Source organism: Paenibacillus sp. FSL R7-0163 (assembly GCF_037969975.1).
Lineage (GTDB): Bacteria > Bacillota > Bacilli > Paenibacillales > Paenibacillaceae > Paenibacillus_AQ > Paenibacillus_AQ odorifer.
In genome coordinates, this window is record NZ_CP150224.1 from 1384113 (window position 1) to 1441783 (window position 57671).

Sequence of the window (57671 nt, forward strand, 5' to 3'; positions counted from 1 at the left end):
TTCTGCTTGACCCTCATGAGGATGCCCTTAAAGGCGGACGTTTCTTGCGGGCGAGTGATCTTGGAGATAACTCCCAGCACTCAGACTGGAAACCGGTAATCTTTGACGAGGTGGCTGGTGAGATGATGGTTCCGAACGGTACCATGGGGCAGCGCTGGGAGGAAGGAAAGAAATGGAATCTGATCCTCGAGCGGGAAGACGGCAGTAAAGTAGAACCCGCCTTGACCATCGAAGGCCACGGAGAAGAGTGGACGGAAATCGTGTTCCCGTACTTCGATAATGCCGGCAACGGCACCTTCAGACGGGTGATTCCGGCCCGCAAAATACGGCTTGCCGACGGTGCAGAACGTTATGCCGCCACAGTCTATGATCTGATGATGAGCCAGTATGGCGTCGCACGTACAGAAAGTCCGCTTAACGCAAAGGGATATGAGGATCAATCCTCTTATTACACCCCGGCATGGCAAGAGAAGATTACGACGGTAAAGGCGAGTGTCGTAGTTCAGATTGCCCGCGAATTTGCCCAGAATGCGATTGATACGGGTGGACGCTCTATGATCATCATGGGCGCAGGGATTAATCACTGGTTCAACAGCGATACCATCTATCGTTCCATTCTGAATCTAGTGGTGCTGACCGCTTCCCAAGGTGTTAACGGCGGCGGCTGGGCGCATTATGTTGGTCAGGAGAAATGCCGTCCGATTGAAGGCTGGTCAACGGTTGCTTTTGCCAAGGACTGGCAGGGTCCGGCACGTCAGCAGAACGCGACTTCGTTCTTCTATTTCGCAACAGAGCAATGGCGTTATGAGGAGAGCGGCACTGATTCACTGAAATCGCCGACTGGAGGGGATGTAGCTTACCAACATCCGGCTGACTATAACGTATTGGCTGCCCGTCTCGGATGGCTGCCATCCTTCCCGCAATTCAACAAGAACAGTCTTCTGTTCGCCGAGGAAGCCGCACAGCAAGGCAAGAAGACTAACAGCGAGATTATCAGTCACACCGTGGAAGAGATTAAATCACGGAAAACACGGTTTGCCGTGGAAGATCCCGGCGCACCGGAGAACTTTCCCCGTTCATTATTTATCTGGCGCTCGAACCTGATTTCAAGCTCTGCCAAAGGGCAGGAATACTTCATGAAGCATTTGCTCGGAGCTTCCGACGGTCTGCTGGCCGAGCCGAATGAAGAACAGAAACCGGAAGAGATTATCTGGCGTGAGGATGTCGAAGGTAAGCTCGATCTGATGGTTGCCCTGGATTTCCGGATGACGACAACACCCCTCTATGCAGATATCGTGCTGCCGGCCGCAACCTGGTATGAGAAAACAGATCTGTCGTCGACTGACATGCATCCGTTTGTTCATCCGTTCAATCCGGCAGTTAACCCGCTGTGGGAATCCCGGTCGGATTGGGATATTTACCGCCAGCTGGCTGAGGTATTCTCCGAAATGGCAAAATCGCATCTGCCTGGCGTTTATAAGGATGTTGTGATGTCACCGCTCGGCCATGATTCGGTAAGCGAGATCTCACAGCCGATGGGTCTTGTCAAAGACTGGACCAAAGGCGAAGTTCCGGCTATCCCGGGCAAAACAATGCCGAACTTTACTATTGTAGAGCGTGATTATACTAAAATTCATGACAAATACATTTCACTCGGACCTAACCTCGCAATCGGCAAAGCAGGCGCGCACGGCATCAGCTTCTCTGTCGCCGAAGAATATGAGGAATTGAAGAAGCTCAGCGGTGTTTATTTCGATGAAACGATTAAAAACGGACTGCCGAAGCTGCAGACTGCCCGCCAGGCCGCAGATACGATTCTTCACCTGTCTTCGGCTACCAACGGGCGCGTGTCCCAGAAGGCTTACGCTGCAGCGGAGAAGGATTCAGGAGTAGAGCTGCGAGATATCTCGGCGGACCGGGCCGCAGAAAAGATTACGTTCCAGAGCATCACCGCACAGCCGCGGGAAGTCATTCCGACACCGGTATTCAGCGGGTCGAACAAGCAGGGACGGCGCTATTCACCGTTCACCACGAACATTGAACGTCTCGTTCCGTTCCGGACGCTGACCGGAAGACAGCATTTCTACATTGACCATGAAATCTTCCAGCAGTTCGGCGAAGCGCTGCCGGTTTACAAGCCAACGTTGCCTCCGATGGTCTTCGGGCCGCGTGACAAGGAAGTGAAGGGTGGACAGGATTCTCTGGTTCTGAGATATCTGACACCGCACGGGAAATGGAATATCCATTCGACCTATCAGGATAACCAGCACATGCTGACGTTGTTCCGGGGCGGTCCAACCGTGTGGATCAATAATGAGGATGCTGCGGCACATCACATTGAGGATAATGACTGGCTCGAAGTCTACAACCGTAACGGTGTCGTAACTGCACGCGCGGTTGTCAGTCACCGGATGCCGAGAGGCACCATGTTTATGTACCATGCCCAGGACAAGCACATTCAAGTACCGGGCTCTGAAATTACGGATACGCGCGGCGGAAGCCACAATGCGCCTACCCGGATTCATCTGAAGCCTACCCAGATGGTCGGCGGATACGCACAGCTCAGCTACGGTTTTAACTACTATGGTCCGATCGGCAACCAGCGTGATGTCTACGTAGCCGTCCGCAAAATGAAGGAGGTCAACTGGCTTGAAAATTAAAGCGCAAGTTGCAATGGTAATGAATCTGGATAAATGCATCGGCTGCCACACCTGCAGCGTGACCTGCAAGACGACCTGGACGAACCGTAAAGGTGCGGAATATATGTGGTTCAATAACGTGGAAACGAAACCGGGGATTGGTTATCCGAAACGCTGGGAAGACCAGGAGCTCTACAAGGGCGGCTGGCAGCTGCGCAAGGGGAAGCTGGAGCTGAAATCCGGCAATAAGCTGTCCAAGATTGCGCTCGGCAAAATCTTCTACAACCCCGACATGCCGGAGATGAAGGATTATTATGAACCGTGGACTTACAATTATGAGCATCTGACGAATGCAGGAGAGCAAAAGCATTCCCCGGTGGCGCGGGCTCATTCTGCTGTAACAGGCGAGAAGATGGATCTGGAATGGGGGCCTAACTGGGAGGATGATCTGGCGGGAGCGCATGTAACCGGCCCGCTTGACCCGAATATCCAGAAGATCGAGGAAGAAATTAAATTCAACTTCGAGAAATCGTTTATGATCTATCTGCCGCGCCTCTGTGAACACTGCCTCAACCCAAGCTGTGTCGCCTCCTGCCCTTCAGGTGCGATGTACAAACGGGATGAAGACGGGATTGTTCTGGTCGACCAGGAAGCCTGCCGAGGCTGGAGATATTGCATGACTGGCTGTCCGTATAAAAAAGTGTATTTCAACTGGCAGACCAACAAAGCGGAGAAGTGCACCTTCTGTTTCCCGCGTGTGGAAGCAGGACTGCCTACGGTATGCTCCGAGACCTGTACAGGCCGAATCCGCTATCTCGGGGTTCTGCTGTATGATGCCGACAAGGTTCTTGATGCCGCATCCACCCCGGACGAGAAAGATTTGTACAAAGCACAATGTGATCTGTTCATGAATCCGCATGATCCGGAAGTCATTGCCCAGGCGAGAAAAGATGGTATCTCTGAGGATTGGCTGGAGGCAGCCCAGAACTCACCGGTCTATAAGCTGGCGATTGAGCACAAGCTTGCCTTCCCGCTTCACCCGGAATACCGCACACTGCCTATGGTGTGGTATGTGCCGCCGCTTAGCCCGATCATGAATTATTTTGAAGGTAAAGATTCGCTGAAGAATCCCGATATGATTTTCCCGGCTATCGAAGAGATGCGCACACCGATCCAGTATCTGGCGAACATGCTGACCGCAGGCGATACGGAGACCGTCAAAGAAGCCCTGCAGCGGATGGCCATGATGCGTTCCTACATGCGCGCTAAATCCTCAGGCCAAGGGTTTGACGCTAGCCGTCTTGAACGTGTCGGTATGACAGCACAGCAGACAGAGGAAATGTACCGGCTGCTCGCGATTGCCAAATATGAAGACCGTTTCGTGATCCCAACCTCCCACAAGGAGCAGCACATGAACCCTTACCGTGCCCAGGGCTCGACCGGTTTCGGAAACGGGATGGGCGATATGGGCTCCGGCTCCGGTTGTGACGGCTGCGGACCTGCCAGCTCTGCCGGCGACACGATGAAGACCGGCAAGGAAATGTATGAAGAGAATTTCTACGGGGGGATTTGGCGTGATTGATCTGATCAAACTGCATGATTACAAGGAATCCTTCGGTTATTTCGCCCTGCAGCTCATGTACCCGGAGAAGCTGGACTTTCATCCGGCTTTTCTGGAAGAGGCGTTTGACAGCACTCATCCGGGTTATGCCCATGTGCATACCTATTGGAAGCAAATGCAGAGCTTCAGTCTGGATGAGATTCAGGAGAGTTATGCCGCTACATTTGATTTTCAGAAGGACTGCGCCTTGTATATGACCTATTTCAAATTTGAGGAGGCCAAGGAACGGGGGCAAATGCTCGCCAAGTTGAAGCTTCTGTACGAAATGTTCGGTCTGGAAATGCCGGAGGAAGAACTACCTGATTATTTGCCGCTTATGTGTGAATTTCTATATGCCGCGCAGTGGTTGGAAGTCCCGGGAGCGCCGGAGAATTTCCGGATGCTGATAGCGATTCTTGAGGATGGTACGTATCATCTGCTCAAGGCTCTGGAACGAAATGAAAGTCCCTATTTCCATCTGGTTAAGGGATTGCGCGAAACATTAAAAGCTTGTGCTGAACAGGAGGCCCTGAGTCAATGAATATGCTGGGTCAGTTTTTATGGGTCATTTTTCCCTACATGTGTATGGTGATCTTTATCGGCGGACATATTTTTCGTTATCGTAAGGATCAGTTTAACTGGACGGCCAAATCAAGTGAGTTTATTGAAAAGAAACAACTGAAATTCGGCAGCATTCTGTTCCACCTCGGAATTATGCCGGTTATCCTGGGCCATATTGGCGGGCTCGCTGTTCCGAAATCATGGCTGGAATCCATCGGCGTAAGTGATCATCTTTACCATATCGGCGCGGTATACATCGGGGGCATCTTCGGTGCAGCCACACTGCTCGGGATGCTGATTCTGACTTCGCGGCGCTTTACGCTTAAGAATGTCCGCCGTCTCAGCAGTGCATCGGACCTGATAGTCAACTCACTCCTCCTGTTTATCGTGTTTATGGGGATGTACTCTACCATTGTAACGAATGCCGTACAACCTGAGTTTGACTACCGCGATACGATTTCTGTCTGGTTCCGCGGCCTGTTCATGTTCCGTCCGGACCCGTCACTGATGAGTGATGTGCCGTTTTCCTTCAAGCTTCACATCTTGTCGGGGTTTGCCATCTTTGCCTTTTGGCCGTTCACCCGGTTGGTCCATGTATGGAGTGTTCCGTTGAATTATATAGGCAGAAGTTATATCCTATACAGAAGAAATAAATCGAATTAACGGAAAGAGTTGCGTGGACTTCTTTTCCTGTTCTAATCGAGGAGAGAAAACGATGAACAATAAGGTGGATTATCAAATCGAACTTGACCGGATCCGCGCAGCTCTAGGATATGACTTCATGTCGCTGGCTCTTGCTGAACCTGCGGAATATGACTATGTAATCCGGTGGAAATACGCCTCAGGGAACACTAATGACCGTTACAAACGGATTGTACTTCAATCCGGCAGAGGGATTGCAGGGATCGTGTTCAAGACCGGAAAACCGTTCTTAATCCCTTCTGTGCAGACAGATGTGAAGCCTGATACCTTGTTTAATTATCCCATTACTAAGATGGAGAATTTGAACAGTATTGGTGCTGTACCGGTGTGGAATGATGCCCGCGTCGCAGGCGTGCTTCTAGGCGGTTTCAGGGGTGAACGGCAGGTAACCGCTGAAATGCTGAGAGACCTGGACAGGGTAGCACGTAAGGGGATTGGAGACTTGAACGGGAAGGAATTGTTGCTCAGTTGATGACACCCGGAATGGATCTGCGGAGCCTGCTCATGACGAAGCTGTTCGAGAACAGCTCGGAGGCGATGTTCTTTTTTGACCGGCAAGGGAAAGCCCTGGCGATGAATCCGGCTGCCGAGAACATCGTTGACCAGGATATCCTGAAGCAGTTGTATCAGGGAAATCCGGAGGCACTATGCGGGACCTGCCGGGGATACACTAGTGAGACGGAGCTCCGCACATGCCTTAATTGTTACTTTCATACACCGGACTCAGAGGATTTTACCTCTTATCAAGTCTATCTGGAGACGAAAGATAAGGGTATTGTCCCTTATGCCGCCACCTTTCACACGATAGATGACGAGAATGGTATCAGAGTGTTTATGCTCAGGGATCTGAGCAGACAGTTCACGACACAAGAGAAGTTCTACCAGAACAAGATGATGAAGCATATCATTGAGGCGCAGGAGAATGAACGCAAGCGGATATCCCGTGAACTGCATGACAGCGTTGCCCAAGAGCTGATGAGTGCCGTGATTGATCTGCGTGTGCTCAAATATATGACAGCTGATGAACAGCTGCTGAAGAAGGTGAAGCAGACCGAAGTATCCATGACAAGACTTCTGAATGATATCCGCAACCTTTCCGTGGAGCTCAGGCCGGCTGCACTTGATGATTTCGGGCTGGAGGCTGCATTCCGGTCACACTTCAAGCGGATGGAACAAAGCTACGGACTTATAATTGAATATGAGTCCCGGCTTTTGGAGAAACGGTATGAGAGTGAGATTGAAACCGTCATGTACCGTGTATGCCAGGAAGCTGTGTTGAACGCCCTGAAGTATGCCCAGATAGACAGCGTCAAAGTATCTCTTACAGAAAATGACGGCGTGCTGCGGCTTCTGATTAAGGATGAGGGAACAGGCTTCATTCAGGGAGACGAACCCAATGGAACCGGACTTGGTCTTTTTGGCATGCAGGAACGGGCGGAGCTGGTGGGTGGCACCTTCACCGTAGATTCAGGGATAGGTAGGGGCACAACCATTATTTTACAGGTGCCAGTAGGATTATCCAGAGGAAAGGAATGAGCTTCTGATGAAGATCGTCATTGCAGACGACCATGCGATCGTACGGAGCGGATTCTCCATGATTCTCAATTTTCAGGATGACATAGAAGTGATCGGAGCGGCGGCAGACGGGAGGGAAGCTTATATAATGGTTGCCAAATTCCGGCCGGATATTCTGATTATGGATTTAAGCATGCCTCCGGGCGAAAGTGGGCTGGTTGCAACCGGGAAGATTAAAGAGGATTATCCCGATACCAAAATCCTGATTCTGACGATGCATGACGATGATGAATATCTTTTTCATGTATTGAAGAACGGGGCCTCCGGTTATGTTCTCAAAAGCGCTCCGGACGAGGAGCTTTTGCTGGCCATCCGGACCATTTATGAAGGCGGCACTTATATCCATCCTAAGATGGCGACCTCACTGGTCCGTGAATTTATTAAGCAGGACAAATCCGGCGGTACAGAGGATCTGTTTGAGCTGTTGTCCAAACGTGAACTGGAGATCCTGCCGCTTATCGCCAAGGGATACGGGAACAAGGAAATCGCAGAGAAGCTGTTTATTTCGGTAAAAACGGTGGAAGCCCACAAAGCGAAAATTATGGAGAAGTTAAACCTTAGAAGCAGACCGGAGCTGGTCGAGTATGCTTTAAGGAAAAAAATGCTGGATTTCTGATTTGCAAATGGAGGGTTAGCAGGATGCCGGAAAATACAGGGCTCAAGTTTACGATGCCCGCCATGCGTATTCTTGAGAATGAACACCGCTATTTATCATTTCTGATGGAAGAATGGCATGCCCTTGTACTCTGGTTTGAACACGATCAGCCCGCTCTGGAAGAATCTAGGACACAGCTGCATAAGCTGCGTAAGGCGATTCTGGAGTTTACTGGTCCGTTGAAGAAGCATACAGTGAAGGAAGAAACGTTTTTTTTTCCGCTGCTTGGCAGTTATATCGGCTTTGAACAAGGACCACTGGTCGGCATCCAGGAGGAGCACCGCGAGATTGACGGATATATAGGGCATTTCCTGCATTACACAGAGGGCAATATAGATATGCTGCCGCTTGAGGATATCCGCGCAGCTGTTAAGGATGCAGGGGAGGCTTTTGAGGTTCTGACGGTACACTTTGTCAAAGAAGAGACTGTCATTTACCCGATGGCCGAGCATCAGCTGAGTGCGAAAGACAAAGAACGGTTAAGCCAGCAATTGAATACGCTCATTACGTGATAATGAACAGGCTGCTCCTACTTGGGGCGGCTTTTTTGGGTCTTATTAAGAGAGTAGATAAGGTATTATGTTTCATTTGTGATAGGAGTGAATAAGTTCTGGAGCAAGGCCCCACTATGTGGGGTTATTTTATTTTTAGGGTTTCCCCTGTCAGGGAAAGGGGACTCCCCTATATCTGAGCCGGGGGATCGGCGGATACAATGAGTACAGGAAGTATTGGTATGAATAATCAAGAGAATAAACGGCGAAAAGGTGAGTCGAATGATTAAAAAAATGCAATTGCCGCTACAAACATTAAACTTGATTACTGGATTCATGGTGTGGGTGATCATCTCTTCCCTGATGCCCTTTATTTCCGAGGATATCAGCATTCCTCCGGGGCGGCTAGCGATGGTCACGGCTATTCCGGTGGTGCTCGGCTCTATTCTAAGGATTCCTTTAGGCTATTATGCAAACATTCTGGGAGCACGCATTATTTTTATGTTCAGCTTTATCCTGCTTTTGTTTCCGGTATATTTCATCAGTGAAGCATCCTCGGTCACTCATTTAATTATCGGAGGTTTGTTCCTGGGAATCGGCGGAGCCGTTTTTTCGGTAGGTGTAACCTCTTTGCCGAAGTATTTCCCCAAAGATAAGCATGGTCTGGTCAACGGAATCTACGGGATCGGGAATATCGGAACAGCTGTCACTACCTTCTCGGCTCCGATTGTGGCAGCACAGATTGGCTGGGCACCCGCGGTTAAAATGTATCTGATCCTGTTACTGGTATTTATCGCATTAAATTTCTTCTTTGGGGATCGTCATGAGCCTAAACTCAAAACGCCGATTATTGAACAGATCAAGGGCGTGTCCAAAAATGAAAAGCTCTGGCTTTTCTCCTTGTTCTATTTCATTACCTTTGGCTCCTTCGTTGCCTTCACTATTTATCTGCCGAACTTTCTAGTTTCGAACTTCGATCTGGAAAAAGTGGATGCCGGGATGCGCACAGCCGGCTTCATTGCCGTTGCGACCTTCTTCCGGCCGATAGGCGGCTGGCTTGCCGACAAGTTCCAGCCTTTGTTTCTGCTTACCGGCACATTTAGTATTTATACGGTTGCAGCAATCATCCTGGCATTTATGCCTGACATGGGCTTATATACAGTAGGTTGCCTTGCTATTGCGTTCAGTGCGGGAATCGGTAACGGAGTCATATTCAAATTAGTCCCACTGTACTTCAATAAGCAGGCGGGTGTCGCCAACGGGATCGTATCGATGATGGGCGGTCTGGGCGGTTTTTTCCCTCCCATTATGCTGTCGGTGATTTATTCGGCTACAGGGCAATATTCCATCGGGTTCATGCTGCTCTCTCAGGTAGCGCTGGCCAGTCTGGTGCTGGTAGTGTGGATCTATTTTCAGGACCGGCTTGCGCTTACCTCTGAAGTGTTCAATTCTACCGGACAGGGGATTCTGGTTACGGATGTCTCCGGTCTGATCAAGACCGTCAATCCGGCGTTCACGAAGCTCACCGGCTATACGGAAGACGAAGTTCTTGGCAGACAGCCCAGCATTCTGAAGTCAGGCCGCCAATCCAAGGAGTTCTACCGCTTAATGTGGAGCGAGGTCAGGGAGAAGGGGATGTGGCAGGGTGAAATCTGGAACAAGCGCAAGGGCGGGGAAGAGTATTTGCAGTGGCTGAATATCAGCGCTGTAAAGGATGAGACCGGCGAAGATGTCCGGTATGTAGGCACATTCAGCGATATTACGGAGAAATAACCGGATGAACCGTTTTTTAGTACGGCACTAAGTTAGGAGCAGATGAAGGTGGAAAAGACCAGAACTCCGGTTACCGTTGCCGAAGCTGTATTCCGGGTAACTGAAAGAGCATGTTGCATAGGTACAGAAAGGATTCCACTTGCTGAAAGCTATGGACGGATCCTGGCGGAGCCGCTGACGGCAACCCATGATGTTCCGCATTTTACCCGATCACCCTATGACGGATATGCAATTTCTTCGGCAGATTCTGCCGGTGCTTCCGGTAATAACAGGATCAGCTTTACTGTAGTAGATCATATCGGCGCAGGGGCAGTATCTCAGATTGCAATTGGGCCATGCGAAGCTGTCCGTCTGATGACGGGAGCGGCGCTGCCGTCAGGAGCGGATGCTGTAGTTATGTTTGAACAGGCCACAGCAGCAGGTCATACGTTTACAATCCGTAAAGCTTTTGCGCCACAGGAGAATCTGTCCCTGAAGGGTGAAGATATGCGGTCAGGAGAAATGATCGTTCCGGCCGGCAGCTTCATTCATCCCGGGATTGTAGCGCTGCTGGCTACATTCGGTTATGGGTATGTTCAGGTCGGTAAGCGGCCGGTAGTAGGGATATTGTCTACGGGAACCGAACTGCTGGAGGTGACAGCACAGCTTGCACCCGGCAAAATCCGCAACAGTAACGGACCGATGATCGCAGCCCAGCTCGCCCGGATGGGTATTCCTTACCGGATGTATGATACAGCCGCAGACCAACTGGAAGCATGCCTGCTGACGGTGCGGAAGGCAATGACAGAAACAGACTGCCTGATCACAACGGGAGGTGTGTCCGTCGGTGATTATGACTACCTGCCGGAAATATATAACCGTCTCGGGGCTGATGTGCTGTTCAACAAGGTGGCGATGCGTCCGGGCAGCGTGACCACAGTTGCGGTTGCCGGGGATACGTACTTGTTCGGACTGTCCGGCAATCCTTCTGCCTGCTTCACAGGCTTCGAGCTGTTTGTTAGACCCGCCCTGCTCAAAATGATGGGAGCGGATAAAATTTATCTGCCGCGCACGACGGCGGTACTGGCAGAGGATTACCCAAAGGCCAATCCGTTCACCCGGTTTATCCGGGCTGTTCATGACCGCACCTCGGTGCGTCCTGCCGGTTTCAATAAATCTAATGCCGTATCTTCCATCGCACGCGGGAATTCGCTGATTGTGCTGCCGGGCGGGACAAGAGGTTACGCCGCAGGTGATCTTGTTGATGTACTGCTTCTGGGTGTTGAAGAAGGTACGGATAAATGGGTACTGTAAGCCTACCGGAAGGGAGATAAGAGTCATGAATGCACATCCACTACAGGATCAATTGCGACGGCCTATCCATGATTTGCGGATTTCGGTAACAGACCGGTGCAATTTCCGCTGTTCCTACTGCATGCCGAAGGAAGTGTTCGGTGATGATTATGCATTCCTCCCCGCAAGCGAGCTGTTAACCTTTGAGGAAATCTACCGGCTGACGAAGCTGTTCGTATCCCTTGGAGTAAGCAAAATCCGGTTGACCGGTGGCGAGCCGCTTATGCGGCGTAATCTGCCTGAGCTTGTTGCGGGAATCCGCGCTATCGGCGGTGTAAAAGATATGGGACTGACGACGAATGGGGTACTGCTCGGTGCGCAGGCAGCGCCACTGTATGCTGCGGGACTCCGCAGACTGAACGTCAGCTTGGATGCTTTGGAGCATAAGCGGTTTGGAAAAATGAACGGACGGGGCTTTACGTCTGGATTAATTCTGCATCATATTGATCATGCCGTAGAAGCCGGGTTTGAGGTCAAAGTAAACATGGTGGTACAAAGAGGTGTGAACGAATCGGAGATTGTACCGATGGCTGCCTATTTCAAGGATAAGAATATAACTTTGCGGTTCATCGAGTTTATGGATGCCGGCAACGATAACGGCTGGAGCTATGAGAAGGTTGTAACCAAACGGGAAATACTGGAGCGCCTCCAAGGCTCATTTGAAATGGAAGCACAGGACCATAATTATTTTGGCGAGGTAGCCAAAAGGTACCGGTACAAGGGTAGCTGTACCGAGGTCGGTTTTATTACTTCCGTATCTGAATCGTTCTGCTCTTCCTGTACACGTGCCCGGCTGTCTTCCGACGGCAAATTATACACTTGCCTGTTCGCATCAGACGGTTTTGATCTCAGGGAAATGCTCCGCAGCGGGGCGAGTGACCAAAGCCTGCTGCTAGCCATTAGGGATGTATGGGAGCAGCGGACAGACCGTTACTCCGATGAGCGGACAGAACAAACCGTGAAGAACAGAACAAAGATCGGCATGTCCTATATTGGAGGTTAAAGAGCAGAATGCAATTTCAGCTGTTGATCGAGCCGGATGGCAGATCATTTTTGGCTGAGCAATGTATCCTTATTGTACCTCCAGGATCGAGCAATCCGGAAATGATCGCAGAATAGACTAACGCAACAACAAGGAAGCTCCTCTACCCGGATTACCGGCAGATGAGCTTTCTGGTTTTTTACAACTGTATACTAGAAGTACAACACGAGCACAGACACATATAACATAAAGGAGAAGCCAATTTCGATGATTCCGGTACGTTTTACTGTGATGCCCGTCTTTGGCAGGACAGCTGCCCGCACAAGCAGGATGAGCAGCGGAACAAGCAGAGATGGAAACAGGAACAGCCCGGCTGCTGCAACCAGCAGGTGATATAGAACAGATCCGTAATAGAAGCTAATATTATTTCGTTCACGGATGATGGTTTTGACATACAAAGCGGTTCCGACAAAGTACAGGACAGCCAGCAGGAACAACTCGGTCGCTGTCCGCCAGCTTTCTCCCTGACCGACGTAGAAGACCGGATAAATGATCAGGCAAAATGCCAAAATGGCCGAGATGTCATTGAGCAGGGCACGTTCATTTTTAGTTTTTGCATAATAGAGATTTACAGCGAACAAAGGCACGAGCGGTAGAACAAACCATAACAACTTAGGTTCGGCTACTACCAGATAGACGATCAAAGGGAGTAGCAGAATTCCATATACCTTCAAGGGCTGGGCATAGCGTTTAAATCTTCCTGTCTTCACCCCCTGCAGTAAAGGAAAACTGAACAAATAGATCAGAAGCCAGCAAGCAAACAGCGGAATATGTATCGGTTGCTCCTGGGATGCGGCTACCCCGAACAGAAAGGGAAGGACGAGCATCGCCCAGGCGCCGTGCTGGTTAGGGATATACTTCTTCATAGTAAACATCCTCCTACCCTGAAATATCATGGCATGCGAGGATGCCATACTCTTTAACTATACGTTTTTCCTTGAGGGGACCCGGGTGATTTGAAGCACTAATCATTTTAAGAAAAGGAGTAAACATCGTGAGTATGGAATCTCATCATGCAACAGTACAGGGTCCGGTTCCTGTATTACAAATTGTCGGGTACAAGAATAGCGGAAAAACAACACTTGCCTGCCGTTTAATTCGCGCTCTATCTACTCAAGGTATACGCGTCGGGTCTGCTAAACACGATGCTCACCATTTTCAATTAGATGATCCGGGTACAGACAGCAGCAGGCATCTGCTGCACGGTGCGATTGAAACCGTACTGACATCGTCTGAGGCTACAAGAATAATGCGGAAGTCCGAGACTTCATTAGAAGAAATCGTACAGTCTATGTATGGTAAGGTTGATCTGCTGATTGCTGAAGGGTTCAAATCTGCAGATTATCCCAAAATCGCCTTGATCCGCAATGTAAATGAAATGATAAATCTGCGAAGTCAAGCAACGAATATTTATATGTGGTTAAGCTGGGAGGAGGACGCTAATATGAAAAGTGTAACGTCTGTGGTAAGCAAGAATACTACCCCTGTACTACTTTTAAGGGATCAAGCTCTTATAGATCAGGAGGTCCTCAACCTGGCTTTGTCGCTGCTTCAATCTAATATAGGAATCCCTGACATAAGAGAAGGAGATTCCCTTACAGGAGGTGCACATTGTGCTGACTGGAATAATACTGGCAGGGGGACAGAATTCCCGGATGAAGGGTCGGAATAAAGCGCTCCTGACCTATCACGGGGAGCATTTTATTGTTAGACAGGTGAAGGAGATGCGTACCCTTTGCTCCAAGATCATTATTGTTACGAAAGATGCATCCCTGTATGAGGATTGTCTTCCATCCGGTCTCATTTTTCTACCGGACATCTATGAAGGGCATGGACCCTTAAGCGGGTTTCATGCCGCTTTTGTCAGGGTGGAAACGGATTATGCTTGGGTTGTCGGATGCGATAGTCCTAATATTTCAGCCCCTGCAGCTTCGTGGATGCTCACCCGGTTCAAGGAAGGCGACTATGATGCTGTTCTTCCCATCATTAACGGTAAGCATCAGATGCTCCATGGGGTATATCGGCCGCACCTGATTTTGCCAAGTATCATTGATAGACTGGAAACACGACAGTACCAGCTATCAGGATTATTAGATTCGATGCATTGGTTAGGGGTAGATAAGGGCGACCTTGCTGGTGCTGGTATATATGAGGATTTCACTGTAGATGTAGATACACCTGAGCAATATAAGGATTTGCTGCATCTATCGAAAGGGAGTGATCACATGGGCAGTTCATTATTTGAAATTACAGACGGACCGATCACACCAGCGGAGGTATCTGATAAAGTCCTGCGTAGAGAAGCGGGAGCGATTACCTTATTCCTAGGCACTGTACGGGAGTTCACGCAGGGTAAGCGGACATTATATCTTGAATATGAAGCTTATCCGCTCATGGCTGTAGCGCAATTGGAACGAATCGGGCAGGAAGTGAATGAGCGTTGGCCAAATACTATGGTTGCTGTAACCCATAGGATAGGAAAACTTGAAATCACTGATATCGCCGTTGTGATCGCTGTATCCTCGCCGCACCGTAAGGCCGCTTACGAAGCGAATGAATATGTGATTGACCGGATTAAAGAAATCGTGCCTATTTGGAAAAAAGAAATGGGCGAAGACGGCGAAGCATGGGTTGGCGATCAGCTGAATCAATTAACCTATCCGGAAGGGCGGCCATTTTTTCCGGATGTTTCTGCAGAAGATAAGAAGTAGAGGCGGCTATTAATGAAGCAGGGGAGGAAGCAAAGAACATAAATGAGTACTGCTCGAATTGCCTTGTAGTATAATATTAATCAATTCAAGCCATCTAAACCTAAGGCAGCAATAGAACATAGGGATTTTTACCCAAAAAGCGAGGCGTAAGGAAATGAATGCAGCAGAGTTTCAACAGTATGTTAAGGAGTTCAGTGAAATCAAAGGGTTTGATACCAGCACCATTGAGCAGAGAATGCTGTACTTAATGACTGAGGTTGGGGAGTTGTCCAAAGAAGTTTTGTCCGTATCTTTTCATCCAGATGCAGAGCGGAAAGAAAACTTGGGATACGAGATGTACGATGTGGTGTGGAATATTTTTGATCTGGCCAATAAACTTGGCATTGATCTGGAGCAGGCTTTTAAACGTAAGCTGGAGATTAATGAACAGAGGACTTGGGAGTAAGGTGTATCTATTGAATACTATAAAAAAAAATCCAAGGACCTCCCCTGTGGGAAGCCTTGGATTTTTTTCACCCGAAATTTTATTTAAATGAAGCATAACCTTCATCAGCCATTACAACACTACCGTTAATTGCACTAGCTTCTGGTAAGGAGAGCAAGTATACAGTGTCTGCAACTTGTTCAGGCAATGTTAATTTGTTACCCATTACTTTACTCTTCATTTGGTCGACCATTCCTTGATCTTTATATCCTTGGATAATTGGCGTATCCACAGCGCCTGGAGCAACGGCAAGCACGCGGATACCATGGACGGAAAGTTCTAGTGCTGCGGATTTAGTCATCATAATGACCGCACCTTTGGAAGCGTGATATGCGAATGTACCTGGGGAAGCTAGGAATCCAAATACAGAAGCTGTATTGATGATCACACCTTTAATGCCGAGCTCACGCATTTTTTTACCAGCAGCGATAATCCCATGGGCTACGCCATGCTGATTGACATTAATGACACTATGATAATCCTTAAGGTCTTGGTCTAGTACAGGAGTGACGCGGCCGATGCCGGCATTGTTGAACATTACGTCAATTCTTCCATAAGTATCTACAGTTTTCTGAACGAGTGCTTCAACTTCTTCGTATTTTGAGACGTCAGTTTTGACGAAAATAGCTTCGCCACCATCTTTAATAATTTGTGCTACCGTTTCTTCACCTAATTGTTGATTGAAATCGGCAACGACAACTTGATCACCTTTACTTGCAAATTTAATGGCGGTTTGTTTCCCGATTCCACTGGCTCCACCTGTTATTACGGCTACTCTTTTGTCTGTCATTTGAGTTTCCTCCTCGAGAAATATAGTTATACTAGAAATGAAAGTTGATATAGTAAAAATGGTTACTTACTAACTTATTTACATTGTAGCACTTGTCTAAATTAATTAAAATTTAAGTAAATTTAATAGTTATTAAGTAAAGATTAACTTAAGGGGTGATTCAAATGAATTTGGAGCAGTGCGAGAATATCGTAGAAGTCGCAAAGATTGGTTCTTTAACCAAAGCAGCTCAGAATCGTCATATCACTCTATCCGCAATGAGCCAGTCCATTACCATGCTGGAGGCTGAGCTGGGAGTTACTTTGTTCATCCGTTCGCGCGGGCAAAAGGCGGTTCCCACAGCAGAAGGAAATGCCATTATTAGCAAAGCAAATGAAGTCCTGATGAAAGTAAATGAATTAAAAGAAGAAGCACAGATTTACAGCGATACGTTAAGTGGTCATTTGAAAATTGCTACGATACCTGGACCCATGCATTTGATGGTGAAGGTAATCTCTAGCTTTAAGGCAGATTTTCCAAATGTGAAAATAGAGATTTTTGAAAAGGGACCTAAAGAAATTCTGGATAATGTACTGCAGGATGAAATGGACATTGGACTTATGGTCTCGCCGGAGGGAATGCCTGACAAATATAAAGGGGTTAAGTTTGAACGGTTAGTGGAAGGAAAGATTGTAGTCGGTGTACATCCTCACTCACCGCTTGCCCTGAATTCCATCCTTACACCTGCTCAGTTAGTGGGGCAGACGTTGGTTTTATACGATGATTCTTACATTAAGGACTATGTAGAGCGATATTTATCTGGCTATGGGCCGATCAATTTGCTTTTTGTAAGTAACAACACACGGGCGATTGAGAATGCAGTTGCAGAAGGACTGGCCATCACAATTGGTCTGGATTATTCGTTTCTGAAAATATCAGAGGGTTCTCCAGCCTTCATGAAAACCATCGAGTTACGATCACCAGATACCCGTGCGAAATATTCAGGAGCTATTGTCTCTGCTTCAAAACAGACCTCCCAGACCGCCCGGAGATTTATCAACAGGCTAAAGCATGAATTTGATGAAATGATTAGACGAAGTTAACAGTATGCCTTGGTAAATTTTATCTAACCTTTACGCTTCCTAGTTAATATTAACCCTATGATGTTGTCCAAGCTCAGATCGATATTAGGACAGCCAAGTGGGGAGGATGTCAACATAGTGAGATGGTATCTTAGGCAAATTAATGTTGTTATTATCTTTGTTTTGTTGATTTCGTTGTTACAACCGGGAGCAATTGTTCGCGCTTCCATTTCTGATTTATATTTACCAGCAACAGATTACGGAACCGTTATTGATGTTCGCCAAACAGAGCTTGCACCCGGGGCGATGTATACCTGGATAGATCTCCAGAATGAACGTGGTTTACAAAAGATACATGCAGTGGAGTTCAACCCGCAACAAGGAAATTTGGAGCTGCGGGCAGGTACGAAGGATGGAAAGGTATACGGTATGAAGGGCGTTACCGAAATGGCCATGTATGCGGATTCGCCTGGAAACCGAGTGATCGCAGGGATCAACGGTGATTTCTATGAAATCCCCGGTTTTGCTACGGGTGTTCCCAATGGACTTTAAGCTTACACCAAGAGTAGTGTATCTGTAGCTAGCCGTAACATTTCGGCATTCAATGATATTGGTCTTGCTCCACAGTGGGCTCAAGAGGCAATCAGTGAAGTGTACAGACTTGGTTTGATGCAAGGACGTGCTGAAGGGCAATTTGCACCGGACCAAAACGGAACACGTGCTGAAAGTGCACAGATGATCCTCAACCTGCTGAGTGTTATGGAGTAATGATTATGGCCAGTCTCAGGTTTATAGGGACTGGCTGTTTTTTTGATAATTGGATTAGTGGGATATACGCAGGATACGCACGCATGAATACACTGAGGGGGAAGCGGAGTAAAAGTAAAAATAAGGGTGTGACACAAAAGGTAAGTGTATATGGAGAACAGAGAACTAAGGCACGCTCGCTAAGGTACAATAAAGCTGAGGCACGCTCGCTGAGGTGTGCTAAAGCTAAAGTACGCTCACTGAGGTACGCTAAAGCTAAAGTGCGCCAACAGCGACGCACACTTGGTAAGTTTGGCTCGGACGAGCTACTTTTATCAAGAAAGTTTGTTTTAACAGATAGCCTCGATGGTTTGGGATCGTAACGGACTGTATTGCCGCTATTTGAACTTTTTGGTCTATTTTTCCAATTTTTCGGACTCCATAGCTCTTATTGTCATACTTTTGCACGGAATCGTAATATATTTTAATGAATAGCTGCATTTGAGTCCGATAGCTGAGCAGAATGGCAGAAATCAGCTTAATAAGGTCTCCTCGGTCCGATGAAGTAGAATTGAGTTAATAAGGTGAGTAAGGTGAGTAAGGTGAGCTATGTGAGCCAAGTGAGCTAGGTAAGTCAAGTGAGTAAAGTGAGCAAGTTGAGAAGGTGAGCTAGATGAGTAAAGTAAGTAAACTGAGTCAGTAAACGGAAGATAAGATGCAGAATACAGATGGGGTTTAAGCGTATAGTAAAACTGAGGCGAGTATCGAGCATATTCCAAATCCTTACAGACGAGCGCTGAGTCTTTTTCCGGTATTTTGTAAAGATAGGGTTATATTGGGCGTGGAATACTGGGAATTGCTCTTCAGAGGCAAGTAAAAACAAGGAATAATTGTTATTAGCCAACACAAATTGTTATGTTGTGTTATGATAGTAGGGAGGTGACTCCCATGAATGATTTTGAGAACTATCCCGATGAGCTGGGTAATTTCATTCGGCACATCAGAAAGACGAGAGGGTTAACCTTAAGAGGACTGGAAGAAAAGAGCGGTATAAGTTACTCACAGCTCAGCAAAATCGAACGTGGAGAGAGCATTCCGCTTAAAGACAATCTGGACAAGATCATTGAAGCGCTTGGAACGGATCTGAAGAATCGGATGTACCATTTGGCAGATTATATGCCAGATATTGAATATATCAAGACCTTGAAGCAAGGATATGAGCTGCCACAGCTCAAACAGTCTCAAGATTATATCTACGAGACAGCCTTTAACAAGCTTAAGGAATTCAGAGCGAAGGAAGGGAAAGAAACATCGTACGTTTCCTTTGATTCGAATGAAGTTATAGTTTACGAAACGGAATATGGGGCAGGAATGGTAATAGAGAAGATTGAGAAATACAATCTGACCGATGTCCTGAACGATAAGTTTGAGGGTAACCTCGACTCCTTAAGAAAGAGCCCCCGTAAAGGGCGTCAAGCCTTTCTATTTGGCGAGTGGCTACGGGAGTGCGTTTATGAACTGAAGGAAGAGGAACAGGATCAGGTCATACAAGCACTTAAAGAATTTACTCAGTTTAAAGTACAACAAATAAAGGGTGCTTATAAATAATGTATGCCTTTTGCTAATGATCTCAAAAATGAATGAATGTTGCCCTTTCTTGCAGCCATCTATTCATCTTGATCCATAAACTAACAACTAAAAATGGTTTGACAGAAAAGGGGATATTAATAATGAAAATTAACATGAAGTTTACCAGCAAGGGCAAAGTCGCTATAGAGAATTTTAATAACGAGGAATTGCTGGAGATCTTCGCACGTTACATCAAGACATTATCCAAAAAGTATGACATCGAAGTTGATGTTCCTCTTGAAGCGAATCAAAACATTGTTGGTGATGGTGCGGTAATCGCAACTGCAAAAAATGTGAAATGTGATGTTGAAACTTTCTTTAAAGAATTGGGCAGAGATATTAAAGTTCCTTTGAAGAAAAGACTCGGCGGCAAATTGGAGAATGTTTTCAAAACAGAAATTACAGAATAGAGCATTATTTTTATCTGAGATTAACCATCATATGTGCATATAAAAAAGGTAGGGCCGCGGAGGCTCTACCTTTTTTATGTTTATGTACTTAACTTAAGGCGACCTAAGGAGCTTATTGTTGGTTGAAGCTGGAGAAAAATGTGTACCATGCGTCAGTGTGAATTTAATGGGGAAGGGGATGTTATATATTTTCAGAATCTATGAGATTTCTACTTCTCATGATATCTTTAATAATTTCAATGAAATCCGGTAATGCATGGGCATCAACCGCTAGCTCATAGATTCTTAGTAAATCCTCGTCAGATATCGATTCCAGGGATGAGGGGCGTGGAGAGGGATGAAAATAGTAATTCATTATGATCCTCCATCATTAATTGTTTTTATTATAGGTTTATCTATATGGTATCATTTGGAATAGGATCCGTCTCCTGTCATTCATCCTACGAATTTATCTTTACATTTGAGGATTATTATGGCATAATGTGCGATTTTGAGGAAAATGCTAAAAAGTTTCAATTTTTAATAAAATAATCCCGGCATGTGTGAACATGCCGGGATTATTAAAAACTGAATTTTATTCTGACGGTTTTTTCTTTTGTGAAGCAAGATACTTCTTAAGGCGAGGTTCATTGGATTCCGAAACAGTAGTGAACTGCGTACCTTGATTAAAGCATACAATCTTCCGCCCGGGATCATAGCCTTCTATGTTGTTGATATTGACGACATTGCTGCGGTCAAGGCGTTCGAATCCCTTACCCTCATACGCTACGGAAAGATCGGAAAGCGTGGTGGGGAGAATAAATTCGCCTTCTTTCGTATGGACGAATATTGTATTTTTATAATTCGAGAAATACAATATATCTTCCTCTAGAATATCACTAGAGGAACCGTCTTTCTGTAAGACACGCATCTTTTCCCCATCCTTGTTTAATTACTTGCGCAGTTCTTTTGGAATTTCAGGGCTGTAAGCTGCTGGTTTTAGAATTTTTGTAAAAACTTGAGCAGAAGTACCCAGTAGGTTAGAAGCATAACGAGCTAAGGTTTTTTTCATCTGATTGACCTCCTTTGTAATGGGATTATAACTGTAAAGGATTGAACTAAAAATGCCAATCCAATGACAGACGAATGGATCCAAAAATTCAAAGAAACCAGAATTATGGAAATGATCTTTAAACCCAAATACCATTCTTTGGGGATTTGAGCATTAACATCAGGATTCGGAGCACATAAGATCATTACAAGTAAAGAAAAAAGATTAATCCAAATCAAATGGTTATGTATTAGATAGGTAATATGAGGGATAAGTGAACAGATAAAGATAGATACAATATTGCAGGACCTTGCGGATTTTAAATGCACACCACCAGATGACATTCTTAGGAGTATGAAACTGAATAAGGCTAAGAATGTTTCTTTTAGCTGTCCAGTGAGCCCGCCAATGCATAATGAAGTCATAATAATTAATAAAGTATTCAGAATAATGCTAAGGGCATAATGCATGATTTCAATAGAATGCGTTTGCTCTGGATTACTTTTCTTAATGAACTCAACAATTTTAAGAGATAAATGATTCATAATTATTTCTGTCCTTTTTGTATGAGAAATATAGATATCCCCATAATAGTATTCCATAGAGAAATGGGATTATGAAAAAGAAACGAGATTCAAAAAAGTAGTTGAGTGAAGTAACGACAATTATTGTAGGAAGATTAAGAGCGAATAATATTTTTTCATTAGTCGTTGGTTTAATTTTTACATCGGGTTTATCAGGTACAAAGTCATATCCAATACGTTTATGACCTACATACATACCAATGAGAATCGCGGTTAATGCTGATAAAACCTGCATTGTGATCATGTTTTTGGTAATCGGGTTCAAGATATTTAGAGGCATGATGATTACAGAGTTTAATAGATACATAAGACTGGTCTGAATCACCAAGTATGCTTGATAGGTCATCCCGGTTAATATAGAAGCGTAGAAGGGATGAATCCGGAATAACATCCACATAAAACAAAACATTAGTGCATATTGTGAGAAAATATCTAATGGAAACATCCCATAGTTGATCCTAATTGTATAAGAAGAAAAGCCCATAATAAAACTAGCAAACACCATCTCTTTATGATATAGATCAATTTTGAAGATTTTGAAAGCCAGAAAAAACATTGCATAAGTCTCTAGTATTGAAAATATCATAAAAAGAATAAAATCTAGCATGCCGACACTCCCGATGACTTCTAGTTTAACCAACCCTATTATTGCAAGTATCGTATAAAATGAGCTAAAATACAACAACTACAGTATAATTTTCCTCCTATTTTTTCAAAAAAATTCAAAATGAGAGGGGTTTAGACATGGGTCGACGTCCAGAAAGCAGTGAGTATCTCGAAGAATTATCAAAATATGTCGATTTAGTGCCAGCTGAAGGAGACATCATTACTATTTTTAGAGAGCAGACGGATGAGATTTGCACTTTTATTTCGAATCTAACGGAAGAACAAGGGGACTATCGTTACGCTCCGGAGAAATGGAGTATCAAGGAAATGGTCGGACATCTGGCTGATACCGGAAGAATCATGTCCTACCGTTTATTGTGCATCGCCAGAGGGGATACGACTCCACTGCCGGGTTTTGAAGAGAAAGACTACGTACTTACCGCCAATTTCGAAGCGCACACTTTAAAAGTATTGCTGGCCCATTACAAGCTTGTTCGAGAATCGACATTACTCCTAATGGAAACTCTGCCGGAGGAAGCATGGATCCGGAAGGGAACGGTTAACGAGACTACTCTTTCTGCGAGAGCTCAGGCCTGCATTATGATTGGACATGACCATCATCATTTGAATATTCTTAAAGAAAGATATTTAGGGTAATATCTTCTTAATCAAAAAAGCATTCCATCAGCCTTTATGGCTTTGGGATGCTTTTTATACACGGCTATAGCGGTGGATTCTTGTGACATTTACGGCATACCGGATAGTAAGCTTCATTGCCACCAATCTGGATTTGCTTGCCGCTATATACGGGCTTGCCGTTTTCTACTCTTAGAGCCATAGTAGCTTTGCGCTCGCAGAACCAGCAGATCGTCTTCATTTCCTCGATTTTATCAGCGTAGATCAGCATATATTTGCTGCCTTCAAATAACTGATTCTGAAAATCATTTTTAAGTCCGAAGGCCATTACCGGAATGCCCAGCTCATCAACGATACGCACTAGCTGGAGAATACATTCCTTGCTTAGAAATTGACATTCATCAATAAGTACACAGTGTGGTTTAGGTTGGTTACTGCTGACGATATTATAAATATCTGTGTTCTCATCGATGGGGATCGCTTGTTTCCGAAGCCCAATACGAGAAGAAATAAAACCAACCTCGTCCCGGTCGTCTATGGATGGAGTGAAAATAAGCACCGATTTCCCCTGCTCTTCATAATTATGTGCAACCTTGAGTATCTCAATAGATTTACCACTGTTCATTGCTCCGTATTTGAAAAACAATTGTGCCACTTCCATCTATCCTTTCGTAAAAACCATTGATTATATCTTAAAAATGCGACCATATTAGAGTATCATATTCGGATCGGATGTATCCAGTGAAAACATTGCGATTGATTGGATGTGGTATGATAAGAGGTAATAAGAGATGGGAAAGGAAGTAATAAGTGTGACTGAAAGATTAGACGAATATAAGGAACGGTTAGCTCTTTTGCAGCAGAATGGAGATTTATCCAGTGACACTGAAAGCTTGCTGGAAGAAATGATGGCGGATTTGGTGGAATTGAATCGGAGTAATAAAGCACTGCGTCGAGCAATTCTGAAAACTGGACAGGCTTCCACGATGTCAACTCGGTTAAGGGATGCACTGTACGAATAGAAAAAGAGGGTATGCGAATGGCTTTGATTTTCTCTTTTCTCAAAAAATATAAGGTAGCTGCAATAGCTGCCCTTGTAATGATGCTCATTGAATTGACGGTAGAATTATCACAGCCTTTGATCATTTCCAAAATCATTGACTTAGGGATCCGAGAAAAAGATACCTCTGTAGTATGGCTGTGGGGCAGTATATTGATCGGCAGCGCGGTAGTTGCGTTTACAGCCGGGGTACTCAGTTCTTTTTTTGCTGCCCATGCAAGTCAGAGCTTTGCGTTCGATCTTAGGGACAAATTGTACGAAAAGGTACAGTCTTTTACGTATGAAGTATTCAATCGTTTTGCTACCTCGTCACTGATTACCCGTCTGACTGGTGATGTATCACAGCTGCAGGATACTATTTTTATGAGCTTGCGCTTTATGACACGGGTGCCACTTGTTGTGGTAGGCAGTGTGATTATGGCGTTAGTTGTTCATGTGAAGCTGGGATTACTGCTGACGGTGGCGTTACCTTTGTTGATTTTTTTCCTCTACTGGATTATGAGAAAAGCTTCCTTGTTATTTCGTACGGTCCAGCAGCGTTTAGACGGAGTTAATGGCGTGATTCAGGAGAATCTTACGGGTATTCGCTTGATCCGCGTATTTGTGCGTATGGGGTATGAGATTGAACGTTTCACGGTATTTAGCGGGAATTTGATGAGATCAACGGTGTCTGCCTTGCGTTTGACTGAGACGACGATGCCTTTTGTTATGCTTATTGTGAATGCGGCGATTTTGGCGATTTTATGGTTTGGACGGATAGCCATTTCCAATGGGGATGCTACTTTGGGTCAGACTGTTGCTGTTATTAATTACTCCTTGCGAACGATTGGAGCACTATCAGCGATATCTGGTCTTGTTGTAACGTTTTCCCGCGCTCGGGCCTCCTCTCAGCGTGTTTCAGAAGTTATGGAAGCGGGAGCTGGAGTTCATGAAGGCGGGACTTTGCAAGGCGAACCGATTCAGGGCCACGTTAAATTTGAAGGCGTTTGCTTTAAGTATCCTAATAGTGATATCTCTGTCCTGGAGGACATTCATTTTGAAGTAGCTGCTGGTGAGCGAGTAGCGATTATGGGGGCGACCGGATCTGGAAAATCCTCACTCGTGAGTCTGATTCCGCGCTTGTATGAAGAGACTGACGGCACCATTTGGATTGACGGTGAAAAAAGTGCTGATATTGATATTTTCAGACTGCGGAGATCGATAGGTTATGTGCCTCAGGAATTGCAGCTTTTCAGCGGATCAATCCGCAATAATATTGCATGGGGCAATGAACACGCCACACTGGAACAAATCCAACAAGCAGCGGCGGCTGCACAAATTCACGAGACGGTAAAAGGGTTGCCGGATGGCTATGACACGATGCTTGGTCAACGAGGGGTTAATCTCTCCGGCGGACAAAAGCAGCGGTTAACGATTGCCCGCGCACTTGTTAGGAAACCGGCTATGTTGATCCTTGATGACAGCACCAGTGCACTTGATGCGGTTACGGAAGGGCTTTTGCTGGAGGCGCTAAAGGATATCTCCTGTACAACCTTTTTGATTACTCAGAAAATCAGTTCAACGGCATCAGCCGATTTGATCCTGTTGCTGGATGAGGGACGATTAATTGGCAAAGGCTCGCATAAGGAGCTTATGGCAAGCTCCGAGCTGTACCGCAAGATTTATGAATCACAGGTAGAGGAGGCGAAGCAGCATGTTCAAAGCATTAATTGAACCTTTTCGTCATCCTAAACCGAACTTTGAACTTGGCGTGGGACGAAGTCTAGGGACAGCATCTGGCGGCAAACCCAAAGCAAAGGCGAAGGATTGGTCAGGGACGCTGATCCGGATCTGGAGTTATCTAGCTGAGCGTAAAGCCAAGCTTATTCTTGTACTGATCATGGTTGTCTTCAGCTCAGCGCTAGCGCTGCTGGGGCCATACATGATTGGCAGAGCGGTGGATAATTATCTGGAAGGTACCGGCGGGCGCTCATGGGTTGTTTTTCTGACAAGCCTTGCTTGTGTGTACATTTTTTATTCTCTGACTTCTTGGCTGCAAAACATATGGATGATCGAAATTGCTCAAGAAACTGTATTACGGATGCGTACGGAGCTATTCTCCCATTTACACCGTCTGCCCATTTCCTTTTTTAATCGGAGACAGCAGGGAGAAATTATGAGCCGTCTTACCAATGATATCGAGAACGTCAGCTCTACGTTGAATAGCTCGGCTATTCAGATATTTTCAAGTGTCTTAACCTTGCTGGGAACCGTAGGGGTTATGCTGTGGCTTAGTCCCTTGTTGACGCTGCTCACATTCCTCGTCGTGCCTTTGATGTTGTTAGGCATGCGCTGGATTACACGCCGTACAGGTCCACTATTTAAAGAACGTCAGCGCAATGTAGGGGAGCTTAACGGTTATATTGAGGAGACCTTATCCGGACAACGGATTATCAAGGCTTTTTCACAAGAGGAACGGGTCATCTCCGGTTTTCATGAACGCAACAAGCGAATTATGCTGTCAGGTTACTGGGCGCAGTCCATTTCTGGTTTCATCCCCAAGCTTATGAATGGTCTTAATAATCTCAGCTTCGCCATTGTTGCAGGAATTGGTGGTCTGCTTGCGATCCGTGGGTCGATTACAGTGGGTGTGATCATCGTATTCGTTGAATATACCCGCCAGTTTACTCGTCCGCTTAATGATTTAGCGAATCAGTGGAATACCTTGCTTTCAGCGGTGGCAGGGGCAGAACGGGTGTTTGAAGTGCTGGACGAAGAGACCGAGGCTAAAGATGAAGGTGCAGCCATATCACTTGAAACTGTACAGGGTGCGGTGAAGTTTGAAAATGTAGCTTTTTCTTATGATGGAGGTTCTAACACGCTGCAGGATATCAGCTTTGAAGCGAAGCCTGGTGAGATGATCGCTTTAGTTGGACCTACCGGTGCAGGCAAAACAACGCTAATAGGGCTGTTATCCCGTTTTTATGATCCTAATCAGGGGAAAATCACGCTGGATGGCTTAGATATCACTTCGATTCGGCGGGAAAGCTTGAGAAGTCATATGGCCTTTGTATTGCAGGATTCCTTTTTGTTCAAAGGGAGTATCCGCGATAACATCCGGTACGGGAGGCTGGATGCGTCCGATGAAAAGGTTGAAGAGGCGGCTAAGCTGGCCAATGCCCATTCTTTTATTATGCGAATGCCCGAAGGTTATGAACGGATGCTCTCGGCGGATGGCAGCGGTATAAGCCAAGGGCAGAAGCAGCTGCTCTCCATTGCGAGAGCGATTCTTGCTAACCCCTCTATGCTTGTGCTTGATGAAGCAACCAGCAGTATTGATACAGTGACCGAGATCAAGATTCAGGAAGGGCTGCAGGCGCTGATGAAAGGGCGAACGAGCTTCGTCATCGCTCATAGACTTGGCACGATTCGTGCGGCTGATCGAATTCTTGTGCTTCAGGGCGGCAGATTATTGCAGCAAGGCTCTCATGAAGAGCTGCTGAAGCAAAGCGGACTGTACAGTGAGTTGGTACAGGGGCGGCGGAAAGAGGCGCTTGATAAGGCGGGTATTTAAGAAAAAGGCGAGAATTTTCAGGGAGCGCAGATTGCGTCCATGAAGTTCTCGCCTTTATGTTATTTGTGATAGATAACGAGCACCAGATCGGGTGAGCTGGGAGGGTTTGAATGTGGGGAAATCTATTGTACAAATTACAATCAGCAGGGTAATAAGGCTTGATTGTGTGCGATTCGAGATTCATATGATCAGATGAACAAATGATGAGATGAAAATGCTGATTCTAAGTTTAGTATAGCATCTTAAGAGATCGTTTCCTGCGTTCCGGCTTGTTTCGCCTTTTGCTTCTCCTTGAACCTTGGACCTACGTAATTCTTCTTACGGTCCCTAGCCAGAATCCAGCCACCAAGGAAAGTCATGCCAGCTGCGAAGAGCAGCAATCCACCACCGAAATGCAGCCAAGCAAAGTGGGGCACAACGGTATCATCACCATGCATGGATATGTAATCAAAAATATCATCCTTCATCATAAGGAAGCCCTTCATTGCTATTAAGCCCGGAAACACAAGAATAAGGATGGCAATGAAGCGTGAAATTAACAGTTTCATAAGTGTCTCCTACCCCTCTTAGCCCTTTAGATTCACCCATATGATAACGCTTTAGCAAGAAAAAGTCCATTTGCATATGACGTTTATAAGTTTTGTAATAGAGCAAAAAGAGAGTACAATATACTAAGTAAAATGAACTTACGTGTAATGACTGGAGGATACATATCATGACAATTTCATGTGACGTGGCCATACTTGGCGGAGGTACTGGAGGGTATGTGGCGGCTATTCGCGCTGCACAGCTTGGAAAGTCCGTTGTCGTCATCGAAATGGACAAACTGGGAGGAACCTGTCTGCATCGGGGCTGCATTCCTAGTAAATCACTGCTCCGTAGTGCAGAGGTATATGCTGAAATCAATGAGAGTGAGAGCTATGGCATTGAGACAAGCGGTGTACAGCTGGTATTCCCAAAGGTACAGAAACGCAAAGAAGCTGTAGTTGAGCAACTTCATCAAGGCGTACAATATTTGATGCGCAAAAATAAAATACAAGTTGTCAAAGGTAAAGGGCGCGTAACGGGTCCTTCTATTTTTTCTCCGCGCAGCGGTGCTGTAGCTGTGGAACTGGAAGATGGGGAGATGGAAACAGTAGTTTCCAGCCATCTTATTATCGCTACGGGCTCACGCCCACGAGTATTGCCTGGTCTCGAACCAGACGGGAAAGTGATTCTTAGCAGTGATGAAGCGCTCACGCTCGAAGAGCTGCCATCTTCTATCATTATTGTGGGCGGCGGTGTAATTGGTGTCGAATGGGCTTCAATGCTGGCTGATTTTGGAGTGCAGGTGACTGTGGTTGAAGCGGCAGGTCAGTTACTGCCTCAAGAGGATGAAGAGATAGCTAAGGAACTGCAACGGTTGTTGAAAAAGCGTGGTGTTAAGGTACTGACTGAAACTACAGTGGATGCTGCAACCTGCCAGGTAACGGAGGATGGAATTTCGATCGAAGCCCGTAAGGGAGAGCAAAGTCAAAGCCTATCCGCAGAAAAATTGCTTGTATCCGTAGGCAGAGTGGCCAACATCGAGAATATTGGTCTTGAAAACACAGATATTCGCTTTGACAAAGGGATTATTGCTGTAAACGCTAGTATGCAGACGGCAGAACCGCATATTTATGCGATTGGTGACTGCATCGGCGGGCTTCAATTGGCTCATGCAGCCAGTCATGAAGGGATTATGGCGGTTAACCATCTATCTGGTGAGAAGCTACATCCTTACCATACACATTTAGTACCACGTTGTGTCTATACTCGGCCTGAGGTAGCAAGTGTGGGCTACACCGTGAAGGAAGCTAAAGAGCTTGGACATGATGTAGTGATTGGCAAGTTCCCATTTTCGGCCATTGGCAAGGCAATTGTATATGGCCAGAAGGACGGATTTGTCAAAGTTGTTGCCGATCGTAGCAGTGGAGATATTCTTGGTGTGCAGATGATTGGTCCTCATGTGACCGATTTAATTGGAGAAGCGGCCTTGGCACAGCTTCTGGATGCAACACCTTGGGAGATTGGTGAAGCTATACATGCTCACCCTACCCTTTCGGAGATTATCGGAGAAGCAATGTTAGCTGTGGATGGAAGATCTATTGGATTTTAGTTTTTCTTAGCTTTTCTTTTTGGGTAGAAAGGGATTATAATATACTCAAGCCAAGTCTTAGTACCAGGTTTTAAGATCAGGGCACAATTGGTCTTAATTCCTGTAAGACTTCAGGCTTTATGAATAAGGAGGTATCTCTTTATGGAATCCCAAGGTACTGTAGAAACGATTAACAGACATAAGCAGCTTGGACTTAGTGACGGCCAGGTCATCGATATGTACAGATATATGTCGCTCGCTCGTAAATACGATGAGCGCAGTCTGCTGCTTCAGCGCGCTGGCAAGATCAACTTTCATGTCTCCGGCATAGGCCAGGAGGCGGGTCAGGTGGCGGCGGCGTTCGCGCTGGACCGGCAAAATGATTATTTTTTACCGTATTACCGCGATTATGCTTTCGTGCTCTCAGTGGGTATGACTACACGCGAACTTATGTTGTCCGTATTCGCAAAGGCAGAAGATCCAAACAGTGGTGGGCGGCAAATGCCAGGTCACTTTGGCAGCAAACGTCTGCGTATTGTGACAGGGTCAAGCCCTGTAACCACGCAGGTCCCTCATGCGGTTGGCTTTGCTCTGGCGGCCAAAATGCAGAAGAAGAAATTCGTCTCATTTGTAACCTTCGGTGAAGGTTCCAGCAATCAGGGGGATTTTCATGAAGCTTGTAACTTTGCCGGAGTGAATAAGCTGCCGGTTATTATCATGTGCCAGAACAATCAGTACGCAATCTCTGTTCCTGTTCATAAACAGTTAGGCGGCAAGGTTAGCGACCGTGCGCTGGGTTATGGATTTCCTGGTGTGCGTGTAGACGGAAACGATCCGCTTGAGGTTTATCGTGTCGTTAAGGAAGCGCGGGAAAGAGCCCTCGCGGGTGAAGGTCCTACGCTGATTGAAGCGATGATGTACCGTTTGTCTCCACACTCCACCTCAGATAATGATCTGGCTTACCGGACCAAAGAAGAGGTTGATGAGAACTGGAAGAAGGACGGCGTAGCAGGATTCCGTAATTACTTGATCGGTCTGGGATTGTGGAGTGACGAGCAAGAACAAGATCTTGCTGCTGAATGCAATCTTGAGCTTAAAGCGGCTATCGAATATGCCGATAATGCTCCGTTCCCGAAACCGGAAGACACACTGCTGCATGTATACAGTGATTCCGACCTCAAAGGAGGGGCATAAACCATGGCTATAATGGAATATATCGATGCCATCAGGCTCGCGATGAAGGAAGAAATGGAGCGCGATGATTCCGTGTTCGTGCTTGGTGAGGACGTTGGTCTCAAAGGTGGCGTATTTACCACAACTAAAGGTCTACAGGAACAGTTTGGCGAAGAGCGGGTTATGGATACACCCCTCGCTGAATCAGCGATTGCTGGTGTAGCCATCGGAGCAGCTATGTACGGAATGAAACCAATTGCTGAAATGCAATACTCCGACTTTATGCTTCCAGCGACGAATCAAATCATTAGTGAAGCGGCTAAAATCCGTTATCGTTCAAATAACGATTGGAGTTGCCCGGTTGTCATTCGTGCCCCTATTGGCGGCGGGGTGTTCGGCGGTTTGTATCATTCACAGTGTCCAGAATCGATTTTCTTTGGTACACCTGGATTGAAGATTGTAGCGCCTTACTCCGCTTATGATGCTAAAGGTTTGTTGAAGGCAGCCGTACGTGATCCTGATCCGGTTCTTTTCTTTGAGAACAAAAAGTGTTACAAGCTGATCAAGGAAGAAGTGCCGGAAGGGGATTACACCGTTCCAATTGGCGAAGCTAATCTGTTGCGTGAGGGAACGGATATTACGGTGATTGGCTACAGTCTTCCGCTGCATTTTGCTATGCAGGCTGCGGAAGAATTGGAACGCGAGGAAGGAATTACAGCACATATTCTTGATCTGCGTACCTTGCAACCGCTGGATCGTGATGCGATTATTGCTGCTGCCCGTCAGACCGGTAAGGTATTGATTGTGCATGAAGATAATAAAACAGGCGGAATTGGCGGCGAAGTGGCGGCCATTATCGCTGAGCATTGTCTGTTCGAGCTGGATGCACCGATCTTCCGTCTCTGTGGTCCCGATGTTCCGGCGATGCCAATCAGCCCGCCAATGGAGAAGTTTTTCATGCTAAGTAAAGAAAAAGTGAAGGCGGAAATGCTCCGGCTAGCACAATATTAATTTGTTAAGTAGATGCGAAGCTTCCTAAAACTCAGGTGATGCTTACGAAGCTTCGTAAAACTTTAAGAATATGCTTACGAAGCAAGTTTTACTATGTAGTCTTTCTAAGAGTCAATGCTTCGTAAAACTTTTAAGGAGTGAAAAGATGTCTGACAACCAAAAGTTGACTGACGTGATCATGCCGCAGCTGGCGGAATCGCTAGTATCGGCGACGATCGGCAAATGGCTGAAGAAACCGGGCGATCCGGTAGAGCAATACGAACCAATATGTGAGCTTATTACTGATAAAGTAAATGCGGAATTGCCTTCGACTGTAGATGGAGTTATGGGTGAGCTTTTGGCGGAAGAAGGTCAGGTTGTTAATGTCGGCGAAGTGATTTGCCGTATTGCAGTTCCTGTGGCTGCCTCTGCTGCTGCTCCAAGTACGAATCAGACGACAATTGCATCGAATGCTTCTAATGATGTTGCAGGGCAGAAGTCCACTGCAAATGCTGGCGATTCGATGCGTGCTCGTTATTCTCCTGCAGTACAGACACTGGCTGCTGAGCATAACATTGATCTATCGTTGGTTACTGGTACAGGTATGGGTGGCAGAATTACCCGTAAAGATGTGCTAACCTTCTTAGAAAAAGGTGGAGCTACATCCGCAGCTTCAACTCCTGCTAGTCAGCCTGCCCCGTCTGTATCACAACCACCAGCTCCACAGTTTGTTCAAACCGAAGTGAAGAAAGCGGAAGAGCCTCTTCGCCATTCCGGGCTACATTTGAGCGAATCTCCGCGTATTCCAACGATAGAGGTTGAGGGTGGACGAGGAAGCAGTTCGGAATATCTGATTGATGTAACACCAATCCGAAACACAATTGCAACAAGAATGCGCCAGAGTGTCTCGGAGATTCCACATGCTTGGACGATGATTGAGGTGGACGTGACTAATCTGGTAGCGCTGCGCAATAAACATAAGGAAGAATTCAAGCGCAAGGAAGGCATCAATCTAACCTATCTGGCTTTCATGATGAAGGCTGTTGTGAGTGCGATTAAGGATTACCCGATTATGAACTCTGTCTGGGCTGTAGACAAAATTATTGTCAAACGTGATATCAATATCTCGTTAGCGGTAGGTACAGAAGATTCGGTTATCACTCCTGTGATTAAGAAGGCTGATCAGAAAAATGTCGCTGGGTTGGCTCGTGAGATTGATGAATTGGCACAAAAAACACGCGAAGGCAAACTTAGTCTGGAAGATTTGCAGGGAGGGACTTTCACTGTAAATAATACAGGCTCGTTTGGCTCCATTCTTTCTTATCCAATCATTAACTATCCACAAGCAGCGATTCTGACCTTTGAATCGATTGTGAAAAAGCCTGTGGTCATCAATGATATGATCGCTGTTCGCTCAATGGCTAATATTTGTCTGTCCCTGGATCACCGGATTCTGGACGGAGTCATTTGTGGCCGTTTCTTGCAACGCGTCAAGGATAATATAGAAGGATATACACCGGACACTAAGCTCTATTAATGAATAACTAGCCAAACTGTGCAGGCAGGAGACTGGAAAAGGGGACCTGACGGTATGAAAAATACGGATTTTCGTAAGCTGCAGATTTCATATGACCCCATTATGGAGTATGGGACTGCCTGGGAGCTGCAAAAAGAAAGTGTGCATGCCATTGATTCTGGCGAGCAGCCGGAGCGACTTATTCTTTTGCAGCATCCGCCTACCTATACTATCGGTTCACAAAATCATCCTGAACATCTTCTCTTGGATCAAGAGCAGCTCGAAGAAAAAGGAATCGCGCTGTTTGAAATCGATCGCGGAGGAGATATTACATATCACGGACCAGGTCAGCTTGTAGGTTATCCGATCCTTAAGCTCGGAGAGGATGGCAAAGTGGATTTGCATGGGTACTTGCGCAGTCTGGAGGCTGTTATTATTGATTATTTGGCATCCTACGGAATTGTCGGAGATCGTAAACCGGAGTATACCGGAGTATGGGTTGGCGATGAGAAGATCTGTGCTATTGGTGTGAAGTTTAATAAGAGTAAATTTCGAAGAGGTTTTATTACCAGTCATGGTTTTGCTTTTAACATTTCTGAGGGGATTGCGGCGCGCGGGTTTCAAGGGATTATTCCATGCGGGATCACCGATTTTGGAATAACTTCTCTAGAGGAATGTGCAGGTCGTCGATTTGAGCTTCAAGAGGTGGCTAGAGAGCTGGTCCCATATTTCTTGAAACATTTTCCATATGAAGAGCTGATGGATACTTTCTGTGATATGGCAAAGGCTGATTAAGAACAAACGTGCAGGCCAAATAGCGGCAAGGTGTTCCTAGCCGCTATTATTAATGCTTCCTGAGCAATGTTTAACCTGCAAGGAACGGCTCGATAACCATAAATAGCGTAGAGGCAATCATGGCAAACAACATGACGTAGATGAAGATCTTGAACCATTTATTACGTTGCATGGGTAACTCCTTTAGATTTAGTTTAAGTTATTAACATGAAGATGGTAATGCCGTACAACCATTGTACCGTATTCACGAAAGAGAGGGAAGTCCAGTGATTTCACAAGACCGATTGATTCAGGAGTTTATGGAACTTGTCCAAGTTGATAGCGAAACAAGAAATGAACGGCAGATTGCCGATGTCCTTAAGAGTAAGTTTAACGCACTGGGTTTAGAAGTGCTCGAAGACGATTCCCAGGAAAGAACCGGACATGGAGCAGGTAATCTATTCATTACCTGGCCAGCTGAGAATGGAGGAGCTGCTCCAAAGCTTCTGTTCACTTGCCATATGGATACGGTTGTTCCCGGACAAAATATCAAGCCTACACTTGGTTCAGATGGATGGATTACAAGTGATGGCACTACGATTCTTGGAGCCGATGACAAAGCAGGGCTTGCTGCGTTGTTCGAAGCCATTCGTGTTATCCAAGAGCAAAAGCTTCCGCATGGTCAGATTCAATTCGTGATTACAGCGGGTGAAGAATCTGGATTGCTGGGCGCACGTTCGATGGATCCAAGTAACTTGGATGCTGACTTCGGCTTTGCACTTGATTCCAATGGTGAAGTTGGAGCGATTGCGGTGGCAGCACCGACACAGGCTAAAATCACGATGCAAATCTTTGGGAAATCGGCTCATGCTGGCGTGAACCCTGAGGACGGCATCAGCGCAATTCAAGTCGCTAGCAAAGCGATTGCAGCCATGAAGCTGGGTCGTATTGATAATGAAACCACAGCGAATATTGGAAAGTTCGCTGGCGGCGGCCCAACGAATGTAGTGTGTGATCACGTTCAGTTGGATGCAGAAGCACGCAGTATTGTGCAGGAGAAGGTAGGCGATCAAATCGCTTCGATGCGCGAAGCACTCGAGACAACTGTGCGGGAATACGGCGCAGAATGCGAATTCCGCAGTGAAATCATCTACCCTGCTTTTAGCTTTAATGAGCATGATGCAGTAGTGCAGCTTGCACAGCGGGCCATTACTTCTATGGGGCTTACTCCACGTCTGTTCCACTCTGGCGGAGGTAGTGACGCTAATGTATTCAACGGTCTAGATGTTCCGACTGTTAACCTTGCAGTGGGTTATGAACATATCCATACTACCAAGGAACGGATTAAAGCCGAAGATATCGTTAAAGTGGCTGAACTCGTTGTGAATATTGTAAAAGAGAGCGCAAAGGGCTAATTGCCTTATAAAACAGCAGAGCAGCGATCTTACCGTAACGGAGGATTGCTGCTCTGCATTTTTTTATGGGGAGTTTAGTGTAGCACTATCAAGGTAAATCCAAAAAAAGTCATGCGACCTCTAACGCCGCTTTTGGCGAGTCTCGAAGTAGAAATTTTCGGAATGCTCCGATGAAGTCTTCATGCCAGTAGCTACACTGGGGTCATAGGCATATCGATGTACAGAGAGCGATAGTGCCAAGTCCGCCCCCTCTCTTGAGACTAAAGGACCCAGATGACGCTATAAGCAATATTATCGCCATTTGAGCAGAATTTCGGACACCAGTGCAGCTATTCCTTAGGAAGAGGAGCATATAGTGTGTTTTTCATGCTGATAGCGGCAATGGAGTCCGATAGCATAGCAAAAGTGGGGAAAACGTGTGTTTAAGGGCAGCTGTGTCCGATAGCGTCAAGTCCGCCCCCTCTCTTGAGGCTAAAGGACCCAGATGACGCTATAAGTAATATTATCGCCATTTGAGCAGAGTTTCGGACACCAGCGCAGCTAATCCTTATAAAGAGGAGTATATAGTGTGTTTTTTGTGCTGATAGCTGCACTGGGGTCCGATAGCATCGCAAAAGTACGAGAAAGGTGTGTTTAAGGTCAACTGAGTCCGATAGCACGAGTCACATCCGATAGTGCGAGACACATCCGACAGCGCGAGTCACATCACATAGTGCCGAGACACATCACACAGCAACGAGTCACATTCGATAGCACCGAGACACAACAGATAGCGTCAAGTCCGCCCCCTCTCTTGAGGCTAAAGGACTCAGATGACGCTAAAAGCAAATTTATCGCCATTTGAGCAGAGTTTCGGACACCAGCGCAGCTATTCCTTAGGAAGAGGAGCATATAGTGTGTTTTTCGTGCCGATAGCGTCACTGGGGTCCGATAGCATAGCATAAGTGGGGAAAAGGTGTGTTTAAGTGCAGCTGAGTCCGACAGCGTACAAAGGTAGGCGCAATAGCGACCTAATCAAACAACTTGTGCTAGATATCAGCATCGTGAGCGATCAACAAGTTGTGTCTGATATCAGCATCGTAAGCGCGATAGTCGCTTAATCAAACAACTTGTGCCCAATACCAGCATCGTAAGCACAAAAGTCCCTCTAATCGGGGAGGACGCAAAAAGACTGGGGTGCCCCAGCAGCCATTTCATGGCTTTTGAGACACCCCTATAGTTGTGTGAACATGTATGGCTAAGTCCCAAAGGAGAGGATGAATTCATCCTGCCTTGGACGGAAGGATTGTAGATTGATCGTGCAGGGAAAGAATGTATGCCAGGGGCATATCGCGCCCATACTGCTGGATCCATCCAGCCAAGATGGCCTTTATTTCCTCCGGCTTACCTACCATCATAACTGCGGATGAGCTTGTACGGCTGAAGATTTCGTTCATCTGAAATTCCTTCTTTCCCTTTAAGTTTGCTATAATACACCGTATGCACAATAGAGAAAAAGGAGACCAGAAACTTTATGGGAGAACAACATTTGCACAGCAAACCCGAGCTTGATGAAGTGACATTGTCTACACAGCCTGTTTTTGATGGGAAGATTATATCTTTGCAGGTGGACACAGTGAGACTGCCTGATGGAAATACTGCGACACGTGAAGTTGTGAAGCATCCCGGCGCTGTAGCGGTGCTTGCTTTAAACAACAACAAAATGCTTGTTGTAGAGCAATACCGTCAGCCCATGCAACGCACTGAGGTAGAAATTCCGGCTGGGAAGCTGGATAAAGGTGAAGATCCATTAGTTGCGGCTGGTCGTGAACTTCAGGAAGAGACTGGATTTCACAGTGGAGATCTGAAATTGCTTAAATCCTTCTATACTTCTCCCGGCTTCGCCGATGAGATTATTCATTTGTATGTGACTACTAACGCTCAACCAGGGGACATGTCACTGGACGAGGATGAATTTCTAGAGGTTTCGGAGCTTACCCTGGAGGAAGCGTATCAATATATGGCTGACGGGCGCATCGCGGATGCAAAAACGATGATGGCAGTGTACGCTTGGCATCTATACACGCTGACAGGCCAATGGAATTAACAACTGAACTGAAGAGTTTCTATTGCGATTTGCATGTTCATATTGGACGAACGTCGGAAGGTCAGGCTGTCAAAATTAGCGGCAGCCGCGAGCTTACCTTTGCGGGCATTGCCAAAGAAGCTGCAGAGCGCAAGGGACTAGAAATGATCGGTATTATAGACAGTCATTCACCTGGCGTACTGCGGGATATTCAGCGCTCTTTGGAATCTGGAGAGATGACGTTAGCTGAAGGTGGAGGGATTGCTTACCGAGGGACTACGATCATTCTGGGGACAGAGATTGAAATCCGCGAGCCTGGGCGAAAAGAGTGCCATGTGCTCGCTTACATGCCGGACGTGGAACGCATGACCGACTTTAGTGCGTGGATGAGCCGCTATATGCGGAATGTGAATCTAAGTTCCCAGCGCCTGTATGCTCCGGCTAGGGAGCTTCAGGATGAGATTTACGGGCGGGGAGGCATTCTTATTCCTGCACATATTTTCACGCCTCACAAGGGCTTGTACGGCTGTGCAGCCGAGCGTATGGCGGACATCTTTGATCTGGACCGCATAGCTGCGGTTGAACTTGGGCTGAGTGCAGATTCCGAAATGGCTGGATATCTCTCTGAACTGGATGATTTCACGTTTCTAACCAACTCAGATGCGCATTCACTGGGTAAGTTAGGGCGTGAGTATAATGTGATGGAGCTGGCACGGCCTTCGTTCGCTGAACTGCGGCTTGCACTGGAACGTAAAGATGGACGGAAGGTAATTGCAAATTTCGGACTTAATCCACGGCTTGGCAAATACCACCGGAGCTATTGCGGGGGCTGCGGCAGTATTATTGATGAGGCTTATGTCAACGCGGATCGTTGCCAATATTGCGGCAGTCTTAAGCTGGTTAGAGGTGTCTTCGACCGGATCCTAGATATTGCTGACCGCAAGACGCCGATAGTGCCTGCTGACCGTCCACCCTATCATTATCAGGTTCCGCTTGAATTTATCCCGGGGTTAGGGAAGGCGAAGATGAACGCGTTACTGCAAGCATTTGGAACTGAGATGAACATTTTACATGGTTGTGGTGAAGCGGAAATTGCCAGCGTTGTAGGTGCGGATCTGGCGTCGATGATCGTCCAGGCCCGCTCTGGCATTTTGGAGCTATCAGCAGGCGGTGGCGGGACGTACGGTAAAGTGGTACAGCCCAGAAAGTAGAGTCATTACCTAAAGGACAAGTCATATCGCGGGACGTTTTCTCATATGGTGTAACATGTAACCGGAAAGGGGAACGTCCCAAATGCGTAATTTACGGCTGATGATGAAGGAACAGACGCCTCTGTATATTTTTGTCGGCGTATTATTTCTGGTAGGTGTTGTATTTGGAGCTCTTATCGTTAGTGCGCTTACGATGGATCAGCAGCAGGAGCTGGGGGATTATCTGGGGAATTTCTTTGTTACGGTTGATCAGCAAGGTCTGCCAGCCGCACCTGATTCGTACTGGAGTATAGCAGCCTTGAATCTGAAATGGATCGGACTGATCTGGATTCTTGGGTTGTCGGTCATTGGGCTGCCGGGAATTTTGATTCTTGATTTTTTAAAAGGGGTACTGATCGGTTTTACGGTTGGCTGTCTGGTCAGTCAATATTCTTGGCATGGGATGTTGTTCGCGTTAGTTTCTGTGGCTCCACATAATCTGGTGCTGATCCCTGTGCTGCTGGTTAGCAGTGCAGCTGCGATAGCTTTTTCCTTGCAGATGATCCGCAGCCGGGTGATGGGACAACGCCGGACGCCAGTGACTCGTCCTTTTACCATGTACACTATATTGTCATTTGTGATGGCGCTTTTGATCCTGGGTATTTCATGTTTTGAGACCTGGGTTACACCAACCATGATGCGTTGGGTCACGCCTTCACTTGTACAAGCGGTGACGACCTTGACTGTGCAGTAAAAGCGTTTGACTTCTGAAAGCGACACCCCCTATAATGGAAGAAGTGGTTTGAAGACCGGTGCGGTAATTATCCAAGGGGGAGGGAGACAGGTGGAAGCACGGATAGACAAGATTAAGCAACAGTTACAATCCCAAGGATACAAGCTTACACCCCAACGGGAAGCGACCTTAAGAGTGCTGCTGGAGAATGAGGAAGATCATCTTAGCGCGGAAGACGTATTTATGCTCGTGAAGGAGAAAGCTCCCGAGATTGGTCTTGCGACTGTGTATCGTACCCTCGAACTTCTCAGTGAGCTACATGTCGTAGAAAAGATCAATTTCGGCGACGGTGTAGCCCGGTATGATTTGCGAACAGATACTGCGAAGCATCATCATCATCACTTAATTTGTGTGCAATGCGGCAGTATGGATGAGATTCGCGAGGATTGGCTCGGTCCGCTGGAAGAGCGACTGGAGAAAGAGTTTAATTTCACAGTGCTTGATCATAGACTTGATTTCCATGGGATTTGCTACCGCTGTACTGATAAGAACAATACAGACGGAAATCCATCCTAAGTTATCTTATATTAAGAATTAACTTCACAAGTCCTCCCCGGTTCCTATACCGGAGGGGGCTTTTTAAATGATTAGTCTATTAGAGCCATACATATCAGCCTTTTTTGGAGCATAAAATGAAGGACGAGCAGAATTCATTTATATGTAATAGGAGGCGTCCTTATGATTGTTTCTGTGCCCAAAACAGTGCGTAAGCTGTATTTTATGATCATGTTTGTGGCTCTAAGCTATTTACTCTACTATGCTGTGAGCTGGCTAGGGGAATGGCTTAGTCCGATAGAGAACTATGGAATTCCTGAAGGCACTGCTGTTCGGGCATTTGATCACGCCGAGGTTGGTGATGATGGTCTGGATGCAAGGCAGCGCTTACGTTTCTATTACTGGTTCGGAGAATGAAAGCTCCGCAGGAAGCAGGAACAAGCGAGAAGAATGTCGAAGAAAGCTAGGGTGGATTTATGCAGAGTAAGAGTTGTGTACACATCTGCTGAAGCCTCATGCTGAATGTGCTGCAGGAAGACACTAAGAGTAGCTGCGCCAGGACAGGAGCGTGAAATAATGAAGTCACACTTGCAGCCTTTTTTACATTATTTGTCCGGAGATAAAGGCTTGTCCCCGAATACACTGGAATCTTACGGTAGGGATGTATCGCAGTTTCTAGAGTTTGCTGAAGAGCGGGGGGCTGAACAGCCTGAAGAAATCCGAAGATCTCATGTGATGTTATATCTTGGCTCCTTACGCGGAGCGGGAAGAGCCACTGCAACGCTCAACAGAAACGCGGTGTCCCTGCGGGCCTTTTTTCATTATTTGTTGAAGGAACGTTTAATTGAGCAGGATCCAACACTGGACATGGAAACCATGAAGCCTGATAAGAAGCCACCTATGGTGCTTGCGGTTTCGGAGGTTGAGCGGCTGCTGGCTGCTCCAGATGTGAGTACAGCACAAGGGATGCGCGATAAGGCAATGCTGGAATTGCTCTACGCAACGGGAATAAAGGTTTCTGAATTGATTTCTCTTAACGTAGACGATGTGCATACGGACATGAAGTTTGCGCGCTGTACAGGGACTTCGGGCAAGGAACGAGTGGTTCCCATTGGAACCATTGCTGCTGAGAGTGTAGCAGCTTACACTTCTCTTATGCGGGACAAGCTGCTTCGTGGTCATCAGGAGGAGCCGGCCATGTTCCTGAATAGCCTAGGTGGGCGATTAACCCGCCAGGGGTTCTGGAAAATCATAAAGAAATACGCACGGGAAGCAAACATTGAGCAGGATATTACACCGCATACGCTTAGGCATTCCTTCGCCGCCCATTTACTGGAAGGTGGAGCAGATTTGCGTTCCGTACAACAAATGCTGGGTCATGCTGATATTTCGACGACTCAGATTTATAACGGTATCGCCCGTAAGAATATGAAGGAAGTATATGAGAGCCATCATCCCAGAGCTCGCTGATCATGCTTCAAAGATGCTTTTTGTGAGTAAGATAGTTATGATGGAATCATACTTATAGGATAGACTGGGGAATGGGTAATTTTCCACAGGTTATCCTTTGGCAGAAACGGATACCTGACAGGCGATACATTGTATCGCTAGCTACGGAAGCATCTGACTTCCGGGAGAAGGTACAGCCGTTTCTTCTTGTTGGTGCAAACGAATGAACTAACGATCTATATTAAAAAAGGAGTGAAGACAATATGTCCTCATTTAAACGAATTGGTTTTATTGTTCTGGATAGTGTAGGTATCGGAGAAGCTCCAGATGCTGCGAATTTTGGTGATGCGGGTTCACATACGCTTGGTCATATTTTGAACCGTGTTCCCGGATTGAAACTCCCTAACCTACAGCAGTTAGGATTAGCTAATATTGCTCCGCTGCCGCCGCTTGAACCTGTAGCTTCACCAACAGGATATTATGGCAAGATGCAGGAAGTATCTGTCGGTAAGGATACGATGACCGGGCACTGGGAGCTGATGGGGCTGAAGATCGAGGTTCCATTCAATACGTATCCGGATGGATTTCCGGCAGAATTGATTGAGAAATTCGAAGCAGCAACTGGCCGGAAAGTGATCGGTAATAAACCAGCTTCCGGTACGGAAATTCTAGTTGAATATGGCGAAGAGCAGATGAAGACCGGAGCTTGGATTGTCTACACCTCTGCGGACAGTGTATTCCAGCTTGCGGCACATGAAGATATCATTCCACTGGAAGAGCTATACAGCGCATGTAAAATCGCCCGTGAGCTAACTATGGCTCCAGAATTCTCCGTAGGGCGTGTTATTGCTCGTCCTTATGTTGGCGAACCAGGAAAGTTCGTACGGACCTCAAATCGCCATGATTATGCCGTGAAACCACCGGAACCAACGGTAATGAATTCGCTGGCTGATATCGGAAAAGATGTTATTGCGGTAGGAAAGATCAACGATATTTTCACAGGTGAAGGGGTTACAGCTTCTTACCCTACGAAGAGCAATGAACATGGTATCGAAGTTACCATACAGCAGCTTCGCCAACCGTTCAATGGCTTGCTGTTCACGAATCTGGTGGATTTTGACTCTTTATATGGCCACCGTCGCGATCCGGAAGGATATGGTCATGCACTGGAAGTATTCGATCAGGCGCTGCCTGAAATTCTATCCACGCTTGGTGAAGATGACCTGTTGATTATTTCAGCAGATCATGGGAATGATCCAATCCATAGCGGAACAGATCATACTCGTGAATATGTGCCACTGCTTATTTACAGCCCACGCCTTAAGCATCCAGATAGCTTAGGTATTCGTGAGACCTTCTCGGATGTTGCCGCAACCATTGCTGATAATTTCGGTGCGAAGGCGCCGCAGTATGGGACAAGCTTTTTAGCGAAACTGCAATAAAAGGATGTGGGTTGCGCCACAACATTCATTAAGGAGGATCATCCATAGCATGTTAACTCAAAAAGAAATTCAAGAAGCAGCCATTTATATAAAAGACAAATGTCCGGTGGCTCCGGAAATTGGATTGATCCTTGGTTCAGGACTCGGTGTGTTGGCAGACCTGATCACCGATGGAATCAGCATTCCATATGATGAGATTCCTCACTTCCCTGTGTCCACTGTAGAAGGGCATGAGGGAGAACTGCTGATCGGTATGATTGAAGGACGCCGTGTCGTGATGATGAAGGGCCGCTTTCATATGTATGAAGGATATGGACCGGAGGTAACGGCATTCCCTGTTCGGGTTATGAAAGAACTTGGTATAGCCAGCCTATTAGTAACTAATGCTGCTGGTGGAGTGAACACAGATTTCACGCCGGGCGATCTTATGCTCCTTACGGATCATCTGAATATGACGGGTCGGAACCCGTTAATAGGACCTAATGATCCTGCACTGGGCGTGCGCTTCCCGGATATGTCAACCGCTTATAGTCGCCGCCTAATTAAGGTAGCGAAGGAAACGGCAGCGCAGCAGAATTTCGAATTCAAAGAAGGCGTATATGCAGGTCTGCTGGGACCTTGCTACGAAACACCTGCTGAAATCGTAATGCTTCGTCATCTAGGGGCTGACGCTGTGGGCATGTCTACTGTGTCGGAAACCATTGTTGCCCGTCATGCAGGTATCGAGGTATTGGGTATCTCCTGTATTACTAACATGGCTGCGGGAATTCTGGATCAACCTCTCAACCATGAAGAGGTTATGGAAACTGCAGACCGTGTGCGTGAGCGTTTCCTGAAGCTAGTGTTGGGCTTTATTCCGAAAATGTAATTTCGGGTACTGCATTTTGAATTTTTGGGAGGTCCAATCTATGACACAAGTGAATGAACTTGAGCCATTGACGTTTGAACAGATAATGAAGGTAACTAATTTGACTAGACCAAAATTTATCGGACTTGCTCGCGCAATTGTCCGTGAAGTGCAGGTGTAATATGAGAGCTGTCGATATTATTCAGAAAAAAAGAGATGGTGGAGAGCTGAGTCGTGAGGAAATTTCCTTTCTAATTCAGGGCTACAGTAAAGGTGAAGTGCCTGATTATCAGCTCTCTGCTTGGGCAATGGCTGTTTATTTTCAAGGCATGAACGCGCGGGAAACCGGCGATCTAACGATGGAAATGGCGATGTCCGGCGATCAAGTAGATCTTAGCCCAATCGCAGGTATTAAAGTCGATAAACACTCCACAGGTGGAGTGGGCGATAAAACAACTGTAGTATTGGCACCCTTGGTAGCTTCTGCTGGAGTACCGGTAGCGAAGATGTCCGGTCGTGGACTTGGGCACACTGGAGGCACGCTCGATAAGCTGGAGTCAATCAGTGGTTTCTCTATCGAGATGGCTCGTGAGCGTTTCTTTGACCAAGTAGGGGAGATCGGGGCTGCCGTGATCGGTCAGTCGGGCAACATTACACCCGCAGACAAAAAGCTGTATGCCCTTCGGGATGTAACTGCAACAGTTGAATCCATCCCCCTTATTGCAAGCTCTGTGATGAGCAAGAAGATTGCAGCAGGTGCGGATGCGATCGTGTTGGATGTCAAAACAGGCAGCGGTGCTTTTATGAAGACGCTGGATGATTCTATAGCACTCGCTCAGGCGATGGTTGACATTGGAACGCATCTGGGTCGCAATACCGTTGCAATCATCAGTGATATGGACCAGCCGCTTGGTTACGGGATCGGAAATGCGTTGGAAATTAAGGAAGGAATCGAGACCTTGAAGGGTCATGGTCCAAAGGATCTACAGGAGGTCTGTCTTATTCTGGGCAGCCAGATGCTTGTTCTTGGCGGCAAAGCCAAGGATGAAGCGGAGGCACGTTCGATTCTTATGACGCATATTGAAGATGGCAGTGCGCTAGAGAAGTTCAAACAAATCGTGAAGGCACAAGGTGGAGATGTATCGCAAATTGATTCTCCGGAGAAGCTCCCTACTGCTAAGCGATTCATTGAAGTGAAGGCGAAAACGAAGGGGTTCATAGAAGGTATTCAGGCCGAGGAAATTGGCGTTGCGGCTATGCTGCTTGGAGCTGGACGTGAAACTAAGGAATCCGTAATCGATCTGGCTGTGGGGATTCAACTTTCCAAAAAGGTTGGAGATGCTGTAGAGATCGGCGAGACGCTTGCAGTCTTGCATATCAACGATGCCAGCGAGAAGAAAGTAGAGGAAGCTGAAGGTAAGGTGTTAGAAGCCTACCGTATCACTTCTGAACCTGTTCCTGCCCAACCTTTGGTATTTGCACTTGTTACTAAAGATGGGGTAACACGGTACTAGTCAAGGTAATATAATTATTGTCATGGTTAAGGCTGTAAACAGACAACAAAGCAGCGATCCTCCCATAACGGGAAGATCGCTGCTTTGCGTTTTGTTCAATGGGTACATATTTATAACTGGTTATTGATCTTATTGAAAATCTGCGAAGCCCCGCTGCTTGTATTACATAATACGACCACAGTCTCGCCACTAGCTGGATAGATAGCCGACCGGTAGGAAACACCGGGATCATAGCCCATAATGTGAAATTTGAACACTTTTTCTTCGTGGAGGGTAATCCATACACCATAACCATAATAGCCTTCGCCCTCCACATGTACATGAGGAGTAAGCAATAATGAAGTGAGTACTGGACTCAATAATGTATGGTTCATTAACCCGCTCCAGAATAGCTGCAGGTCGGGGGCAGTGACAAAAGCTCCACCGTCAGCGCCTCCTTTTACCGGGATTGAATAGATGTTGGTTCTCCAGTTCCCGTTCTCTTCCTCTATGTATCCTAGTGCACAGTTGGCAGGTAAGGCATCTAACGTAAAGTAACCGGATTGCTCCATTCCGCAAGGCTTAAAGATGTGATGCTCTATATAATCGGAAAAAGACATTTCACTCAGTTCCTCCACCAGAAGGCCTAGCACGATATAGCCGGCATTGTTGTAGTGGAAACGTTCGCCCGGGGTCCACATCATGGGAAGGGTTCGGAACATCGGCACAAAATCCTCAAGCTGTCGCAAGGTGTACATAGGCCGTGCCTTCCACAGGTCCTCGAAATCATCCATAATTGTTTCATCAAAATAATCCGGAATACCAGAGCTATGCGTAAGTAGCTGATGAATGGTGATGTCAGGACTAAAGAGAGGGAACTCTACCTTTTTAAGATAATCTATTAGTTTACTTTCAAAAGAAATCAATCCCTGATCGACCAGCTGGCAGACAGCAATCGCGGTAAATATTTTACATCCGGAAGCAATGCCGAACCGGGTATGAATATTGTTTTCGCGCTTATCCGACTTATTGGCATAACCGTAACAGCTGCTGCTGACTTCTTTATCATGTTGTTGTACCAGCACTACACCAGAGAAATTGTTCTGTGTAGCTTCTGCTTCAATACAATCTGCAAGGTGGTTCATCTGTATATTCACTCCTCTATAAGCAGTTAAGTTCTTAAATAGCATTCGTTAAAATCTTCCATTTTCCTTTAAAGTGGATCAAATGAATACGAAAAAATTGGAAATACTTAAAATTTGAAATAATTTTTGATCTCCCCTATAATAAAAATGCTCTGCAACTACTGCTGGGCTTTTTTTAATTGACAACAACATTACTTCTTGGGATAAATTATTATAGTTATTTACTTAGAAATGGAATAATTTCCACCCTTTCTGACGAAACTGGAACACAGTACCTGTGATATGAAGGTTAACGTTCAGGAGGGGAACCATTGTGAGAAAAATGCGTTTTGCTGTGCTTGTGCTCTGTATCGTTGTGTCGGTTCTAGGACCGATGTCAGGTGCTTATGCTGAGGAAAAAAGCAAGGATTCTGGCAGTAATGCTGCCGCTGTAGATCTTGCGCCTGGTGCGCGTTCTGCGATTTTGATGGATGCAGGCACCGGCACTATTATTTATGAAAAGAACAGCCATGATAAGCTGCCTCCCGCAAGTATTACGAAGATTATGACGATGCTGCTTACGGTGGAAGCACTGGATGAAGGAAGACTGCAACTGACGGATAAGGTGCGCACGAGTGAATATGCCGCATCGATGGGCGGATCGCAAATTTTCCTGGAGCCTGGTGAAGAAATGTCGGTGGATGAGATGCTTAAAGGCATCGCTATGGCCTCCGGTAATGATGCATCTGTGGCGATGGCAGAGAAAATAGCGGGTTCGGAGAGCGCTTTTGTCGATCTGATGAATAAAAGAGCGGAAGAGCTGGGTCTGAAAGATACCCACTTTGCCAATTGCAACGGTCTTCCAGCTGCTAATCACTATTCCTCAGCCTACGATATTGCGGTAATTAGCCGGGAGCTTTTAAAGCATGATAGAATTATCAAATATACCGGCTCCTATCAGGATTATCTGCGTAAGGATTCCACCAAACCATTCTGGTTGGTAAACACGAACAAGCTTGTACGTTTCTATACAGGCGCTGATGGACTGAAAACAGGATATACCGCTGAAGCAAAATTCTGCTTATCCGCTACGGCTGCAAGAGACGGTCTGCGTGCTGTTGCTGTTGTGCTGGGTGAGCCGAACACGAAGACACGTAACAGTGAAGTGTCGGGCATGTTTGACTATCTCTTTTCGCAATATAAGATCCACACTATTCACAAAGAAGGGGACGCTATTGGTACCCTTAAGATTGAGAAGGGTGTGAAGTCCGAGCTGCCGATTACGGCGAAAGAGACGTATAGTGTTCTTTTGAAAAAAGGTGTGACGCAAGAAGGCATTCGTCACGAACTAGTACTTCCAGAAAGCGTGAAGGCACCAGTGGCTGAAGGCCAGTCCATAGGCAAGCTGGTTGTCTACCAAGGAACCCAAGTGATTAAAGAGTATGAACTTAAAGCAGGGGAAGCTGTGGCAAAAGCAGGCTGGTGGAAGCTCTTTAAACGTACAACAGGCTCGATGTTCGGCATGGATTAAAAAGAGCTTTTTTGTAGATTGCGCCCATGTGCTTTGTAGATTCATAGGGGTTTTCTTCTAGTTTTGTCGTGAGGCAGGATTCCTGATTTGCCACGTAGAAACCTTGTCCTTGAAGAGAATGGGTACTGTCTCTTAAGGCCAAGTTTTCAAAGCAACGAAGAGGAGAGTGGCAAGCATGAATTCTAATGTGGAAATGGAGCATCACAGGGGTGTGCTGATTGTCCGTTTATCTGGGGAACTCGATCATCATGCCGCCGATTTTGTAAGAATGGATATGGATGAAGCGATTATGCGGGGTCAGGTATCGCATTTGATCCTTAGTCTTAAGCATCTGCAGTTTATGGACAGTTCGGGTCTCGGCGTAATTCTGGGAAGGTATAAACTGATCCATAGTAAAGGCGGCAAAATGGTGGTGTGTGATGCAACGGCACCTGTGAAGCGACTTCTGGAAATGTCAGGCCTGTTCAAGATCATGCCCCTATATGACGACGAGAGTACTGCACTCTCGGATTTGGAGGTTGCGTTATGACAAATGGTAAGGCTGGTAACTTCATGAACGTGCAGTTCGCTGCACTCTCGGAGAACGAATCATTCGCGCGTGTAGTTGTAGCGGCGTTCGTTTCTAGGCTTGATCCTACAATGGACGAGCTGAATGATCTGAAGACAGTCGTGTCGGAGGCGGTCACCAATTGTATTATTCATGGGTATGATAGTGATCCGGAAGGTATTGTGACTATTTCAGCTTCGCTGGACAACGAAACGGTACATTTAACCATTGAGGATCAGGGACGGGGCATTGAGGATTTGGAGCTGGCACAACAGCCGCTATATACCTCAAAGCCAGAGCTGGAGCGGTCGGGCATGGGCTTTACCATTATGGAGAATTTCATGGATGAATTTGAGGTCACTAGTGAACCGGGACACGGCACTTCGATCTCAATGAAGAAAACCATCGTTTCGAAAAAAGCTTTATACAATTAGGGGTTGGAGCCATGGATGCAGAGTCAAAAAAAGCTCCGCCGACCTATTTGGACGATGCGGAGGTCAAACGTCTTATCGCGCTCAGTCAGGCCGGAGATAATCTTGCCCGGGACACACTAGTTAGCTGCAATATCCGGTTGGTCTGGTCGGTAGTGCAGCGGTTTATGAACCGCGGGTATGAACCTGACGATTTGTTCCAGATCGGTTGCATCGGGCTCTTGAAGTCCGTTGATAAGTTCGACCTCAGCTATGAGGTCAAATTCTCCACTTATGCCGTGCCGATGATCATTGGCGAGATTCAGCGTTTCCTTCGCGACGATGGAACCTTGAAAGTTAGCCGTTCTCTTAAGGAGATGGCTAATAAGGTCCGCAAGATGAAGGATGAAATGTCTAAGACGCTGGACCGTCTGCCTACCATCGGTGAAGTTGCTGAGGCACTGGGAGTTACGCCTGAAGAAGTGGTATTTGCTCAGGAAGCTAACAAGCCACCGACCTCGATTCATGAGACTGTGTTCGAGAATGATGGTGACCCGATCACGCTGATTGATCAAATCGCTGACGAATCACAGGAACGCTGGTTTGATAAGCTGGCACTGAATGAGGCTATCGGAGGTCTCAGCGAGCGTGAACGGCTGATTGTTTATCTTCGATATTACCGTGACCAAACGCAGTCAGAGGTTGCTAGTCGCCTTGGGATTTCTCAAGTGCAGGTATCCCGGCTGGAGAAGAAAATATTGCAGAATATCCGCGAGCAGATTGCTCAGTAGATAATGGCTAAAATGTAAAGACGCTTGCGAAATAGCGAATAGGAAGAAAAAGCCGCCCCGAAAAGGGGGGGCTTTTTATGTGGAGGGAATCTCAATATGCATTCACTTGGCGACAAGGATATGACCTCATGGTCTATTGACATGGAAGCAAATTTGCTGACAATGTCGAATGTTTTGGAGAATTGGGTGGACTGTTCAGATCATGCTTTACCGCATAACCCCAATTTTTTACGTGAATATGTGTACGGTGAGGATCTTGAACGGTTTGATGCGTATATAGATAAATTATACTCTGGTCACCTATGTAATCTTGAGTATCGTATGCAGTTACCTGCAAAAGCGCTGAAGTGGGTTCAAAGTATAGGCACGCCCGTTTTTAATCAAGAGCATAAGGTTTGTAGAATAGATGGCGTAATCATAGATATCACGGAACAAAAAAATGCTCAAGCCCAGTTAGAGAGTAGCTTTTCTCTGTATCAGCAGATGTTTGCTACGATCGATGTGGCGATTTGGTCTTACGATTACGTATCACGGAAAATGTTATTCATATCGGATGCCATTTTCAATATCACGGGATATTCACCAGAACAGGCGAAGGAAGATGACTTTTGGCTAAGAATTGCTCCTAAAGAAGAGCGGCCTTTAATTCAAGAGATTATAACTACAGTGGGGCAAGGAATAAGCAATCTTAGTGAATATCGGATCATCCATGCCAGCGGTGAACTCCGATGGGTCCAAGTCAGGATCATTCCCAGTATGGATGAGACAGGGGCAGTGGTACGGCTCAATGGGATCTTAATCGACCATACGGAAAAAAAGCAGATGCAAGAGGTTCTATTAAAAAGCGAGCAGCGCTACAAATCCCTGTTTGACCATAACCCAGATATCGTGTGTGAATTGGATCTGCAGGGCAGCATTGTAGCTATCAATCCAGCGGCAGATCAAATTACTGGAGAAGCTTTTAATAGATTCGGAGAAAACTTATCCATTGTGAATTTATTTGGTGCAGAGAATTCGCATATGATGTCTGATTATTTTGAGAAAACGGTTGGCGGAGTTCTGCAGCATTACACGGTTACTTCTGTCCGCGAGAATGGATTAGTTAACCATTGGTCGATGAAAAACATCCCTGTACATGAAAACAATCAAATTGTGGGTACCTTTGTTATCGCAAGAGATATCACTGCATCTGTGGAGGTGGAAAAGCGGCTGGCTCAGCGGGAGGCGGAGTACAGGCTTATTACAGAGAATATGGAGGATATGATTGGGGTTCTGGATCAGCAAGGGAACTTCATTATTGCTTCGTCCTCTTGTGAGAAAATTATTGGTCTTCCTGTTGGTTCAATAAAGAACACAACCATTTTGGAGTATATTCATCCTGATGAACAAGAAGTGTTGCGGGAACAGATCTTGGATATTTTTCGGACAAAAGTATGTAAGATGTTTTACAATCGGTTTATTCACATCAAAGGTCACATTATAGATCTGGAATGCTTGGGTACACCTGTTCTTGGTGAGGATGGAGAAGTAGTTAGTATTGTGATTGTAGCGAGAGACATTACAAAAAGGGTCCAGATGGAGAGTGAACTTAGAGAAAGCGAGGAACTCAATCGGCTGCTTATTGATATGTCACCTGAAGCGGTAGTACTCCATAGTGAATATAAATTCCTTTATGTGAATTTTTCCTGTTTAGGATTGTTTGGAGTTTGCAGTGAGGATCAATTGATTGGCACCTCTATTTTTAATTGGGCCCACCCAGACTATATAACGCTGGCTAGAGATCGGATGCGTGAAATCTATTATGGACCCAATCGGATATTAGCTCCTATTGAACAAAAGGTCGTGCGGTCAGATGGATCTATTATCGATGTAGAAGTAACAGCTAGCTCAATTCTATATAAGGGTAAGGTTGCATGTATCTCTATCTTTAGGGATATCAGTGATCGGAAAAAAATTGAGGTGGAAAGACAGCTTACAGAGCAGATCATTCGGAACAGCGAGGAAAGGTATTTCAACTTACAGATGAGTCTTGATCAATTCTCGCAAGATTTGTTTGGTGCGATGAAGATCAGTCACATGGAACAACGATTACTAAAAGAAGTTAGAGAAGTCTTGCGGGTTACCAATATTTGTATGGTTGAAGTTGAAGATAACCATGATAAAATATGCGAGATTATTGAGACAGAGCGGGGCTATTCACTTAAGATCGGAGAGTTCCGAAGAAAAAGCTATATTCTATCCATTAATGAGAAGTCTATTTTATTAGAAATAAGTTCTGTTCGAGTGTGGCTGAAGACGATTACCCGTTATGTTAGTGTGTTATTTGATAATTTTTTGCTCATAGAAGATCTAACTAAGGACCTTGAGTTAGCGGCTTCCGAGCAAGCTCCGACATGGTTATTACGCTTTATGTTTAATTTATCCGAGAATGAACGCAAACGGCTTGCTCAAGATTTACATGATTCAGCACTTCAAGAACAGATCATCTGGTATCGTAAGCTTGATAATTTTTTAAGTGATAAATCCGTTACGGGGGAACTAAAGGAGCAGTTAGAACAGATCACAGAAGGTTTACTCGATGTTATCTATGAACTGCGGATTATCTGCAATGAGCTTAGGCCACCAGCATTAATCAATGAGGGGCTTGCTTCCTCACTTGAGACATTGTTTGAATTTGCTCAGTTGCGGAACGACTATCAGATATATTTTGAGTCAAACGCTTTCAGGCATAAGTTAAAAGACGAGATTCTAATAGGTCTGTACCGTATTGTGCAGGAACTTTTGGCTAATGCAGCTAAACATTCCTGTGCCACAGAAGTACGTATCTCCTTAGCTAGTGAAGGGCAACAGGTGCTTTTGGATTATGAAGATAACGGAATTGGAATGAGCCTTTTAGGAGAGGATTCTATTAAGAGTATGGGGATTTATGGGATGAAAGAAAGGGTTCGCAGTATGGATGGGACCATACGATTTCTTTCGCCAGAGAATAAGGGATTAGCTGTCTTTATATCCATACCTGCAGATTAATCATGGGGCATAATAAGGGGATAGGGGTGTATTAGGCATGATTCAAATTTTGTTAGTGGACGACCATCCCTCTGTCATGGAAGGGACTAAGATGATACTGGAACAAGAGGGAGATATGAAGGTTACCCTAGCCAATTCAGCCCATGAGGCGCTTAACATGGTGGGTAGCCATACGTTTGACGTGATGTTGTTTGATCTTCATATCGCTGATGGGAATGGGATTGATTTGGCGAAGGAAGTCTTAAAAATAAACGCAGACGCGATTATCTTAATCTATACCGGATACGAAATTACTAACAAATTTAACTTGATGATTGAATCGGGTCTGTTTGGGTTTATTTCAAAAACGACCAATAGAGAGCAGTTGGTTGCAGCAGTGCGTTGTGCTTTAAGGGGAGATGTCATTTTGCCTCATACCCTAGTTAAACAGTTAAGAAAAGTATCATCTAAAGGAATGGAGATTAATGTTGACCAAGCAAACCCGAAGATAAGCAAAAAAGAGCATGAAATGCTGACAGAGATTGCAAAAGGAAAAAGCAACAAGGAAATAGCAGAGATTGTACTTATGAGTCAACGATCGCTGGAATACAGTTTAACGAGTCTGTTCCAGAAGCTAAATGTGAAATCAAGAATTGAAGCGGCAATAAAAGCTAAACGACTGGGCATATTGAAGGAGTCCGATTTCAACAATTCACTATGAAAATTCGTAACAAACAAATAGATCAAAATCCCATTCACGGTTCTGTGAGGCGGGATTTTTTGGTCTGCGCTTTTTTTGCGGGATGACGCAATATTTTTGCGTGGTCGCGCTATTTTTTTTCGGTTACCTTAATCTGCTTACCGTATATGATGAAATAGTTCCTAAGAATTACTAAAAAATGACTAACGCCAATGAGGGGCTGAAGAAAATGAAGTGGTTTTATAATTTAAGAACAGCAGTGAAGTTAATCTCCGCATTTCTGTTAGTATCCGCAATATTGTGCTTTGTAGGATTCTATGGAATTACGAATTTGAGTAAGATGGACCGCTCTATCGTGGACATGTATGAAAACCGCTTAACACCTATAGCTTATCTGGGAGAAGCGAATGAACTATTTTTAACAAATAGAATCAATATCCGTGATATAAACACGATGGCTAAAACAGTGGCAGAAAAGAAAGAATACGAAGATAAAATACATAAAAACGTTCAAAGTATTGAAGAGATCATGGGTAAATATAGCAAGACTGCGTTGAGAGCTGAAGAATTAGCCATAATGAAGGATTATCCTGAGATCTGGAAACGGTATATCACAAGCCTGGATGAGGCTATTGAATTAAATAATACAAATATTAGTAATGAGAAATATACAAATTTTTTGCTTGTAAGTGATTTGCAAACAGCTACAACAGAGCTGACTGACTTTCTGCAAAATTTAATAGACATCAATATGAAGCAGGCTCAAGGTTCGATTGTTAATGCCAATGACCTTTATCAGTCCTCTCGTTTGATTACGTTTAGCGTTACTATTGTTGCGCTGCTCATCAGTATTGGTCTGGGTCTTCTAATATCGCAGATCATAGCACGGCCTCTAAATCAAGTAATGCGCCTGCTAGGTAAAGTGGCTAATGGTGATTTAAGCGAAACGTCGAATCTGGAATCTAAGGACGAGATTGGAATGCTAGCTTATTCTGTTAATGAAATGGTTCTGAACCTAAGACGAACTGTGAGCGGCATTTCTTCTTCTGCGGAAAGTGTCTCAGCTGCTGCACAGCAAATCTCAGCAAGTACAGAGGAAGTAGCTAGTGGAAGTATGAGTCAAGCTAGTGCAGCACAAACGATGAATGAGTTGTTCCGAGAATTATCTGCGGCGATTAATTCAGTAGCCCAGAGTGCTGAACAGGCCTCTGAGCTTTCAGATCAAACGATGCGTATCGCTCAAGATGGAGGGATCGTGGTTAAGAACTCCGTACAAGGAATGGCAGTACTGGATACTCAAATGTCTAGACTTGCGGAAGATTCCGATAAGATTGGTGAGATTATTGCGGTGATTGAAGATATTGCCCAACAGACAAATCTGCTAGCCCTGAACGCAGCGATAGAAGCGGCCCGCGCAGGTGAACAAGGTCGAGGTTTTGCCGTTGTTGCGAATGAAGTAAGAAAGTTAGCTGAGCGGAGCAGTGGGGCTACGAAACAAATCACGGGCATTATCAAAGAAATGCAGAAGAATACGCAGCATAGTGTAAATGCTGTAGTAGAAGGAGTAGCTTTTTCACAAAAAAATGGAGAAGCCTTTGAACATATCCTTACGATGGTGAACGATACCGCTCATAAAGTAACAGAAATTGCGGCTGCCAGTGAAGAACAGGCGGCACAATCATCTGAGGTGATGTTCTCAATTGAGAGCATATCCGCCGCAACTGAAGAAATGGCGGCAAGCAGCAGTGAAACGGCAACGACGGCCAATGCTTTGGCTCAGCTAGCAGAAGAGTTAAATAGTCTGGTATCAATTTTTAAAGTTAAATAAACAGTGTCAGGGGTATTATCATTGATAGGAGAGGAGAAGTAGTGCAAAAAATAAAGGTGCTCGTTGTAGCTGCTTCAGTAACCATGCGTAAACAGATCTCGAACCTAATTTCGGAGGACTCAACCCTCGAGGTCATTGGAGTAGCTCGAAATGCATCCGAAGCGATCAGCATGGTTCAAAAACTCAGGCCCGATGTCGTGGCTATAGATATAGAAATGCCGGAATTGAACGGTTTGGTAGCACTCACAAGCATAATGTCACAGCGGCCAACACCTATACTTATCCTGAGCTCAGCTACAAAGGAAGGTATAACTGCAACCATTACTGCTCTACAAAATGGTGCAGTAGATTTCATCTCCAAGCCAGCTCAATCTTATGGACCTGGTCTATACAGCATAAAAGATGAGTTATTATTCAAAATTAAGAAAGCCGCTGAAATTCCTTTAAGAACTCTTATTCTTAACAATATAAACATCTCCAAAGTGAAAGCTCGACAAGAGAAACAAAAAAACGATAAGAGTGGATGTACAGAAGTCATTGAGCAGATCGTGGGAATTGGATGTGGAGTAGGAGGGCCGAAGGCATTAGAAATCTTAATTACCTCACTTCCAGCGAGCTTCCCGTATCCCCTGCTAATTGTGCAACATATGCCGCCTAAGTACACAAAAGCATTGGCGGAACGACTGAATCGGTTCTCAAGTGTACGGGTGGTGGAAGCCAAGGACAAGCAATCGGTGCTCGGGGGAACCGTCTATATCGCTCCAGGTAATTTTCATATGACCATCATTCAGGAGGGGCAAGATCTCAGAATAAAACTTATGAAAAAGCCTGCAGTGAATGGGCACTGTCCTTCGGTCGATGTCTTGTTTGGGTCTATATCTGCATTAACTGGTCTACAGCAGCATTTAATCCTAATGACCGGAATGGGAAATGATGGCGCTAAAGGGATGCTAGCTGCCAAACATGCTGGTGCCCAATCAACGCTTGTAGAATCGCAAGAAACTTCTATTGAAAGTGAAATGCCTGAAGCAGCGGCGAAGCTGGGTTGTGTGGATTACGAGCTGCCCTCGCATTTGTTAGCCTCGAAGATTATGGAGGTTACGGGGGAGCTGAGATACCGAAGGGACACATTTCCATCAGTTTGAACGGTCTTATTTTACTTCTGAAAAAGCGTTGGCAGGATAAAATCCGCCAATGCTTTTTTGTATTTCAGGTTGACACTTTCAAGTGATAACAATTATCATTTACGGAGCTAGAGTAGAGATTATGTAACTCATCGTATACAAGGAGCGAAGAAGGAGAGGTTTGCGATGACTTTAAATATATTGAATATGGAAATTCATGATCTTTTTGATCAATTTACAGAACGGATAGAGGGGCATGTTGAGCATAACCAATGGGAACAACGGCTTACTATTCCTTCACATATTGGTAAGGGAACTGTCACCCGTACACGGATTCGTCCAGGTATGGAGATTATGTATACGGACATAACTTACGAACAAGATATGAAGCTCTACATTCAAGAAGCTTGTCCGTTGTTTGAACTAAGCTATAATCTAAGCGGAGAAATCTATTGCGAATGGAACGGCAAGGAAAGTTACACGGATAAACAAATGGGCAACGTCCTTTTTCTAGAGGATGTTCAGGTGTATGAAGAGAAAAAAGCAGGTGTCCCCAATCAATTGCTGGAAATACGGTTAGCTCCTAGTGAACTGCTGAATTACGCCGGAGATTTATCGGAGACACAGCAAATGGAAACCTGGCTTAGACATCATCGTGGCAATATTGATCGTTATCCAGATACTGCGGCAATCCGAAAATGTGTCTCCGAAATAATCCACTGTACCTATCATGGAACATTGAGACGTTTATATATGGAGAGCAAAGCCCTTGAATTTATTGCTTTGTTTGGTGAGTCTGATGGTTACGGTTCTATTAGCGATAGTATGACGCTGCGGCACGATGATATTACCAATCTGAAGCGGGTACATGAATTGGTGCAAATCCATTTCGAACAACCGTTATCTATACGTGAGTTGGCTAAGCGGGTAGGTATCAACGAATTCAAGCTGAAAAAAGGCTTCCGCGAATTATTTGGCATGACGATCTTCGAGCTAGTACGTATAAAAAGGATGGAGAAAGCGCTCTGGTATATGGAGGTTGAAGGTTTGAATATAGGGAAAACAGCTGTTTCGGTCGGATATAGCAATGTCAGCAATTTCACGACGACCTTTCGTAAGCATTATGGCTGCAATCCAAGCGAATACTTAAAACGTATCGAACAACAGAGTTTGGAACGAAA

57 protein-coding genes and 1 pseudogene (2 of these 58 cut by a window edge) are annotated in these 57671 nt (G+C 45.8%); 48 read left to right on the top strand and 10 right to left on the bottom strand.

Features of this window, described 5'->3' with window-relative positions; genetic code table 11:
- The 11 genes from NST45_RS06010 to moaA all read left to right on the top strand — a co-directional run.
- A protein-coding gene (locus tag NST45_RS06010) for a nitrate reductase subunit alpha (RefSeq protein ID WP_036675985.1) crosses the window boundary here: on the top strand, positions 1 to 2660 show its 3' portion. 1015 nt of this gene lie to the left of the window's left edge; 2660 of the gene's 3675 nt are visible here — the last part of the coding sequence; its start codon lies beyond the left edge, outside the window; its stop codon occupies positions 2658 to 2660.
- Positions 2650 to 4221 carry a nitrate reductase subunit beta gene (gene narH / locus NST45_RS06015; protein WP_036675987.1) on the top strand — a complete coding sequence of 524 codons (1572 nt, stop codon included), beginning with the start codon at positions 2650 to 2652 and terminating at the stop codon, positions 4219 to 4221. The genes NST45_RS06010 and narH overlap by 11 nt, the downstream gene beginning before the upstream one ends.
- Positions 4214 to 4780 carry a nitrate reductase molybdenum cofactor assembly chaperone gene (gene narJ, locus NST45_RS06020; RefSeq protein ID WP_036675989.1) on the top strand — a complete coding sequence of 189 codons (567 nt, stop codon included), beginning with the start codon at positions 4214 to 4216 and terminating at the stop codon, positions 4778 to 4780. The genes narH and narJ overlap by 8 nt, the downstream gene beginning before the upstream one ends.
- Positions 4777 to 5463, top strand: coding sequence for a respiratory nitrate reductase subunit gamma (gene narI / locus NST45_RS06025; protein ID WP_036675990.1), 687 nt, complete (start codon positions 4777 to 4779; stop codon positions 5461 to 5463). Before narJ ends, narI begins: the two co-directional genes overlap by 4 nt.
- 52 nt (positions 5464 to 5515) lie before the next feature.
- Positions 5516 to 5974 carry a GAF domain-containing protein gene (locus NST45_RS06030; RefSeq protein WP_036675992.1) on the top strand — a complete coding sequence of 153 codons (459 nt, stop codon included), beginning with the start codon at positions 5516 to 5518 and terminating at the stop codon, positions 5972 to 5974.
- Entirely contained in the window at positions 5974 to 7038 is a 1065-nt protein-coding gene (locus tag NST45_RS06035; RefSeq protein WP_076141342.1) for a sensor histidine kinase, read from the top strand. The genes NST45_RS06030 and NST45_RS06035 overlap by 1 nt, the downstream gene beginning before the upstream one ends.
- A 7-nt stretch (positions 7039 to 7045) precedes the next feature.
- Complete coding sequence (locus NST45_RS06040) at positions 7046 to 7693, top strand: response regulator transcription factor (RefSeq protein WP_076141341.1); 648 nt, start codon at positions 7046 to 7048, stop codon at positions 7691 to 7693.
- A 23-nt stretch (positions 7694 to 7716) separates the two neighbouring features.
- Positions 7717 to 8244 (top strand): hemerythrin domain-containing protein, encoded by a 528-nt coding sequence (locus NST45_RS06045; protein WP_076141340.1) that lies wholly within the window; start codon positions 7717 to 7719, stop codon positions 8242 to 8244.
- 261 nt (positions 8245 to 8505) lie between these two features.
- Positions 8506 to 9996 (top strand): nitrate/nitrite transporter, encoded by a 1491-nt coding sequence (locus NST45_RS06050; protein ID WP_076141339.1) that lies wholly within the window; start codon positions 8506 to 8508, stop codon positions 9994 to 9996.
- 42 nt (positions 9997 to 10038) lie between these two features.
- Complete coding sequence (glp, locus tag NST45_RS06055; RefSeq protein WP_076141338.1) at positions 10039 to 11289, top strand: gephyrin-like molybdotransferase Glp; 1251 nt, start codon at positions 10039 to 10041, stop codon at positions 11287 to 11289.
- Positions 11290 to 11314: 25 nt separating this feature from the next.
- Positions 11315 to 12331: a GTP 3',8-cyclase MoaA gene (gene moaA, locus NST45_RS06060; RefSeq protein WP_076141337.1), complete on the top strand. Its 1017-nt coding sequence runs from the start codon at positions 11315 to 11317 to the stop codon at positions 12329 to 12331.
- Between the two features lie 191 nt (positions 12332 to 12522).
- Here moaA and NST45_RS06065 read toward each other — a convergent pair whose 3' ends face one another.
- Positions 12523 to 13236, bottom strand: a complete 714-nt coding sequence (locus NST45_RS06065; protein ID WP_170914207.1) for a YwiC-like family protein — start codon at positions 13234 to 13236, stop codon at positions 12523 to 12525.
- A 134-nt stretch (positions 13237 to 13370) separates the two neighbouring features.
- Between NST45_RS06065 and mobB the strand changes: the two genes are divergently transcribed.
- The 4 genes and pseudogenes from mobB (at position 13371) to NST45_RS06085 (ending at position 15526) form a co-directional block, all read left to right on the top strand.
- Positions 13371 to 14042, top strand: coding sequence for a molybdopterin-guanine dinucleotide biosynthesis protein B (mobB, locus tag NST45_RS06070; RefSeq protein ID WP_244886529.1), 672 nt, complete (start codon positions 13371 to 13373; stop codon positions 14040 to 14042).
- Positions 14026 to 14343, top strand: a pseudogene (locus tag NST45_RS06075) (NTP transferase domain-containing protein); the annotation flags it as partial. The gene mobB and the pseudogene NST45_RS06075, both read left to right, overlap by 17 nt.
- A gap of 252 nt (positions 14344 to 14595) precedes the next feature.
- Positions 14596 to 15081 carry a molybdenum cofactor biosynthesis protein MoaE gene (locus NST45_RS06080; protein ID WP_038574689.1) on the top strand — a complete coding sequence of 162 codons (486 nt, stop codon included), beginning with the start codon at positions 14596 to 14598 and terminating at the stop codon, positions 15079 to 15081.
- A 154-nt stretch (positions 15082 to 15235) separates the two neighbouring features.
- A complete protein-coding gene (locus NST45_RS06085) occupies positions 15236 to 15526 on the top strand; it encodes a MazG nucleotide pyrophosphohydrolase domain-containing protein (RefSeq protein ID WP_036676004.1) in 291 nt (96 codons plus the stop codon).
- Between the two features lie 79 nt (positions 15527 to 15605).
- On the opposite strand, the gene NST45_RS06090 is transcribed toward NST45_RS06085, so the two are convergent.
- Positions 15606 to 16355 carry an SDR family oxidoreductase gene (locus tag NST45_RS06090; RefSeq protein ID WP_036676006.1) on the bottom strand — a complete coding sequence of 250 codons (750 nt, stop codon included), beginning with the start codon at positions 16353 to 16355 and terminating at the stop codon, positions 15606 to 15608.
- Between the two features lie 164 nt (positions 16356 to 16519).
- Here NST45_RS06090 and NST45_RS06095 point away from each other — a divergent pair, with 164 nt between their 5' ends.
- From NST45_RS06095 to NST45_RS06115, 5 genes are all read left to right on the top strand, one after another.
- Positions 16520 to 17437 carry a LysR family transcriptional regulator gene (locus NST45_RS06095; protein ID WP_036676007.1) on the top strand — a complete coding sequence of 306 codons (918 nt, stop codon included), beginning with the start codon at positions 16520 to 16522 and terminating at the stop codon, positions 17435 to 17437.
- A 117-nt stretch (positions 17438 to 17554) separates the two neighbouring features.
- Complete coding sequence (locus NST45_RS06100) at positions 17555 to 17968, top strand: hypothetical protein (protein WP_038572498.1); 414 nt, start codon at positions 17555 to 17557, stop codon at positions 17966 to 17968.
- Between the two features lie 57 nt (positions 17969 to 18025).
- Positions 18026 to 18184: an S-layer homology domain-containing protein gene (locus NST45_RS06105; protein WP_256715461.1), complete on the top strand. Its 159-nt coding sequence runs from the start codon at positions 18026 to 18028 to the stop codon at positions 18182 to 18184.
- A gap of 927 nt (positions 18185 to 19111) precedes the next feature.
- Positions 19112 to 19771, top strand: coding sequence for a helix-turn-helix transcriptional regulator (locus NST45_RS06110; RefSeq protein WP_036676012.1), 660 nt, complete (start codon positions 19112 to 19114; stop codon positions 19769 to 19771).
- 122 nt (positions 19772 to 19893) lie between these two features.
- The gene (locus tag NST45_RS06115; RefSeq protein ID WP_036676014.1) at positions 19894 to 20202 is read left to right on the top strand and encodes a hypothetical protein; all 309 of its coding nucleotides are present in this window, start codon (positions 19894 to 19896) and stop codon (positions 20200 to 20202) included.
- A 574-nt stretch (positions 20203 to 20776) separates the two neighbouring features.
- On the opposite strand, the gene NST45_RS06120 is transcribed toward NST45_RS06115, so the two are convergent.
- The 3 genes from NST45_RS06120 to NST45_RS06130 all read right to left on the bottom strand — a co-directional run bounded on the left by NST45_RS06120 (position 20777) and on the right by NST45_RS06130 (position 22423).
- Complete coding sequence (locus NST45_RS06120) at positions 20777 to 21112, bottom strand: LytTR family DNA-binding domain-containing protein (RefSeq protein ID WP_036676016.1); 336 nt, start codon at positions 21110 to 21112, stop codon at positions 20777 to 20779.
- 21 nt (positions 21113 to 21133) lie between these two features.
- On the bottom strand, positions 21134 to 21253 hold the full coding sequence (locus NST45_RS06125) for a cyclic lactone autoinducer peptide (RefSeq protein WP_139329854.1): 120 nt from the start codon (positions 21251 to 21253) through the stop codon (positions 21134 to 21136).
- A gap of 504 nt (positions 21254 to 21757) precedes the next feature.
- The gene (locus NST45_RS06130; RefSeq protein WP_139332061.1) at positions 21758 to 22423 is read right to left on the bottom strand and encodes a hypothetical protein; all 666 of its coding nucleotides are present in this window, start codon (positions 22421 to 22423) and stop codon (positions 21758 to 21760) included.
- 137 nt (positions 22424 to 22560) lie between these two features.
- Between NST45_RS06130 and NST45_RS06135 the strand changes: the two genes are divergently transcribed.
- Entirely contained in the window at positions 22561 to 23079 is a 519-nt protein-coding gene (locus tag NST45_RS06135) for a DinB family protein (protein ID WP_076213649.1), read from the top strand.
- 64 nt (positions 23080 to 23143) lie between these two features.
- Here NST45_RS06135 and NST45_RS06140 read toward each other — a convergent pair whose 3' ends face one another.
- Entirely contained in the window at positions 23144 to 23713 is a 570-nt protein-coding gene (locus tag NST45_RS06140; protein WP_036676019.1) for a thymidine kinase, read from the bottom strand.
- Between the two features lie 136 nt (positions 23714 to 23849).
- On the opposite strand from NST45_RS06140, the gene NST45_RS06145 reads away from it, so the two are divergent.
- The 3 genes from NST45_RS06145 to NST45_RS06155 are packed head-to-tail and all read left to right on the top strand — an operon-like array spanning position 23850 to position 27671.
- Positions 23850 to 24080 carry a hypothetical protein gene (locus NST45_RS06145; protein WP_036676022.1) on the top strand — a complete coding sequence of 77 codons (231 nt, stop codon included), beginning with the start codon at positions 23850 to 23852 and terminating at the stop codon, positions 24078 to 24080.
- A gap of 17 nt (positions 24081 to 24097) precedes the next feature.
- Entirely contained in the window at positions 24098 to 25831 is a 1734-nt protein-coding gene (locus NST45_RS06150; protein ID WP_038572489.1) for an ABC transporter ATP-binding protein, read from the top strand.
- Positions 25812 to 27671, top strand: coding sequence for an ABC transporter ATP-binding protein (locus NST45_RS06155; RefSeq protein WP_076213645.1), 1860 nt, complete (start codon positions 25812 to 25814; stop codon positions 27669 to 27671). The genes NST45_RS06150 and NST45_RS06155 overlap by 20 nt, the downstream gene beginning before the upstream one ends.
- 242 nt (positions 27672 to 27913) lie before the next feature.
- Here NST45_RS06155 and NST45_RS06160 read toward each other — a convergent pair whose 3' ends face one another.
- Complete coding sequence (locus tag NST45_RS06160; RefSeq protein ID WP_038572486.1) at positions 27914 to 28219, bottom strand: DUF2627 domain-containing protein; 306 nt, start codon at positions 28217 to 28219, stop codon at positions 27914 to 27916.
- 167 nt (positions 28220 to 28386) lie between these two features.
- On the opposite strand from NST45_RS06160, the gene lpdA reads away from it, so the two are divergent.
- The 5 genes from lpdA (at position 28387) to lipB (ending at position 34261) form a co-directional block, all read left to right on the top strand.
- Complete coding sequence (lpdA, locus tag NST45_RS06165; protein WP_038572484.1) at positions 28387 to 29808, top strand: dihydrolipoyl dehydrogenase; 1422 nt, start codon at positions 28387 to 28389, stop codon at positions 29806 to 29808.
- A 141-nt stretch (positions 29809 to 29949) separates the two neighbouring features.
- Complete coding sequence (locus tag NST45_RS06170; RefSeq protein ID WP_036676031.1) at positions 29950 to 30981, top strand: thiamine pyrophosphate-dependent dehydrogenase E1 component subunit alpha; 1032 nt, start codon at positions 29950 to 29952, stop codon at positions 30979 to 30981.
- Between the two features lie 3 nt (positions 30982 to 30984).
- The gene (locus NST45_RS06175; protein WP_036676034.1) at positions 30985 to 31971 is read left to right on the top strand and encodes an alpha-ketoacid dehydrogenase subunit beta; all 987 of its coding nucleotides are present in this window, start codon (positions 30985 to 30987) and stop codon (positions 31969 to 31971) included.
- Between the two features lie 145 nt (positions 31972 to 32116).
- Entirely contained in the window at positions 32117 to 33487 is a 1371-nt protein-coding gene (locus NST45_RS06180) for a dihydrolipoamide acetyltransferase family protein (RefSeq protein WP_076213641.1), read from the top strand.
- A 54-nt stretch (positions 33488 to 33541) separates the two neighbouring features.
- Positions 33542 to 34261 carry a lipoyl(octanoyl) transferase LipB gene (gene lipB, locus NST45_RS06185; RefSeq protein ID WP_036676046.1) on the top strand — a complete coding sequence of 240 codons (720 nt, stop codon included), beginning with the start codon at positions 33542 to 33544 and terminating at the stop codon, positions 34259 to 34261.
- Positions 34262 to 34331: 70 nt separating this feature from the next.
- Here lipB and prli42 read toward each other — a convergent pair whose 3' ends face one another.
- Positions 34332 to 34433, bottom strand: coding sequence for a stressosome-associated protein Prli42 (prli42, locus tag NST45_RS06190; RefSeq protein WP_094872112.1), 102 nt, complete (start codon positions 34431 to 34433; stop codon positions 34332 to 34334).
- Positions 34434 to 34527: 94 nt separating this feature from the next.
- Between prli42 and NST45_RS06195 the strand changes: the two genes are divergently transcribed.
- Positions 34528 to 35655, top strand: coding sequence for a tripeptidase T (locus tag NST45_RS06195; protein ID WP_036676047.1), 1128 nt, complete (start codon positions 34528 to 34530; stop codon positions 35653 to 35655).
- 1262 nt (positions 35656 to 36917) lie between these two features.
- Here the strand turns inward: NST45_RS06195 and NST45_RS06200 are convergent.
- The gene (locus tag NST45_RS06200) at positions 36918 to 37091 is read right to left on the bottom strand and encodes a hypothetical protein (protein WP_155288161.1); all 174 of its coding nucleotides are present in this window, start codon (positions 37089 to 37091) and stop codon (positions 36918 to 36920) included.
- A gap of 77 nt (positions 37092 to 37168) precedes the next feature.
- Here NST45_RS06200 and NST45_RS06205 point away from each other — a divergent pair, with 77 nt between their 5' ends.
- The 9 genes from NST45_RS06205 (at position 37169) to NST45_RS06245 (ending at position 45450) form a co-directional block, all read left to right on the top strand.
- Positions 37169 to 37741 carry an NUDIX hydrolase gene (locus tag NST45_RS06205; protein WP_036676048.1) on the top strand — a complete coding sequence of 191 codons (573 nt, stop codon included), beginning with the start codon at positions 37169 to 37171 and terminating at the stop codon, positions 37739 to 37741.
- Positions 37732 to 38931, top strand: coding sequence for an endonuclease Q family protein (locus NST45_RS06210; RefSeq protein WP_076213637.1), 1200 nt, complete (start codon positions 37732 to 37734; stop codon positions 38929 to 38931). The genes NST45_RS06205 and NST45_RS06210 overlap by 10 nt, the downstream gene beginning before the upstream one ends.
- Before the next feature lie 82 nt (positions 38932 to 39013).
- Positions 39014 to 39664 (top strand): stage II sporulation protein M, encoded by a 651-nt coding sequence (gene spoIIM / locus NST45_RS06215; RefSeq protein WP_036676050.1) that lies wholly within the window; start codon positions 39014 to 39016, stop codon positions 39662 to 39664.
- A 90-nt stretch (positions 39665 to 39754) separates the two neighbouring features.
- The gene (locus tag NST45_RS06220) at positions 39755 to 40219 is read left to right on the top strand and encodes a Fur family transcriptional regulator (RefSeq protein ID WP_036676051.1); all 465 of its coding nucleotides are present in this window, start codon (positions 39755 to 39757) and stop codon (positions 40217 to 40219) included.
- A gap of 162 nt (positions 40220 to 40381) precedes the next feature.
- A complete protein-coding gene (locus NST45_RS06225) occupies positions 40382 to 40615 on the top strand; it encodes a DUF4227 family protein (protein WP_076213632.1) in 234 nt (77 codons plus the stop codon).
- Between the two features lie 159 nt (positions 40616 to 40774).
- Positions 40775 to 41668 (top strand): site-specific tyrosine recombinase XerD, encoded by an 894-nt coding sequence (gene xerD, locus NST45_RS06230; protein ID WP_076213629.1) that lies wholly within the window; start codon positions 40775 to 40777, stop codon positions 41666 to 41668.
- Between the two features lie 242 nt (positions 41669 to 41910).
- Entirely contained in the window at positions 41911 to 43089 is a 1179-nt protein-coding gene (gene deoB, locus NST45_RS06235; protein ID WP_076134750.1) for a phosphopentomutase, read from the top strand.
- A gap of 49 nt (positions 43090 to 43138) precedes the next feature.
- Positions 43139 to 43957, top strand: a complete 819-nt coding sequence (locus NST45_RS06240; RefSeq protein WP_036676055.1) for a purine-nucleoside phosphorylase — start codon at positions 43139 to 43141, stop codon at positions 43955 to 43957.
- A gap of 161 nt (positions 43958 to 44118) precedes the next feature.
- Positions 44119 to 45450, top strand: coding sequence for a pyrimidine-nucleoside phosphorylase (locus tag NST45_RS06245; RefSeq protein WP_036676056.1), 1332 nt, complete (start codon positions 44119 to 44121; stop codon positions 45448 to 45450).
- 110 nt (positions 45451 to 45560) lie between these two features.
- On the opposite strand, the gene NST45_RS06250 is transcribed toward NST45_RS06245, so the two are convergent.
- Positions 45561 to 46574, bottom strand: coding sequence for a serine hydrolase (locus NST45_RS06250; RefSeq protein ID WP_076213625.1), 1014 nt, complete (start codon positions 46572 to 46574; stop codon positions 45561 to 45563).
- 373 nt (positions 46575 to 46947) lie between these two features.
- Here NST45_RS06250 and NST45_RS06255 point away from each other — a divergent pair, with 373 nt between their 5' ends.
- The 9 genes from NST45_RS06255 to NST45_RS06295 all read left to right on the top strand — a co-directional run.
- Positions 46948 to 48084: a D-alanyl-D-alanine carboxypeptidase family protein gene (locus tag NST45_RS06255; protein ID WP_235219379.1), complete on the top strand. Its 1137-nt coding sequence runs from the start codon at positions 46948 to 46950 to the stop codon at positions 48082 to 48084.
- 175 nt (positions 48085 to 48259) lie between these two features.
- Entirely contained in the window at positions 48260 to 48613 is a 354-nt protein-coding gene (gene spoIIAA / locus NST45_RS06260) for an anti-sigma F factor antagonist (protein ID WP_036676057.1), read from the top strand.
- Positions 48610 to 49065: an anti-sigma F factor gene (gene spoIIAB, locus NST45_RS06265; protein WP_036676058.1), complete on the top strand. Its 456-nt coding sequence runs from the start codon at positions 48610 to 48612 to the stop codon at positions 49063 to 49065. The genes spoIIAA and spoIIAB overlap by 4 nt, the downstream gene beginning before the upstream one ends.
- An 11-nt stretch (positions 49066 to 49076) precedes the next feature.
- A complete protein-coding gene (gene sigF, locus NST45_RS06270) occupies positions 49077 to 49832 on the top strand; it encodes an RNA polymerase sporulation sigma factor SigF (protein ID WP_036676059.1) in 756 nt (251 codons plus the stop codon).
- Positions 49833 to 49928: 96 nt separating this feature from the next.
- Positions 49929 to 52859: a PAS domain S-box protein gene (locus tag NST45_RS06275; RefSeq protein WP_076213621.1), complete on the top strand. Its 2931-nt coding sequence runs from the start codon at positions 49929 to 49931 to the stop codon at positions 52857 to 52859.
- Positions 52860 to 52896: 37 nt separating this feature from the next.
- Positions 52897 to 53559, top strand: coding sequence for a response regulator transcription factor (locus tag NST45_RS06280; protein ID WP_036676060.1), 663 nt, complete (start codon positions 52897 to 52899; stop codon positions 53557 to 53559).
- Positions 53560 to 53767: 208 nt separating this feature from the next.
- On the top strand, positions 53768 to 55366 hold the full coding sequence (locus tag NST45_RS06285) for a methyl-accepting chemotaxis protein (protein ID WP_038572471.1): 1599 nt from the start codon (positions 53768 to 53770) through the stop codon (positions 55364 to 55366).
- Positions 55367 to 55407: 41 nt separating this feature from the next.
- Entirely contained in the window at positions 55408 to 56511 is a 1104-nt protein-coding gene (gene cheB, locus NST45_RS06290) for a chemotaxis-specific protein-glutamate methyltransferase CheB (RefSeq protein WP_038572469.1), read from the top strand.
- A 165-nt stretch (positions 56512 to 56676) separates the two neighbouring features.
- Positions 56677 to 57671 carry the 5' portion of a helix-turn-helix domain-containing protein gene (locus NST45_RS06295; RefSeq protein ID WP_038572467.1) on the top strand. 10 nt of this gene lie beyond the right edge of the window, so only the first 995 of its 1005 coding nucleotides appear in the window; its start codon is at positions 56677 to 56679; its stop codon lies beyond the right edge, outside the window.

Excerpts from the sequence above, each read along its gene's own strand:
- narI (WP_036675990.1), top strand. The coding sequence starts at position 4,777 with ATGAATATGCTGGGTCAGTTTTTATGGGTCATTTTTCCCTACATGTGT.
- NST45_RS06030 (WP_036675992.1), top strand. The coding sequence starts at position 5,516 with ATGAACAATAAGGTGGATTATCAAATCGAACTTGACCGGATCCGCGCA.
- NST45_RS06035 (WP_076141342.1), top strand. The coding sequence starts at position 5,974 with ATGACACCCGGAATGGATCTGCGGAGCCTGCTCATGACGAAGCTGTTC.
- NST45_RS06040 (WP_076141341.1), top strand. The coding sequence starts at position 7,046 with ATGAAGATCGTCATTGCAGACGACCATGCGATCGTACGGAGCGGATTC.
- NST45_RS06045 (WP_076141340.1), top strand. The coding sequence starts at position 7,717 with ATGCCGGAAAATACAGGGCTCAAGTTTACGATGCCCGCCATGCGTATT.
- NST45_RS06050 (WP_076141339.1), top strand. The coding sequence starts at position 8,506 with ATGATTAAAAAAATGCAATTGCCGCTACAAACATTAAACTTGATTACT.
- glp (WP_076141338.1), top strand. The coding sequence starts at position 10,039 with ATGAAGGTGGAAAAGACCAGAACTCCGGTTACCGTTGCCGAAGCTGTA.
- moaA (WP_076141337.1), top strand. The coding sequence starts at position 11,315 with ATGAATGCACATCCACTACAGGATCAATTGCGACGGCCTATCCATGAT.
- NST45_RS06065 (WP_170914207.1), bottom strand. The coding sequence starts at position 13,236 with ATGAAGAAGTATATCCCTAACCAGCACGGCGCCTGGGCGATGCTCGTC.
- mobB (WP_244886529.1), top strand. The coding sequence starts at position 13,371 with ATGGAATCTCATCATGCAACAGTACAGGGTCCGGTTCCTGTATTACAA.
- NST45_RS06080 (WP_038574689.1), top strand. The coding sequence starts at position 14,596 with ATGGGCAGTTCATTATTTGAAATTACAGACGGACCGATCACACCAGCG.
- NST45_RS06085 (WP_036676004.1), top strand. The coding sequence starts at position 15,236 with ATGAATGCAGCAGAGTTTCAACAGTATGTTAAGGAGTTCAGTGAAATC.
- NST45_RS06090 (WP_036676006.1), bottom strand. The coding sequence starts at position 16,355 with ATGACAGACAAAAGAGTAGCCGTAATAACAGGTGGAGCCAGTGGAATC.
- NST45_RS06095 (WP_036676007.1), top strand. The coding sequence starts at position 16,520 with ATGAATTTGGAGCAGTGCGAGAATATCGTAGAAGTCGCAAAGATTGGT.
- NST45_RS06110 (WP_036676012.1), top strand. The coding sequence starts at position 19,112 with ATGAATGATTTTGAGAACTATCCCGATGAGCTGGGTAATTTCATTCGG.
- NST45_RS06115 (WP_036676014.1), top strand. The coding sequence starts at position 19,894 with ATGAAAATTAACATGAAGTTTACCAGCAAGGGCAAAGTCGCTATAGAG.
- NST45_RS06120 (WP_036676016.1), bottom strand. The coding sequence starts at position 21,112 with ATGCGTGTCTTACAGAAAGACGGTTCCTCTAGTGATATTCTAGAGGAA.
- NST45_RS06125 (WP_139329854.1), bottom strand. The coding sequence starts at position 21,253 with ATGAAAAAAACCTTAGCTCGTTATGCTTCTAACCTACTGGGTACTTCT.
- NST45_RS06130 (WP_139332061.1), bottom strand. The coding sequence starts at position 22,423 with ATGCTAGATTTTATTCTTTTTATGATATTTTCAATACTAGAGACTTAT.
- NST45_RS06135 (WP_076213649.1), top strand. The coding sequence starts at position 22,561 with ATGGGTCGACGTCCAGAAAGCAGTGAGTATCTCGAAGAATTATCAAAA.
- NST45_RS06145 (WP_036676022.1), top strand. The coding sequence starts at position 23,850 with ATGGGAAAGGAAGTAATAAGTGTGACTGAAAGATTAGACGAATATAAG.
- NST45_RS06150 (WP_038572489.1), top strand. The coding sequence starts at position 24,098 with ATGGCTTTGATTTTCTCTTTTCTCAAAAAATATAAGGTAGCTGCAATA.
- NST45_RS06155 (WP_076213645.1), top strand. The coding sequence starts at position 25,812 with ATGTTCAAAGCATTAATTGAACCTTTTCGTCATCCTAAACCGAACTTT.
- NST45_RS06160 (WP_038572486.1), bottom strand. The coding sequence starts at position 28,219 with ATGAAACTGTTAATTTCACGCTTCATTGCCATCCTTATTCTTGTGTTT.
- lpdA (WP_038572484.1), top strand. The coding sequence starts at position 28,387 with ATGACAATTTCATGTGACGTGGCCATACTTGGCGGAGGTACTGGAGGG.
- NST45_RS06170 (WP_036676031.1), top strand. The coding sequence starts at position 29,950 with ATGGAATCCCAAGGTACTGTAGAAACGATTAACAGACATAAGCAGCTT.
- NST45_RS06175 (WP_036676034.1), top strand. The coding sequence starts at position 30,985 with ATGGCTATAATGGAATATATCGATGCCATCAGGCTCGCGATGAAGGAA.
- NST45_RS06180 (WP_076213641.1), top strand. The coding sequence starts at position 32,117 with ATGTCTGACAACCAAAAGTTGACTGACGTGATCATGCCGCAGCTGGCG.
- lipB (WP_036676046.1), top strand. The coding sequence starts at position 33,542 with ATGAAAAATACGGATTTTCGTAAGCTGCAGATTTCATATGACCCCATT.
- prli42 (WP_094872112.1), bottom strand. The coding sequence starts at position 34,433 with ATGCAACGTAATAAATGGTTCAAGATCTTCATCTACGTCATGTTGTTT.
- NST45_RS06200 (WP_155288161.1), bottom strand. The coding sequence starts at position 37,091 with ATGAACGAAATCTTCAGCCGTACAAGCTCATCCGCAGTTATGATGGTA.
- NST45_RS06205 (WP_036676048.1), top strand. The coding sequence starts at position 37,169 with ATGGGAGAACAACATTTGCACAGCAAACCCGAGCTTGATGAAGTGACA.
- NST45_RS06210 (WP_076213637.1), top strand. The coding sequence starts at position 37,732 with ATGGAATTAACAACTGAACTGAAGAGTTTCTATTGCGATTTGCATGTT.
- spoIIM (WP_036676050.1), top strand. The coding sequence starts at position 39,014 with ATGCGTAATTTACGGCTGATGATGAAGGAACAGACGCCTCTGTATATT.
- NST45_RS06225 (WP_076213632.1), top strand. The coding sequence starts at position 40,382 with ATGATTGTTTCTGTGCCCAAAACAGTGCGTAAGCTGTATTTTATGATC.
- xerD (WP_076213629.1), top strand. The coding sequence starts at position 40,775 with ATGAAGTCACACTTGCAGCCTTTTTTACATTATTTGTCCGGAGATAAA.
- deoB (WP_076134750.1), top strand. The coding sequence starts at position 41,911 with ATGTCCTCATTTAAACGAATTGGTTTTATTGTTCTGGATAGTGTAGGT.
- NST45_RS06240 (WP_036676055.1), top strand. The coding sequence starts at position 43,139 with ATGTTAACTCAAAAAGAAATTCAAGAAGCAGCCATTTATATAAAAGAC.
- NST45_RS06245 (WP_036676056.1), top strand. The coding sequence starts at position 44,119 with ATGAGAGCTGTCGATATTATTCAGAAAAAAAGAGATGGTGGAGAGCTG.
- NST45_RS06250 (WP_076213625.1), bottom strand. The coding sequence starts at position 46,574 with ATGAACCACCTTGCAGATTGTATTGAAGCAGAAGCTACACAGAACAAT.
- NST45_RS06255 (WP_235219379.1), top strand. The coding sequence starts at position 46,948 with ATGTCAGGTGCTTATGCTGAGGAAAAAAGCAAGGATTCTGGCAGTAAT.
- spoIIAA (WP_036676057.1), top strand. The coding sequence starts at position 48,260 with ATGAATTCTAATGTGGAAATGGAGCATCACAGGGGTGTGCTGATTGTC.
- spoIIAB (WP_036676058.1), top strand. The coding sequence starts at position 48,610 with ATGACAAATGGTAAGGCTGGTAACTTCATGAACGTGCAGTTCGCTGCA.
- sigF (WP_036676059.1), top strand. The coding sequence starts at position 49,077 with ATGGATGCAGAGTCAAAAAAAGCTCCGCCGACCTATTTGGACGATGCG.
- NST45_RS06275 (WP_076213621.1), top strand. The coding sequence starts at position 49,929 with ATGCATTCACTTGGCGACAAGGATATGACCTCATGGTCTATTGACATG.
- NST45_RS06280 (WP_036676060.1), top strand. The coding sequence starts at position 52,897 with ATGATTCAAATTTTGTTAGTGGACGACCATCCCTCTGTCATGGAAGGG.
- NST45_RS06285 (WP_038572471.1), top strand. The coding sequence starts at position 53,768 with ATGAAGTGGTTTTATAATTTAAGAACAGCAGTGAAGTTAATCTCCGCA.